Origin of the sequence: Shewanella sp. 10N.286.52.B9 (assembly GCF_002873635.1) — a bacterium.
Classification (GTDB): Bacteria; Pseudomonadota; Gammaproteobacteria; order Enterobacterales; family Shewanellaceae; genus Shewanella.
The window spans coordinates 3,510-48,980 of the sequence record NZ_MCTY01000002.1 but is presented as its reverse complement, the minus strand read 5'-3'; the positions used below and the strand labels follow the sequence as shown (position 1 = coordinate 48,980).

33 protein-coding genes and 2 pseudogenes are annotated in these 45,471 nt (G+C 40.7%); 20 read left to right on the top strand and 15 right to left on the bottom strand.

The annotated features are described in order from the left end of the window. Positions 1-116: 116 nt before the first annotated feature. The 5 genes and pseudogenes from BCU91_RS20460 to BCU91_RS00425 all read right to left on the bottom strand — a co-directional run. A pseudogene (locus BCU91_RS20460) lies at positions 117-263 on the bottom strand (IS91 family transposase); the annotation flags it as partial. A gap of 844 nt (positions 264-1,107) precedes the next feature. Further along, the gene (locus BCU91_RS00440) at positions 1,108-3,468 is read right to left on the bottom strand and encodes a fatty acid cis/trans isomerase (protein WP_102530665.1); all 2,361 of its coding nucleotides are present in this window, start codon (positions 3,466-3,468) and stop codon (positions 1,108-1,110) included. 772 nt (positions 3,469-4,240) lie between these two features. Continuing rightward, on the bottom strand, positions 4,241-5,431 hold the full coding sequence (locus BCU91_RS00435; protein WP_102436505.1) for a class I SAM-dependent methyltransferase: 1,191 nt from the start codon (positions 5,429-5,431) through the stop codon (positions 4,241-4,243). 388 nt (positions 5,432-5,819) lie between these two features. After that, positions 5,820-6,248 (bottom strand): DUF2057 family protein, encoded by a 429-nt coding sequence (locus BCU91_RS00430; protein WP_102476263.1) that lies wholly within the window; start codon positions 6,246-6,248, stop codon positions 5,820-5,822. Between the two features lie 274 nt (positions 6,249-6,522). Next, entirely contained in the window at positions 6,523-7,443 is a 921-nt protein-coding gene (locus BCU91_RS00425) for a LysR family transcriptional regulator (protein WP_102530663.1), read from the bottom strand. Between the two features lie 212 nt (positions 7,444-7,655). Here BCU91_RS00425 and BCU91_RS00420 point away from each other — a divergent pair, with 212 nt between their 5' ends. From BCU91_RS00420 to BCU91_RS00400, 5 genes are all read left to right on the top strand, one after another. Next, positions 7,656-8,345: a type 1 glutamine amidotransferase domain-containing protein gene (locus BCU91_RS00420; protein WP_102476261.1), complete on the top strand. Its 690-nt coding sequence runs from the start codon at positions 7,656-7,658 to the stop codon at positions 8,343-8,345. 22 nt (positions 8,346-8,367) lie between these two features. Beyond that, a complete protein-coding gene (locus tag BCU91_RS00415) occupies positions 8,368-9,525 on the top strand; it encodes an iron-containing alcohol dehydrogenase (protein WP_102476260.1) in 1,158 nt (385 codons plus the stop codon). A gap of 377 nt (positions 9,526-9,902) precedes the next feature. After that, complete coding sequence (locus BCU91_RS00410; protein WP_102436515.1) at positions 9,903-10,571, top strand: TetR/AcrR family transcriptional regulator; 669 nt, start codon at positions 9,903-9,905, stop codon at positions 10,569-10,571. Position 10,572: 1 nt separating this feature from the next. Then, positions 10,573-11,925 carry an HlyD family secretion protein gene (locus BCU91_RS00405; protein WP_102476259.1) on the top strand — a complete coding sequence of 451 codons (1,353 nt, stop codon included), beginning with the start codon at positions 10,573-10,575 and terminating at the stop codon, positions 11,923-11,925. Next, positions 11,922-15,029, top strand: coding sequence for an efflux RND transporter permease subunit (locus tag BCU91_RS00400; protein WP_102530662.1), 3,108 nt, complete (start codon positions 11,922-11,924; stop codon positions 15,027-15,029). The genes BCU91_RS00405 and BCU91_RS00400 overlap by 4 nt, the downstream gene beginning before the upstream one ends. Positions 15,030-15,206: 177 nt before the next feature. Here BCU91_RS00400 and BCU91_RS00395 read toward each other — a convergent pair whose 3' ends face one another. The 4 genes from BCU91_RS00395 to ppsA form a co-directional block, all read right to left on the bottom strand. After that, entirely contained in the window at positions 15,207-15,623 is a 417-nt protein-coding gene (locus tag BCU91_RS00395; protein ID WP_102436521.1) for a MarR family winged helix-turn-helix transcriptional regulator, read from the bottom strand. A gap of 329 nt (positions 15,624-15,952) precedes the next feature. Next, positions 15,953-16,393 carry a DUF1285 domain-containing protein gene (locus BCU91_RS00390; RefSeq protein ID WP_241904007.1) on the bottom strand — a complete coding sequence of 147 codons (441 nt, stop codon included), beginning with the start codon at positions 16,391-16,393 and terminating at the stop codon, positions 15,953-15,955. Then, positions 16,386-19,463 (bottom strand): FAD-binding and (Fe-S)-binding domain-containing protein, encoded by a 3,078-nt coding sequence (locus BCU91_RS00385; protein ID WP_102436535.1) that lies wholly within the window; start codon positions 19,461-19,463, stop codon positions 16,386-16,388. Before BCU91_RS00385 ends, BCU91_RS00390 begins: the two co-directional genes overlap by 8 nt. A gap of 115 nt (positions 19,464-19,578) precedes the next feature. Then, positions 19,579-21,948: a phosphoenolpyruvate synthase gene (gene ppsA, locus BCU91_RS00380; protein WP_102519685.1), complete on the bottom strand. Its 2,370-nt coding sequence runs from the start codon at positions 21,946-21,948 to the stop codon at positions 19,579-19,581. A 124-nt stretch (positions 21,949-22,072) separates the two neighbouring features. On the opposite strand from ppsA, the gene BCU91_RS00375 reads away from it, so the two are divergent. After that, positions 22,073-22,891 carry a pyruvate, water dikinase regulatory protein gene (locus BCU91_RS00375; protein ID WP_102476252.1) on the top strand — a complete coding sequence of 273 codons (819 nt, stop codon included), beginning with the start codon at positions 22,073-22,075 and terminating at the stop codon, positions 22,889-22,891. Between the two features lie 192 nt (positions 22,892-23,083). Next, positions 23,084-24,148: a 3-deoxy-7-phosphoheptulonate synthase gene (locus tag BCU91_RS00370; protein ID WP_102436529.1), complete on the top strand. Its 1,065-nt coding sequence runs from the start codon at positions 23,084-23,086 to the stop codon at positions 24,146-24,148. A gap of 78 nt (positions 24,149-24,226) precedes the next feature. Here BCU91_RS00370 and BCU91_RS00365 read toward each other — a convergent pair whose 3' ends face one another. Then, complete coding sequence (locus tag BCU91_RS00365) at positions 24,227-25,507, bottom strand: HD domain-containing phosphohydrolase (RefSeq protein WP_102436531.1); 1,281 nt, start codon at positions 25,505-25,507, stop codon at positions 24,227-24,229. A 286-nt stretch (positions 25,508-25,793) separates the two neighbouring features. Here BCU91_RS00365 and BCU91_RS00360 point away from each other — a divergent pair, with 286 nt between their 5' ends. The 9 genes from BCU91_RS00360 to BCU91_RS00320 all read left to right on the top strand — a co-directional run bounded on the left by BCU91_RS00360 (position 25,794) and on the right by BCU91_RS00320 (position 35,048). Next, positions 25,794-26,873 (top strand): TonB family protein, encoded by a 1,080-nt coding sequence (locus BCU91_RS00360; protein ID WP_102530660.1) that lies wholly within the window; start codon positions 25,794-25,796, stop codon positions 26,871-26,873. 308 nt (positions 26,874-27,181) lie between these two features. Further along, positions 27,182-27,793, top strand: a complete 612-nt coding sequence (locus tag BCU91_RS00355) for a phosphoglycerate mutase family protein (RefSeq protein ID WP_198589282.1) — start codon at positions 27,182-27,184, stop codon at positions 27,791-27,793. Between the two features lie 203 nt (positions 27,794-27,996). Next, the gene (locus BCU91_RS00350) at positions 27,997-28,431 is read left to right on the top strand and encodes an acyl-CoA thioesterase (RefSeq protein ID WP_102438169.1); all 435 of its coding nucleotides are present in this window, start codon (positions 27,997-27,999) and stop codon (positions 28,429-28,431) included. A 288-nt stretch (positions 28,432-28,719) separates the two neighbouring features. Further along, positions 28,720-29,382 carry a response regulator transcription factor gene (locus BCU91_RS00345; RefSeq protein ID WP_076537614.1) on the top strand — a complete coding sequence of 221 codons (663 nt, stop codon included), beginning with the start codon at positions 28,720-28,722 and terminating at the stop codon, positions 29,380-29,382. Then, on the top strand, positions 29,352-29,993 hold the full coding sequence (locus tag BCU91_RS00340) for a DUF938 domain-containing protein (RefSeq protein ID WP_102438171.1): 642 nt from the start codon (positions 29,352-29,354) through the stop codon (positions 29,991-29,993). Before BCU91_RS00345 ends, BCU91_RS00340 begins: the two co-directional genes overlap by 31 nt. 189 nt (positions 29,994-30,182) lie before the next feature. Further along, complete coding sequence (locus BCU91_RS00335) at positions 30,183-31,028, top strand: D-hexose-6-phosphate mutarotase (RefSeq protein WP_102530659.1); 846 nt, start codon at positions 30,183-30,185, stop codon at positions 31,026-31,028. A gap of 205 nt (positions 31,029-31,233) precedes the next feature. After that, on the top strand, positions 31,234-34,488 hold the full coding sequence (locus tag BCU91_RS00330; RefSeq protein ID WP_157936252.1) for a YdbH domain-containing protein: 3,255 nt from the start codon (positions 31,234-31,236) through the stop codon (positions 34,486-34,488). A gap of 27 nt (positions 34,489-34,515) precedes the next feature. Then, positions 34,516-34,698 (top strand): YnbE family lipoprotein, encoded by a 183-nt coding sequence (locus BCU91_RS00325; RefSeq protein WP_241901002.1) that lies wholly within the window; start codon positions 34,516-34,518, stop codon positions 34,696-34,698. A gap of 17 nt (positions 34,699-34,715) precedes the next feature. Continuing rightward, positions 34,716-35,048: a YdbL family protein gene (locus BCU91_RS00320; RefSeq protein ID WP_102476248.1), complete on the top strand. Its 333-nt coding sequence runs from the start codon at positions 34,716-34,718 to the stop codon at positions 35,046-35,048. Between the two features lie 156 nt (positions 35,049-35,204). On the opposite strand, the gene BCU91_RS00315 is transcribed toward BCU91_RS00320, so the two are convergent. The 3 genes from BCU91_RS00315 to BCU91_RS00305 form a co-directional block, all read right to left on the bottom strand. Then, positions 35,205-35,612, bottom strand: a complete 408-nt coding sequence (locus tag BCU91_RS00315; protein WP_102438181.1) for a hypothetical protein — start codon at positions 35,610-35,612, stop codon at positions 35,205-35,207. Between the two features lie 13 nt (positions 35,613-35,625). After that, on the bottom strand, positions 35,626-36,264 hold the full coding sequence (locus BCU91_RS00310) for a GNAT family protein (RefSeq protein ID WP_102438183.1): 639 nt from the start codon (positions 36,262-36,264) through the stop codon (positions 35,626-35,628). 223 nt (positions 36,265-36,487) lie between these two features. After that, positions 36,488-38,383, bottom strand: coding sequence for a choice-of-anchor I family protein (locus BCU91_RS00305; protein WP_102530657.1), 1,896 nt, complete (start codon positions 38,381-38,383; stop codon positions 36,488-36,490). Positions 38,384-38,647: 264 nt separating this feature from the next. On the opposite strand from BCU91_RS00305, the gene BCU91_RS00300 reads away from it, so the two are divergent. Next, positions 38,648-39,859 carry a multidrug effflux MFS transporter gene (locus BCU91_RS00300; RefSeq protein WP_102438187.1) on the top strand — a complete coding sequence of 404 codons (1,212 nt, stop codon included), beginning with the start codon at positions 38,648-38,650 and terminating at the stop codon, positions 39,857-39,859. 53 nt (positions 39,860-39,912) lie between these two features. Here BCU91_RS00300 and BCU91_RS00295 read toward each other — a convergent pair whose 3' ends face one another. Next, the gene (locus BCU91_RS00295; protein ID WP_102519679.1) at positions 39,913-40,518 is read right to left on the bottom strand and encodes a LysE family translocator; all 606 of its coding nucleotides are present in this window, start codon (positions 40,516-40,518) and stop codon (positions 39,913-39,915) included. 412 nt (positions 40,519-40,930) lie between these two features. Between BCU91_RS00295 and BCU91_RS00290 the strand changes: the two genes are divergently transcribed. After that, complete coding sequence (locus tag BCU91_RS00290) at positions 40,931-42,649, top strand: acetolactate synthase 3 large subunit (RefSeq protein WP_102530656.1); 1,719 nt, start codon at positions 40,931-40,933, stop codon at positions 42,647-42,649. Then, positions 42,649-43,143: an acetolactate synthase small subunit gene (gene ilvN / locus BCU91_RS00285; RefSeq protein WP_076537586.1), complete on the top strand. Its 495-nt coding sequence runs from the start codon at positions 42,649-42,651 to the stop codon at positions 43,141-43,143. The genes BCU91_RS00290 and ilvN overlap by 1 nt, the downstream gene beginning before the upstream one ends. 396 nt (positions 43,144-43,539) lie before the next feature. Here ilvN and BCU91_RS00280 read toward each other — a convergent pair. Continuing rightward, positions 43,540-43,704, bottom strand: a pseudogene (locus BCU91_RS00280) (transposase); the annotation flags it as partial. A 208-nt stretch (positions 43,705-43,912) separates the two neighbouring features. Between BCU91_RS00280 and BCU91_RS00275 the strand changes: the two are divergent. Next, entirely contained in the window at positions 43,913-45,334 is a 1,422-nt protein-coding gene (locus tag BCU91_RS00275; RefSeq protein WP_102476243.1) for a DEAD/DEAH box helicase, read from the top strand. Positions 45,335-45,471: the final 137 nt, after the last annotated feature.

The window sequence follows — 45,471 nt, the reverse complement described above, 5'->3', positions numbered from 1 at the left end:
GCATCGATCCCTTAGCATCGCCAGCTAATTTCTTTACCTCAACATATCAATACCTTAGCACCTCCTGATACTTTTATTGTTCTGCATCTTAAGTGTTCACTTTCTAATTCCTCGGCTTAAACAGTGGCGTTAGGTGTCGTTGATTTTTGCCTAAAAAAGCTTGTCAGTCGTGCATGCACTTTTTCATCCCTTTGTTGCCAGCAACCCATAATTATCATCGGTTGTCGGCAGCATGGGCAAGGTCGTATGGCTTGCGTTTTAGAAAATTAACTGTGAAACCCATAATTAATTTTTCCCAAATCTAGTTTGTCATTTTGAATAAATCAAAATAGTGATATTAGGTCACATACAATTTAAAACGTTGGTTTAATTGCTTTATTTACAAACTCCGTTTGAATTAACGTCGTGGTGCTTCGCCCATACCAGAGTCAAGGGGGAAACTGCTTGTCCCCCTTAACAATCCCTCAGCACCCCGACGAAAAATGCTGAATAACGCATGATTTTCGATGGGGATTGATCCAGCTTTTAACTTCATCTGTATCCCTCTTCGGTCATTGTCGAAAAGCCCTAACGCTTCCGATAGGCCATCCCTGGCCTAACGATAGCTAGCTTGGCATCCATGCCAAGCTCACGGCCTTTTCTCGATGACCTCAATTCAAATTGAGTCTTTTAGAATTTTAATTTCAGATGTATTTATTTTTATTGTCATAAATACCGTCAAATCGAAGAGATAATAAACCCAGTGTAGATGCAGCAGTGAGCTTCCAAAACATGGATGTTTTGGCAGAGCTTACAAGGACGTACTTGCAGCGTCTCGCAGTTGTATCTGCACATAAGCCTGCGGCAGGCAATGGGTTAGATGGAAGTGATGGTCATCAGTAACTGAGTGAATATAAATAAAGTATAACGTTGGTGCTGGTAACACGTTTATGTCCTGAAATAAGCTAGCTCGGTTCTAAATGAGTGACCATTCCCCCTTGGCCACTCAAACAAAATGATGAGTTAAATTGATAACAAATTTCTCGGAAACAACAGTTAAATTATTTTAAAATCATATACAAGAATACTAGTAATATTGAAGCCAATTATCTTTCATCGCTAATATGATTATCTGTTTTGAATTCGATTGTAATCAAGTATGCCTGCATCTATTGGATGATTTTTTTTGTATTGCGTCATCAAGGTGTCACTGAATGCCCAAAAAGCAGGGTCAGTTCTTCGAACGCCATAGTTATCTAACAATCTTTTGTAATCAGCATTGGTTTTAACCTTGAGAACTTGAGCGACTAATGCTGGCAGCTCAGCTTCTTTTACGCGCCAAAAAGCATTGGGGTAACTGCCAAGTAGGCCGTTAACCAGTGTCACATTATCGCGTTTATATAGCCGGTTGGATTCTTCATCAAATAAGCTAGAGATGTTTTTATGGGCACTGTTTCTTATTAGGGTGAAAAGCTGAGGTTCAACAGAGGTATCTGCAGCTTCAATCACAATATAAGTAAGTTCAGGGAATATAGATACATTTTCCCCTTGTAGATGATTAATCCTTTGAAGGTGCGCCTTACTCTCATCTGAAAGCTGGGTTGACTCAAGTGCATAACGAGTTGGCGTTACCTTTGCGACTCGCTGTTTGAGCATTTGCAATAATTCATGCTTAGGGTCGTTTGTCGTATAAATAACTTCTGTGGGTTTACTGAACTCATTGATATTGCCTTCAAGATGATCTGTTAAATACAGACTTGCATCTTGATACCAATCAGCAAGCTCTTGGTGACGGTTTTTCGTTGGTAACAAGGTTAAAAAGTTCGACTCACCTTCCATGCGAAGAAGATCCATGTACATGCGAGTAATTAATTGATGGCCAAAATTACCATAGACATCATAACCAGCCACAAGCAGGTAATGAATGCGCTCTAATAACGAATAACTGATAACCCAAGCGGTTTTAGGTTGCTCACCGATTAAGCCTTTCACGACTGATGCATTATCAAAATGGCGAAATACCGTTAGGCTAGCATTAGCATTCGTACCATTGCCGTCCCAAATAAGCTGAGTGGTTAAGTGCTCATTATTTTCGAATTCTTCTTCCAAGAATGCATTTTTAGCCCGAAGAAAGCGGCCCTGTTGTCTAGCATATTTAATCCAATTACTAACCGGTCGCAAAGTATTGCTTTCCTCCTCAGCAGGAAGGGTCAGGTTGTCGGCCTGTGAGCGATAAAATTCATTTAATTGTGAGAGGTTAGACATATCAGGGTCGACAAAAAACACCCAAAATCTGTCATTAATAACATCAAGTGCAAGCTGTCCTCGACATACCGGGCCTTTTATATACGCCATAATGGTATTTTGCGCATTATCAAGCATAAACTTATAGCGCGCCTCTACGGGTAATTCTGTGAAGGCGATAAGCGGATTTGCAGCAACTGATGGTTTATAGCTTGGTAAAGCGCTAACTGTATAATTGGGTTCAATAAACAATGACTTTATACGCTCAAGCTTTTCATCGCTAAGTGCATATGGCATATGTGTTTTATCGACAATGGTTTCGCGCACTTGCTCTAAGCGATAGAAAAAAGAATCTGTCTTTGGATCATCGTAAGGTCGACGTGTTGCGATGACATCGATGACTTCCCCTGGGGCGGTTTTCGATCTAACCAATTTAAAAAAGGTCGGTACCCCTTGCGGGCCAATGTCCTCGTTCTCGAAATATAAATGTGAAACAAACAAATGTTCAAATATATAGCGACTTGATAGTTGTTGTTTTAATGATTTTTTATTAAGGAATGTTTCCCATTTCTGCACCGCTGTAAGTTCATTGCTTGAAGGAGGAGCGACAGCTGTCATTGGTGCGCCTTTCGAAAGCCACTGCAACAATATATTATTTTCATTGTTTGATATTTGCGGTAAGCCATAAGGCATCCCCCATTTAGGGAAGTCCTCTTCATAGCTGTCCATTTCTTCAATCGATGGGCACTGTTGATTATGATCAAGGGAGAAGTCCCACGAGTCATCAAGTATATCTTCAGTTGGTAAAGGATGGCTTTGTTTTAACAGTAGCATTCGCGCAATAACACCGGCTTGTATATTGGCTGCTGGTGATTGTGAGCGTTCATTCAGTACTGGAGTAAAGCCTTTATCACGCCATTGCGCCGTTGTTTGGGCATCGAGAAACATGCGAGTTGTATTTGCAGAAAGTAACCGCGTACCTTGGTACACTTTATCTTTATTCGCACCACGGTCTATACCTTCAGCGGATGACATCTTAAGTTGACAAGGCGCATCGTAACAAGCGTGGCAGACAACACATCGGTTATCGATTATAGGTTTAACATCATTAATATAGCTTTGAGCTTGAACTGAGTTTGTTTCTACCATGCGCTGTTGGGGCTGCGCTTTACCGTATAACTTATCGTAATTAAAACCCACAAAAATCGCGCAACCTGACAAGATAACACAAAGAAAAATTACCATTGTGCGGCTGTAGTACTTCAAAAAAAAATTATACATAGTCAATTGGCAACCTCTTGGTTTGTTGCGTTTGCATCAAATGATTATTGATGGTTTTGTGGCAAAAAATTTGCTGTTGCTTCAGGAATAATCTTTCCCATCTCATTCAGCGATTCAATTAATCAATGATAAGGAATGAATTTGAATAGAAATATTTTGTTATTGAGTTTAACCTTTGCTGCTTGGGTTGGTATGGCTTGTCACCAATGAGTTATCTCTATCTCATCATGTCCTGCCCAGTCCTGTCATAGCGAGTAATTTGTCTACTTCTTCAATCACTTGGGGTGAGCTTATTGAATATGCACCTATATGGCCTAACAAGCTAGTTCAATATCAATTTATCTCGAACACATCGAGGTCCAGAACGACAAAACCTAGCCTAAAAGTAGTCTAGTTATACTGTGCTATCAATAAACACAGTAATAGCCTAGTAAAATTGAGCAGATCATCACAGAGCGAACCCAGGCATAAACGAGTGTTATATAAGTGATAGGGTTTTACGCATTCTAAAGCCAGCGTATTTTTAAGTGAAAAGACCACTGAGGGCAGATAAAAAGTCTAACTTTTTTATTGGTTAGTTGAATCATATCTTATAATTCAAGATGCTGCTGTGAAGACAAAAAGTCTGACCTTAATATCTGCCTACTTCAAGTTATTTTTGGCATAAAAAAAGGCTACCAGAAAGTAGCCTTAAATCCCCAGCTCTGAAGCAAGCTTCAGCGCAAATGGTGTAAAATTAGCAGACTCTAGCAACTAAGCCTTTTAAATAGAATCCTTCAGGGAAGCCGCTACCTATTGGGTGATCGCTGGCTTGGCTTAAGCGGTCAATAAACTGTACATCACGCTTGGCATCTAAGGCTGCATCTGCCACAACCTTTTGGAATAAGTCCGCAGGCATCAGCCCAGAACAAGAGAATGTCAGTAAAATGCCGCCTGGATTTAATAACTGCATCGCAATCATGTTGATATCTTTGTATCCGCGACAAGCACCGTTTAGTTGGGCTTTATTATCGGCAAATTTTGGTGGGTCTAATACAATAACATCAAAGGTTTTACCCTCGTCACGGTACTGGCGTAATAGCTTAAATACATCAGCTTCATGGTAATTAACATGGTCATCATTAAAGCCATTGATTTGCATATTTTTACGGGCGGTATCTAACGCTAACGCCGACACATCAACGTTTTCAATGCTCGATGCGCCGCCTTTAGCGGCGTATAAGCCAAAGGTGCCGGTGTAACAAAAACAGTTAAGTACTGACTTGTCTTTTACAAATCTGGCAGCAATATTGCGGTTATCACGTTGGTCTAAATAAAAGCCGGTCTTATGACCTTTAGTGACATCAACTGCGATTTTAATGCCGTTTTCTTCAATGATCACTGGCATTTCTGGCAGCTCACCATGAAGTAAACCCGTTACCGGCTTTAACCCCTCTTTTTTACGAGAGTCAACATCTGAGCGCTCATAGATAGCGCAATCAGGATAAAGCTCAGCGAGGACTGATACTAAGGTATCACGCCAGTAATCTGCGCCCGTGTTAAGTAACTGGCACACTAATACATTAGCGTATTTATCAATGGTTATGCCAGGCAGTCCATCTGACTCAGCAGCAACCAGTCTGTAACCGGTTAAACCCTGCTCAGCAATTAATGCTTCACGGCCTGCTTGGGCTCGTTGAATGCGGCGAACAAAAAAGTCTCTATCGATAGCTTCTTCTTTATCAAAGCTCCAAATACGCACTTGAATTTGCGACTCTGGTGACCAAGCACCACGACCTAACCAATGACCATCATGGGCTACAACATCAACAGTTTCACCAGCTTGTGGTTTTCCTTTAATATTGTGTATACCACTTGCAAAAACCCAAGGGTGTTTACGTTCAAGTGATTTCTCACGCTTTGGTCTAAGCTTGATTCTGATAGCCATGATGTTGCCTTTTTCAAATTGGGATACGGATGATAAGGATCCTCAGAAAGGAACGCAAGAAACAATAGTAAAATATAGCGTATAGCAGGCTTTAACGGATTAAAAAGCAAGATGATGTTGCTAAAATGATGTTACTAAGATGATGTTACTAAGATGATGTCTAGCATCGGTAAATTTATACACGGCTGATTATATTTTACCGAGTGTAAGCAGTCATTAGGTTATTTTCTTGTTTATATTTACAGCTCAAATATGAGCTCTCTCATTTTTATATCATTATTCTCCTTTAAATTTACAACCCCAAAAACGCTAGTTAAAATAAATTCAATAGCGTTTTTAAATAATTTAAAAATTGAAACAGCAAATTGCAATGACAAAATATTAACCATTACTTTTGATGTAATAACAGGGTAAATAATTGAGATTGGCTTAATAAGGTAATATCTTTATAATTATTACCATCTGTGGTTAATGAAATAATCGGGTTTTGTAGAAAGTCTTTGGCATCATCTGCAGAATACAATTCTGGTATGTCTAAATGATATGTTTCACTGCCCTGTACATCGAGTCTTAAATATAGTGGCTCTGATTTTACCCAATAACCTGAGTCATCGGCATTATCTTGAAATAAATCACTATAGCTAATTTCTAACAAATGTAGCCCTTGGCCTAAGTCTACCTCACGCTGAAACTCTACAATAACACCATTAACGCTATCGACATCAAGATCGTCATGAAAGGTTATGCTGGCGGACTGGGCTGTAAAACTGCTGAGTAATAATCCCATAGCAATCGCTAATGTTAATTTAGTCTTCATGTTCAACTCCAATAAATTAATAGTTAATGTCACTTATATTCAAGCTACCAACTGTGCTTTCACAACGGTCATTTAATTAGACCTAATGCCGTCATAAAAAATTTCACAAATACACTATTTAATTTATTTGAAGACGAACAATACAATCATTAAAAAATAAAACCTGTTGATAATCAACATCACAAACAATAATAAAATCTGATCAACACTTAAATGTTTATCAAAATTTTAATATCATTAAACATCGCTGCAGATTTACCTAATAGGCTTCAACTCACAAAATCGATTGCTCAAGATTACGTATTTTTTTATCAAAGTACGCTTTTAAGAAATCTAGCAATAAGCGCACTTTTTTAGAGTCTGTCGCCCCGGGTGGAAATACCCCATAAATGGTAATGTCACTAAATTGATAATCATCCAATACGGTTTCTAAACTGCCCTGTTTCACTTTTGGCCAAGCATCATAGGTTGGCACTCGCCCTATCCCATGGCCGCCTTCAATGAATGCGGTACGCGCTGAGGCGTTATTGGTGGTAATTGAGCCTTTCATTTCAATACTAAATGAGCGTGAACCCTTATTAAGATGCAGCACTTTTTTTTGTGGTTTATACATCACCCAGTCATGGGTGGATAAATCAGCTGGGGTTTCTGGCCTGCCGTATTTATTAAAATACTCAACCGAGCCACATAGGCAAGTTTTGAGCACACATAATTTAGTTGCCTGTAAGCCTGAGTCAACCAAAGGCGCACCACGAATAGCTAGATCAATGCCTTGATTGATAATATTAACGATTTCATCAGTTAACATCACATCAAGTTCAATTTTTGGGTACAAACGTTTAAATTCATTAAGGGCTGGCACTATGGTTTCTAAGCCAGCGTTGACAGGACAGGTGATCCTAATCAAACCCATAGGCTCACTTTTCATATTCTCAATTTGCTTGTTGGCCGTGTTAGCTTGATCGGCTATCACTTTACAAGATTGATAATAGGCTTCACCTTCTTCGGTCAAACTAATACTTCGAGTAGATCGATTTAACAGTCTTACCTCTAAATGCGCTTCAAGCTTTTTTATGTGATAACTCACTACCGCCCTTGAAAGACCAATATGCTTTGCTGCGCCGCTTAAACTGCCCTGTTCAACAACTTGGGCAAACACCACCATGCTTTTCAACTGCTCAAATGACACATTCATATTTTAATATCCAAGAGTTTATTTACTGGAATATTGTATCAATTATTTAAACAATGAAGTCAATTATATCTGCATTGTCAGATGCTAATTGGCTTTCTATACTGTAGCCACTTTCAACAAAGAGATAATGACTTTCTCTTTTGAATCACTCTACATCAGAACTTATGCAAGCTTTGTACTTGCCGTAATAACTAAAATAAAAGGGTTTTAAAATGACACAGAAAAAAGTATTAATGGTGCTTACCTCTCATTCAGAACTAGGCAACACGGGTAACAAAACTGGTTTTTGGGTCGAAGAATTTGCCGCTCCATATTATGTGTTTTTAGATGCAGGTTTTGAAATCACCCTCGCATCGCCAGCAGGCGGACAACCACCGATTGATCCAAGCAGTGAACTAGAAGGCTTTCAAACCGCTGACACTCAGCGCTTTGATGACGATAGCCAAGCTAAAATGGCACTGGCTAACACCAACGTATTAGCTGATATTGATGCCAGTGATTACGACGCGGTATTTTATCCTGGCGGTCACGGTCCACTGTGGGACTTAACAGATAATGCAGACTCTATTAAATTAATCGCGCAATTTATTGCTCAAAACAAACCTGTTGCTGCGGTATGTCATGCAACGGCAGCGTTACTTAACGTAAAACAAGATGACCAGTACCTTGTAAAAGGTAAAGCGGTAACTGGTTTTACAAATAGTGAAGAAGATGCTGTGCAATTAACTGATGTAGTTCCTTTTTTATTAGAAGATGAATTACTAAAACGTGATGCAGATTACCAAAAAGCAGCTGACTGGCATGCGTTTTCAGTTCAAGATGGGCTAGTTATTACAGGCCAAAATCCTGCAAGCTCATCATTAACAGCACAAAAATTAGTTGCTCAGATCACTGAGTCATAAATTCGTTATTTAGGATATTCTCATGCTTAATTTTACATTCCAAAATACCACTAAAATTCATTTCGGTGAGGGCCAAATTAGCGCCATCTCAAAGGAAATTCCAACATCAGCTAAAATATTAGTTGTTTATGGCGGCGGCTCCATTAAATCAAATGGTGTTTATCAGCAAGTGTCTGATGCGCTCAAAGATCACACATGGTTTGAGTTTTCAGGTATTGAGCCTAATCCACAATACGATACGTTAATGAAGGCACAAACCATCATTGAAGCTGAAAACATCGATTACTTGCTAGCAGTCGGTGGCGGCTCAGTGGTCGATGGGGTTAAATTTATTGCTGCTGCTGCGAAATTTGAAGGTGATGACCCTTGGGATATCGTCGCAAAAGGCGCCAAAATTGAACAAGCATTACCTATTGGTGCCGTATTAACCTTACCTGCTACGGGTTCTGAATCAAATGGCGGCTCTGTTATTACTCGTAATGGAAATAAATTGCCTTTTGGTAGCCCATTAGTACGTCCGTTATTTGCAGTGCTTGATCCTTCAGTCACTTTATCTTTATCAGACCGTCAAATTGGTAATGGTGTTGTTGATGCTTATATCCACATCATGGAACAGTATTTAACCTTTGATGTAAACGCTAAAGTACAGGACCGTTTCAGTGAAGGTTTACTACAAACCTTAATTGAAGAAGGCCCTAAAGCCCTTGCTGCTGAAACAAAAGACGATTTAGAGATTAGGTCTAATATCATGTGGTCTGCCACTATGGCGCTTAACGGCTTGATTGGCGCCGGTGTACCACAAGATTGGTCTACACATATGATTGGCCATGAACTAACAGCAAGCCATGGTATTGATCATGCGCGCACCTTATCAATCGTGCTTCCTGCGGTAATGAAAGTGCGTCGTGAGCAAAAACATGCAAAATTAGTTCAGTATGCTGAACGTGTATTTGGCATCACAACAGGTAGCGATGAGCAAAAAATTGATCAAGCTATTGAGGCTACCGAAAACTTCTTTAAGTTAATGCAAGTCCCTACACGCCTAAGTGATATTGATCTTGGTGCAGAGCAAGTTGACGTATTAGTTGCTGCACTTGAAAGCCATGGCATGACTAAACTTGGCGAACATGGCGATATTGACTTAGCAGTAAGCCGCGAAATTCTCACCACTGCGATCTGATCTATAACTCAATTGACCATTTAGATGAAAGGCTAGCATTGCTAGCCTTTTTTAATGGCAGTTTTTATCTTTACTCTTAATAGCTCACTGTTCTTTGCTTCTTTGCAAAATAACACCACTAAGTTTGCCAAGTGGTTTTATAGGTAAAATTATGCTTCGACTTGTAGCTTTAATCATTGACTTCATAGCAGTAAATAGCTATTTCCGCTAATCCCAGCCTTCACTAGCGCTTGTATTTGTGATCTAGTTAAATAATTCATCAGATGATGAATATTGAAGAATTAATTCACTAAAACAATCCGCTGCATTGCTTTACCATATTCTACACTTAATGAATTAATGGATACGCTAAGTATCTTCAAAGCTGTGTTGAATTTATGCCTAAAAAAATAATGCCAGTTAAAAAGCCAGTCGGTAGGCCAGCTGTCAAAGCAGATAATCGCTGCGCACTTATCAATGCAGCAAAAACCTTATTTGTCGATAATGATTACGATAAAGTCTCTATTCGAGCCATTGCTGCTAAAGCAAAAGTGGATGCAAGTTTAATCCGCTATTATTTTCAATCTAAATTGGGGCTTTTTGCCGAAATGCTCAAGGAAACCATTGAGCCAGTTCATGCCCAATTAAATAATTCCAAGGAAAAATCGACTCAAGATTCACCAGAAAAAATATTACTGGCCTTTTATAAAATTATGAGTCAAAACCCAGATTTTCCGAAACTCATATTTCGCACCGCCAGCCTTAAAACCACCAAGAAAAACCAAGAGCTGCAAGCCAATTTATTGAGTTTATTCCCGAAAAATAGGTTAACCATTTTTGAAAAGATGCATCAGCAAAACCGTCTACAGCAAGGTATTGATCCAATGTGCGCCAAAATGAGTTTTATTAGTTTAATGGTATTTCCATTCTTAATGCCTGACATATTTAAACAAGCATTGAATATTAAAACCTCAGCAGAATTTTTACAGCATTTAGCTAAGCAAAATGCACAAATATTACGTCATGGGCTTATTGCCAATGAATCTCAACTCAGTCAGGACGCTTAACATGACCCCGTTAAAAAGACGCTATGTTTTTCCAGGCATCATCGCCGGTATTATCATCTTTATCGCTGCGATATCATTACGCTCGTCACCAGAGTTGCAACCCAACCATGATAAATCACGCCTGGTCGATGTTATTAGCCTGACAAAACAACCCGTACAACCTGTGATCAAAGCCTATGGTCGTGTGGCTCCAAAGCATATCTGGCAAGGCATTGCCGAAGTGGGCGGCAAAATTACTTATCGCCACCCTGAGCTTGAAACGGGCAGATTGATCAAGGCTGGCACCTTAGTGTTAACCATTGACCCTCTTGAATACCAACTAAAACTTGCTCAAGCTGAAGCTAACTATAATTCAGCTCAAGCGCAGTTAGTACAGCTAAATCAGCAAGAAATAAACTTACAATCAAGCATAGAAATTGAGCGCCAACGACTGACCTTAGTTGATCAAGAATATAAACGTAAACAATCGTTAAATAAGAAAAACTTGATCTCAAAATCAGAACTTGAAACCCAAAAACAAGCTTTACTGGCCCAGCGTAACTTAGTGCAAGACTTAACCAGCAGCTTAAGCTTGTTGCCTGATGATAAAAAAGTCACTGCGGCGCAAGTTAAGGTTAATCAAGCTTTACTGGAAGATGCCCAACGTCAACTCAATAATACTCGCTTTACTTTGCCTTTTGATGCACGCATTGCCGAGGTCAACATTGAGCAAGCTCAAGCCGTCACCAATGGCGCTGTGTTGTTCGAGGCCCATCAATTAGGCGCAGTTGAAATAAAGGCTGAATTGTCATTATTTGATGCCGAAACCTTAATTCATTCAATTAATGAACTGCCAAGAGATACCTCTGCATTACCTTCAATTGAAAAAGTTAATTTTGACACTCATATCACGGTCAATATGGGTAAAACCTTACACCAATGGCAAGCTAAATTGACTCGCGTTGCCGATACCATAAACCCAGATCAAGCGACGATAGGTTTTTATCTTGAAGTTGATCAAGATTTCAACCAAATGAATTTGTTAGCTAAACCGCCATTAACCAAGGGCATGTTTGTCACCTCCTATATTAAAGGTTATCCCTCAGAGCATTACGTTATCCCAGAAAAAGCCTTACATGGTGAGCAAGTTTATTTAATGGATCAAGACAACAAGCTGGTTATTAAACAGGTTGAAGTGCTATTTAGAACCGACAATGGCGTCGCCATTAAAGGCGATATTCACCAAAATGACCGTGTGGTTACCAATGACTTAATTCCTGCCATTAATGGCATGGGGCTTAAATTATCAACAGCGAACGAAACCACTACCCCAGTAACAAGTGATCTAGCGAATGACGAGGAGCAGGCACTGTGATTAATTTTTTCACTCGTCACCCCACCATTGCTAACTTAATGATGTTGGCATTTTTTGTCATGGGCTTAAGCAGTATTGGTAACATTAAACGTGAAACCTTTCCTGAATTTAGTCCGCCTTACATTATCGCCAGTGTGGTTTACCCCGGCGCATCTCCAGCAGAAGTGGAAGAAAGCCTGTGCCTGCGTATGGAAGACGCCATTGATGGCTTAAGTAATATCGAAGAAGTGAAATGTGACGCCCAAGAAGGGATTGCATCATTGACGGTAAAACTTAATGGCGAAGCCGACATTGGCCGCAGTTTGGTTGATATTCAAACCGAAATTAACGCCATTAAAGACTTTCCGGCGCAAATTGACCCACCAACGGTCAAAGAGCTTGATTGGGCTGAACCGGTTGTAGATATTGCCATCGCTGCAGATGCCAGCTTGCCACACCTTAAATCCTATGCTGAGGATTTAAAGCGACGGTTAAAAATCGAGGCGGGCGTGAGCTTAGTGAGCGTGTCTGGCTTTTCAGATCATCAAATACGAGTCGAGTTAAACGAAGCGGATATTCGTCGCTTAGGGCTAACAGTAGCCGAAATAGCTGATAAAGTGGGCAGGCAAAATGTCCAAATGCCCGCTGGCAGTATCGAGCTTTCTGATAAAAACCTGTTGATCCGTTTTGATGAACGACAAATCACCCCTGATAACCTCAGTAAAATCATCGTTTCCTCTAATACTGAAGGCGGCGTGGTTACCTTAGGCGACATTGCTACCATCACCGACTTATTTGAGCTTGAGGAAGAACATACCATCTTTAACGGCCAACCTGCGGCCATGCTTAAAGTGCAAAAAAACAAAGCCGATGATGCCTTAAGAATTAAGTCCAGAGTCACTGAGTTTATCGCACAAGAACGGCTTATAGCCCCCGATGGCGTGACCCTAACCTTAACCAACGATTTATCTTCACTACTGCAAGACCGATTATCAATGCTGCTGCGAAATGGTTGGCAAGGGATCATCTTAGTGTTCTTTTCGATGTGGTTATTTTTCTCGTTACGCTATTCGTTTTGGGTTTCAGCGGGCTTACCTGTAGCCTTTATGGGCGGCTTGTTCTTAATGAGCATGTTTGGCGTGTCAATCAACATTATGAGCCTAGTCGGCTTACTAATGGCCATTGGTATTATGATGGACGATGCCATTGTTATTGCCGAATCCGTTGCTGCCCATGTTGAAAAAGGCTTGCCCACCAATGAGGCGGTGATCCAAGGGGTAAATAAAGTCGCCCCAGGCGTATTCTCATCATTTTTAACCACAGTGTTTATTTTTGGTAGTTTATTGTGGTTAGACGGGCAAATGGGCGCGGTATTGTCGGTGGTGCCACTGGTATTAATCATGGTCTTAAGTGTGAGCTTAATTGAAGCATTCTTGATTTTACCGAATCACTTAAGTCACTCGCTAAAATCTAATAAACAGCAGAAACCACCGTTAAAGTTTAAACGGGTCTTTTTAGAAAAGTTTGAACACTTCAAAAACAACACCTTAGTTAATGCCGTTACCTTTGTGGTGAAATGGCGCTATGCCAGCCTTGGGCTTACACTTGGCGGTTTAATGCTGTCTTTTGCCTTAGTGGCAGGTGGCGCGGTAAAGTTTGTCGGCTTTCCTGAACTAGATGGCGATATTGCTGAAGCAAGAATCATTTTGCCACCAGGTTCCACTTTAGAGCAAACCAAAACTGTCGTTAGTCACTTGGTTGCCGCAGCCAATACCGTTGGCGATAAATTAACGCAACTAAATGGCGAACAGTCGAATCTCATCCGCTACGTTACCGAGCAATATAATGTCAATGCGGATGCGGGCGAACAAGGCCCACATGTGGCAACGGTAAGATTAGATTTGTTATCAGCTGAAACCCGCGAAACCCTGATTGATAACTTCATTTCAGCATGGCGCAGCGCCAGTGGTGATATTGCAGAGCCCATCTCCTTGGTATTTAAACAACCGAGTATGGGCCCTGCTGGCCGTGATGTTGAAGTCAGACTGCAGCATGATAATTTAGCCACGTTAAAACTGGCCTCCGTTGATTTGCAATCTTACTTAAGTCAGTTTTCTGGGGTTAATGGCATTTTAGATGACATGCGCCCAGGCAAAGAAGAAGTACTGGTAAAATTAAAAGATGGCGCTGAAAATTATGGTGTTGATGGTGAGATGGTAGCATCGCAACTGCGTGCGGCATACTTTGGCCAAACCGCAGATGATGTGCAATCAGGCCCTGAAAACATCGAAATACAAGTCAGGTTGAATAAACAGCAAGCAGGTAATCTGCAAGCGTTAGCTAACTTCCCAATCATGTTAAGTAACGGTAATCAGATACCATTAAGCGCAGTAGCAACATTAGACTTTGAACGATCTTATGTACGTATTCAGCGCATTGAAAGTCAGCGCACTGTAACCATTATGGCTGACATAGATAATGCCAAAGCCAATGGCAGCGAAATTGTCGCCAAAGTGCAAAATGAATACGCTAATGAATTACGCCAAAAGTATCCGGGACTAAAAGTTGATTATGAAGGCGCAGCCAAAGAAACCGCTAAGACTGGCGCTTCTTTCTTACAGGGTTTTATTATCGGTTTATTTGGATTATTTGCGATTTTAAGTTTTCAATTTAGAAGCTATTTAGAACCTTTTGTGGTGATGTTAGCCATTCCTTTAGCACTCATAGGTGTGTTTTGGGGCCATTTACTCACAGGCCATAATCTATCAATGCCATCAATTCTTGGCTTTGTATCTTTAGCGGGTATTGTGGTTAACGACTCCATCTTGTTGGTGCAATATATCAGGCATCATGTGGATATAGGCGATGACATTCAACAGGCCGTAGTTAAAGCCAGCCGCGATCGTTTCAGAGCGGTATTCTTAACATCATTGACGACTGCGGCAGGCCTATTGCCATTGTTGCTTGAAACATCACTACAAGCGCAAATCGTTAAACCGATTGTTATTTCAATTGTCTTTGGCATATTTACCTCAACCTTGTTGGTACTGTTTATTATTCCCTGTGCGTATGCGGTGTTAGCAGATTTTAATTTAGTCCATAAACACGAGGATTTAGAGGCCTAGTGCTTACTAGGCTATAGCTCTTAGACAAAGTTACAAGCTAAAAATAATGGCTAATAAATAACCCGCAAGCTGTATTAATGGCTAGCGGGTTATTTTTACATGTGTAGATATATGAAAGAGCTAGAAGCTTTAGGTTGGCGCTTTAGCCTAACGATCAATAAGCCCCAAACAATGATGTTAATCTGGCTTATTGATTTTATTTAATAATCTCATGAAAGTTTGTTGCTCTTCATAGGATAAGCCACTTAGGCATTTTTGATTAACCCACTCAGCTTCACCAATAAGATCTTGCTCTAAGGCCTTACCGGCATCAGTTAAAAAAATCTGAAAGGCGCGGCGGTTATCAGACTCTTGATGGCGAGTGATATAACCCTGTACTTGCAGTTGATCTAATAGCCTAGTCATAGTGTAATTAGCCACATCACACACTTTAGACAGTTCAGTTTGGCTAATGCCCTCTTCTTGCCACAGTGAAAACAGCACAGGCCAAAGCTTAACGTCAAGTTGGTAACGTTTTAAGCGTTCATCTAGCTCGTTTTGCAGCGTAAGATTAAGATGCGAGATTTGATAATATAGGCTTTCGTATCGTTTCATATAACCACTCCTACAGGCTCATCAATCCTTAGTTAAGCGCAAAAGTTAATCATCAACATAAAATACTTGGTGGCTGGTGCGTAAAAGAACTAACCAAGTTAATCAATGTTGCCCTAAAAATGTAATTGCTACTAATCATTGGTGCTATCACTAACGGATGTGACTAACATCAACAGGCTTAAGTACTGATATTATTTATCTTTATACTTATTAAGCTTGTTAACGTGTAGGTCAGTAAACCCTTGCGGAGCTGCTTTGTTATACAACAGCTTGCTACACAGGCCAATTAGCACCTCACCCTCTTTGTACGTATAAGACCGCTTTTTTAGTCAATCTATTACAAACTGATTTATATAACGGTAATAGCAAGCCCGCCCCAAACAAGCGATGATGCCTCGCTCAATGGGCACTTCAATGGTGTTTTCTAATAGTTTCACAGCCTTAATATCAACAATCTGATGCTCAGTGCCAATGCTACTTATTAAGGTTAGTCCATTATTTGCTAGCGGCTCATAGTCAACGATAAAAATTGCATGGTTATCTACGCTGACTTTAACCTTTTCAACCGGGGTGATAAGAAAATATTCATTATCAATACAATGAAGCACACTGGCAAAAAGCTTAGCAAATTTTGTCGGTAAAGGACTGGCTAAATAGAACCAATCCCCATGATGGTCAATATAAAACAATGGCTCAGTGCTACATAAATCAACTTCTGCACCTAATTGACTGGCAATACTCAATGGTTCTTCATTTTTATGTTTAGTCATTAGCAACGTGCTCATCGGCAGCAATCAGTAACTGAAGTAAGGCTTCTACTGGGTGTTTTGGCTTAAAGCCCGCAAAACGTTTCACTTGGCTACGGCAAGAATAGCCTGATACCAATATTTGGCTTTTCTCAGCGATGCTGTCTAAGGTTGGCTGCCAAGACATAGCAAACAGCTTAGATGAGCGGCCCATATTATCCAGTTCATGGCCATAGGTGCCCGCCATACCGCAGCAACCCACGTTGATCATTTCAAACTCAGCGCCAAAATGATTAAATACCGCTTTCCATTCGTTGGCCGTAGCCGGTTTTGCGGTGGATTCAGTACAATGACTAAACCAACTAAATGACGCGCTGGTTTTGTCTAACGCTGGCATGAGTTGAATCGCATCGGTTAACCACTCATTAGCTAACAGTACTTCAAAATTGCCTCGCTGCGCCCCTAGCACCTCTTGATATTCATCTCGATAACAAAGCACTAATGCAGGGTCTAAGCCAACCATCGGCATATCAAGTTGATAAACTTGATTTAAAAAGTCTGCACTTGATTTGGCAGTCGCGGCAAATTTATCTAAAAAGCCTTTAATGTGTGATGGTTTACCATTGGGTTTAAACGGCAATAACACCGGCTTTAAACCTATTTTTTCTATTAATTGTATAAAACGATAAACCAGCTCAGCATCATAAAAACTGTTAAATGGATCTTGCACCACCAGTACATAATTGCCACGCTCTGATGTTGGAATACTTTGCAGCGCCTCTAAATCATAACCACGGCTTGGATGGCCATCCAGACGCTGTTTTAATGTGGGAACTGATAATGCAGGTGAATCTATATAACCAATAGATTTTTTGATAACCCACTGACTTAATTTATTTTGCGAGGCAAAATTGGTTACTTTTGGCATAGCAGCCATAAGCGGCAGCATGTCTTCAATACCTGCAACTAAATAGTCTTTTGCTGGGCGCATATATCGTTTGTAATAGATATTGAAAAATTGCGCGCGAAATTTAGGCACATCCACTTTAACAGGGCACTGCCCTGAACAGGCTTTACAGGCTAAACAGCCTTTTAACGAGTCCATGACTTCATGTGAATAATCATAATCTCGGCCAATGTGAAAGCTGTTTTGCGCTCGCTGCATAAAGCTTAAAGGTTTAGATTGAGCCAGTGCCTCTACATCAACGCCCTCTGCCTCCAGCAGCCTTAACCATTCCCGCATCAAGCCACTTCGGCCTTTAGGTGAATGGATCCGATCGCCGGTAACTTTAAATGACGGACACATGAACGAATAGCTACTGTAGTTAAAACATAAGCCATTACCATTACAATTCATTACATCAGGAAATGCATCACGGACTTGAATCGGAATTTGTCTATCAAAGGTGCCGCGCTTAACGCTATCAACATTAAACATCATTGGGCCACTGCCTTTAGGCGCGACTAGTTTGCCCGGATTTAATCGATTGTCAGGGTCAAATAAGCCTTTAACCTCTTCAAGTTCGCCATATAGTTCATCACCAAATACGGCTGGTCCATATTCACCACGCACCCCTTTACCATGTTCACCCCACATCAAACCGCCATATTTAAGCGTGAGTTCAGCAACTTGATCGGATAACACTTTTAGCAGCTTTTCATCCGCTTCATCGCACATATCAAGCGCGGGACGCACATGCAGCACTCCTGCATCAACGTGACCAAACATGCCATATTGCAATTTATGGCCATCTAATAAGTCCCTAAACTCCATGATAAAGTCAGCTAAATTTTCTGGCGGTACGGCAGTATCTTCGGCAAATGGCAGTGGTTTTCTGCGGCCTTTAGTTGCGCCTAGCAAGCCTACGGCTTTTTTACGCATGGCGTAAATTTTATTAATACTGGGCTTATCTTCAGTAATTTGATAACCCACAACCCCAGCTTGTTCGCTAGCCAATTGTGCCGCCAGTGTTTTTTCAAGGGCAGCAATGCCTTGCCTAATATCAGCCTCATCCCCAGCGAATTCAACCATATTGAGGCCTTCAATGGTTTTATTGGGTACTGATTCAATGAGGTGAGACACTGAGTGCCAAATAATATCTTCACGGGCCAAATTCAGCACTTTTGAGTCTATGGTTTCGACCACGGTGGCATTGGCTTCAACCAATGATGGTGCATGACGCAATGCTGATTCAAACGAGTCATATTTAATATTTACCATCATCCGCGTATGTGGCAATGGGGTGATATTTAATTTGGCCTCTGTTAATACCGCCAGTGTACCTTCAGAGCCTGCAAGTATGCGTGATAAATCAAATTGGCTTAAATCATCATTCCATACATGTTTTAGATCGTATCCGGTTAAAAAACGATTTAATGGCGGAAACTGTTTTAGAATAAGCTCACGCTTGTCGCGGCAACGCTTGGCAATCGTGCTAATAATATTGGCAGCAAAGCTATTGGTGTTTACGGATTGGGACTCTGACTGATTTAACGCCTCATCTGCCGCTATTGGTGTGCTTGAAAGCACACTACCATCAACCAATACGCTGGTAAGGCCAAGGACATGATCAGATGTTTTACCGTAAACCAGTGAACCCGCACCCGATGCATCAGTGCTGACCATGCCGCCAACCGTTGCACGATTAGAGGTTGATAAATCTGGACTGAAAAAGAACCCATGTGGCCTAAGGGCATCATTAAGTGCATCTTTTACCACACCAGCTTGTACTCGTACCCAGCCTTCTTCTGCATTGACTTCCAGTACTTGATTCATGTGCCTTGAGACATCAAGTATTAAGCCGTGGGTCAGTGATTGTCCGTTAGTGCCAGTACCGCCGCCACGGGCACTAAAAGTCACTTGTTTATATTGAGGGTCAGCTGCTAATGTCATCACCAGCTCAACATCCGCTTGGGATAAAGGGTAAATCACTGCTTGAGGTAAAAACTGGTAAACAGAATTGTCGGTCGCTTGAATTAAACGCGCACTATAACGTTTATCAATTTCGCCAGAAAACGAAGATGCTTCAAGCGCATCAAGAAAGCTTAAGTAAATTGGTTCTAACGTCTGTTGATGTGATAGTAGCGGTAACATAGTCAATTTCTGTTTATAGTAATTTAAAGCCATTATAAACAAAAAAAAAACCGCTAAAAGCGGCTTTTGTTCATGTTGATAAATTAGTTAACTAAAAACTAACTTTTCAAGCATATTAAGCATGTTCTTCTGCTAAATATAACCAAGTGTCGATGACTGTATCAGGGTTAAGTGACACAGTATCAATACCTTGCTCTACTAGCCATTGTGCAAAATCTGCATGATCAGATGGGCCTTGGCCACAAATACCAACATAAGCACCTTTGGCTTTAGCCGCTTTAATCGCTAATGAAAGCAATGCTTTAACAGCATCATTTCGTTCATCGAATAAGTGACTGATAATGCCAGAGTCGCGATCTAGACCCAAAGTTAATTGAGTTAAATCGTTAGAACCGATAGAGAAACCATCGAAATGCTCAAGGAATTGGTCAGCTAATAATGCATTAGACGGTAACTCACACATCATGATGACGCGTAAACCATCTTTACCACGCTCTAAACCTTGCTCTTTTAATAATTCGATAACTTGCGCGGCTTCATCAACGGTACGAACGAATGGGATCATAATCTCAACGTTCTTAAGGCCCATATCATTACGCACACGTTTAATTGCTTCACATTCTAGAGCAAAACAGTCACGAAACGATTCAGAGATATAACGACTAGCACCACGGAAGCCCAACATTGGGTTTTCTTCTTCAGGCTCGTAACGGTCACCACCAACAAGGTTAGCGTATTCGTTAGACTTAAAGTCTGACATACGTACGATAACTTTCTTAGGATAGAACGCACTACCAATGGTTGCGATACCTTCCACTAGACGAGCGACATAGTACTCAACTGGTGATTCGTAACCTGCAATCATTTCATTGATTTCTTGCTGCAGCTCAGCAGGTTGTGAATTAAATTCAAGCAGCGCTTTAGGGTGAATACCAATCATGCGATTGATAATAAACTCAAGACGCGCAAGTCCCACACCTTCGTTAGGTAAACGGGCGAAATCAAATGCACGATCAGGGTTACCGACGTTCATCATGATTTTCATTGGTAGTTCAGGCAAGGTATCAACACGGTTAGTGATAACTTCAAACTCTTGCTTACCATCGTAGATGAAACCGGTATCGCCTTCAGAACAAGATACAGTCACTACTTGGCCATTTTTGATACTGTCAGTAACATCACCACAACCAACAACTGCAGGAACACCAAGCTCACGCGCAATAATTGCTGCGTGACAAGTTCGGCCACCACGGTTAGTGACAATTGCGCTAGCGCGCTTCATGATAGGTTCCCAATCTGGATCAGTCATGTCAGTAACGAGTACATCACCTGGCTCGATTTGATCCATGTCTTCGATAGAGGCTAGCACTTTAGCTACACCAGTACCGATTTTATGACCAATCGCGCGTCCTTCTGAAACAACAGCACCTTTGGATTTTAAGTGGTAGCGTTCAATTAATTGCACGTCTTCACGGCTACGAACAGTTTCAGGACGAGCTTGAACGATATATAACTTACCGTCGTTGCCATCTTTTGCCCATTCGATATCCATTGCACGGCCATAATGTTGTTCAATGATCACCGCTTGCTTTGCAAGCTCCATCACTTCTTCATCATTAATAGAGAAAGTGCCGCGCTCAGCTGCTGCAACATCTTCGATTTTAACTTGCTTGCCGTGAGAAGCATCATCAGAGTAAACCATCTGAATCATCTTGCTACCGATATTACGGCGCACAACGGCTTTATGCCCTTGCGCTAAAATTGGTTTGTGAACATAGAATTCATCAGGGTTAACAGCGCCTTGTACTACCATTTCACCTAAACCAAATGATGAAGTGATAAAGACAACGTCGTTGTTACCTGATTCAGTGTCCATGGTAAACATCACACCAGAAGACGCTTTATCTGAACGTACCATGCGTTGTACGCCAGCAGATAATGCCACACCTTGATGCTCGTAACCTTGGTGAACACGATAGGAAATTGCGCGGTCGTTAAATAGCGATGCGTAAACATGCTTAATCGCAAGCAGTACAGCTTCAAAGCCTTTAACGTTTAGGAAAGTTTCTTGTTGACCCGCAAACGAAGCATCTGGCATATCTTCAGCTGTTGCTGATGAACGCACTGCAAATGAAGCTTCTTGAGTCTCGCTAGAAAGTTGCTCGTAAGCTTCACGAATCGCATCTTCTAGTTCTGGTTGAAATGGGGTGTCGATAACCCATTGTCTGATCTGCGCACCAACTTTTGCAAGTTCGTTTACATCATCAACATCAAGGGTTGCCAAGATGTCGAAAATTTTCTGGTTAACACCACTTTGCTCTAGAAACTCATTAAATGCATGAGATGTAGTCGCAAATCCGCCAGGTACTTGAACACCGGCATTAGCCAGGTTACTGATCATTTCACCAAGTGACGCGTTCTTGCCGCCAACCTTGTTTACATCACCCATGCCTAATTCTTGATACCAGAGTATGTATTGCTGCACAGTTATCTCTCCACAAGTTTATTTCAATGGCCCCTTCACACGAGGGCAGAGGCATTCTACACTCCCCCTCAACAACCGTAAATGTATAATTTTATTTGTAATTTTATTACTACAAGAGGCTGAAATGACACCAAAAGTATTCTATATCTCAGATGGGACCGCGATCACAGCAGAAGTATTTGGCCATGCTGTCCTATCCCAATTTCCAGTTGATTTTGAAGCACTTACAATTCCATTTGTTGACAGCATTGCTAAAGCTGAAAAGGTAAAACAACAAATCAATGATAGTTTTATTACAACAAGCTTAAGACCCGTTGTGTTCCATTCCATCGTAAATTCCGACATTCGCGATATTATTTTCTCCAGTGAAGGTTTAGATTATGATTTTTTGAACACCTTTGTTTCGCCATTAGAACAACAACTGGGTATAAAAGCTGCGCCGGTGATCAACCGAACTCACGGTAAAAGCACGACTAACGAATCTTATGATAATCGTATTGATGCGATTAATTTCACTTTAGATAATGATGACGGTCAAACCATGAAACATATGGATAAAGCTGACATTATTTTGCTAGGTGTTTCTCGTTGCGGTAAAACGCCATCGAGTTTGTATCTTTCTATGCAATTTGGCATTAAAGCAGCAAACTACCCTTTTGTTGAAGATGACATGGATAATCTCAAGTTACCTGAAGCGTTAAAACGTAATAAGTCCAAATTATTTGGCTTAACCATTGATCCCCAACGTTTACATGAAATTCGCCAAGGCCGCATGGAAAACAGCCGCTATTCATCACTAAGACAATGCCGGATTGAAGTGAAAGAAGTAGAAATGATGTATAAAAAAGAACGGATCCCGTTTGTTAATACCACATCTCATTCTGTAGAAGAGATTTCAGCTAAAATCCTCGATATTACCGGGCTGAAGCGTCACATGTTTTAATTTTAATGTCGCTGTGGTTATTTAACTGTTAAGCCGAAAATGTGAAATTCATAACATTTTCGGCTAACTTATGTGAATAAAATGATATCAGTTCAAAAACCTGCATGATTTGTCCGTGTCTAACGCCTGCTAATTAGTTATAATCTCGAGCAATATGATGTTAATTCATCGCAAACATGCTCGGTAAAGTGAATGACTATTAAAACAGACGAACTACGTACATCCCTTTTATGTAAGGTTATTTCTCCTGCGCAACTCGCATCTGAATACCCACTGACGCAAGATGCTGCCGATTATTTAGTTGAGCAACGTCATGAAGTTGAAGCCATTATTGCTGGCGAAGATCAACGTTTATTGGTCATCATTGGTCCTTGTTCAATACATGACACCGAAGCCGCTTTAGATTACGCCCAGCGGTTAGCCAAACTTCACCATGAGTTAAAAGACGACTTATGCATTGTGATGCGGGTTTATTTTGAAAAGCCGCGTACTATTGTTGGCTGGAAAGGATTAATCTCAGACCCTGATCTTGATGGTAGTTTTAGCCCAAACAAAGGCTTACGTATGGCGCGTCATTTACTTCAGCAAATCACTGAATTAAAACTGCCTATTGCCACTGAGTTTTTAGATATGGTCAATGGTCAATATATTGCCGATTTAATTACCTGGGGCGCTATTGGTGCCCGCACCACTGAAAGCCAAATTCACCGTGAGATGGCGTCGGCTTTATCTTGCCCTGTTGGCTTTAAAAACGGTACTGACGGCAACATTAATATTGCAGTCGATGCTGTTCGCGCCGCCCAAGTACCACATATATTCTATTCACCAGATAAAGATGGTGCTATGGCAGTTTATCGTACACACGGTAACCCGTATGGCCATATCATTTTACGTGGTGGTAAAACCCCGAACTATTCAGCCGAAGATGTTGAAATCGTCCGCGCCCAGCTCGAAACCGTTGGCGTAACCCAACGTATGGTGGTTGATTTTAGCCATGGTAATAGTGAGAAAAAACATAAAAACCAGCTAAAAGTTGCTGATAGCATCATGGCGCAAATGCGCGCTGGCAGCACTGCGGTTGCAGGGATTATGGCAGAAAGCTTTATGATTGAAGGCAACCAGAAAGTCGTTGAAGGCCAGCCATTAACATACGGTCAAAGTATCACTGATGCTTGCCTGCATTGGGAAGACTCAGAAAAATTATTACGTGATTTAGCCCAAGCCTCTAAAGAACGTAAAGCACTTTTAGCCAAATAACGGCTCAAGTATTAACTTATAAAAAAGCCAGTTAGGGTAACCTAACTGGTTTTTTTATCGCTTTAACTTGTACTGACGTTAACTCACTTTTTGTGCCGACGGCTCCACTGCTTGTAAACAAGGAACATTGGTATAAGCGGGATCGTCATCTAATGAGCTTAATGATAATTGCTGAAATTGTTCATGTACGCTCATAAAGCTCTCAACCAACCTTGGATCAAAATGTTTGCCCTTTCCTGCAACTATCACTCTTACCGCTTCATAATGACTAAAGGGCTTTTTGTAACACCGTGGTGAAGTCAGCGCATCGTACACATCCACTAGCGCGACTATTCTTGCAGACAATGGGATCTCGAGACCTTTTAGCCCTTTAGGGTAACCACTGCCATCCCACTTTTCATGATGCCCACCAGCAATATCACGGCCCATTTTTATAAAACTGCATTGAGGCGCAAATTCAATTAGAGAATCTAACACTTCTGCGCCAATCACTGGGTGAGCTTTAATATTTTCAAACTCTTCAGGGGTTAGTCGACCCGGTTTTAATAAAATAGCATCGGCAATCCCCACTTTACCAATATCATGTAATACAGCTGACAGAGTTATTTCTTCTACAAATGAGCCAGTTAACTCATTAGGCGCATCTTTGTCTAACCCTCTTTGGCTTGCCAATAACGCGGCATAGTGCTGCATACGTAATAAATGAGCGCCTGTTTCATTGTCGCGATATTCTGCCAATTTGGCTAAACCAATCACAGTTGCTCTTCTTGAAGTTAATGTTGACTGTAACGAACTGAATAATTTTTCTAATAAATAACTGATAGAAAGCGTAAGAATGGCATTAGCTGCCACAAAATTAATGCATACAACCGCCCAAATAATACTGTTGTAGCCTTCAATACTCGGCCAAGGCAACCAATTATAATGACCGCAAATACCAACAATAACTAACGACATGGCATTGAGTATTTGCGCCCAATAACTGGCATTACGGCCTAATAACACCCCTGTTAATGGAGGAAAAAGAAATAACCAGAAAAAACCGGCACCACTTGGGCCTATCGCCAGTAAGAAGCCTGTTCCAATCATATAGGCAAGTAAGCAACCAATGATGAATCGCAGTCTATTTGCTAAGTTGTTTTTATAAATAATCAGCAATAAGGTGGCATAAACCACTGTATTAAAGATCGCCATCGGCCATAAGCCTTGAACAATACACAAATAAACACTAGTAAAGTAAACGGGAATACAAAGGAAGGCTAACGTGGTAAATATCCGGTCAAATACCACTTTACGCCAAATGCATAATGATTCATTTGATGCGGTGAGCTCTCTTAACAAGCCTGCAAATGGTGACATACTTCATCCTTGAATCGTTCATTGGAACAACCAACCTTGCCTTTTTAAAACAAAAATATGATGCTTTAAGCTTTAAGTATTGTAGAGATAGCGGGAATAGCAACATAAATTGCCGATAAAAACCTGTTACCTATAAATAGATTTGCCGCCACAGCCTTAAACAATTATTGCCCCATGAGCTCAATGTTTTTGCCGCTAACAGCTTGCAAGTTTGACTCAGGTAAAAAAACTGCCAGCTTAAAGGAAAATATCAAGCACAAAATATTGATTATTTAAAAGGATTTACATGAAATCATCATCATCTCTTAAAACCATAGCTGTACTTGTTAGTAGCTTACTTTTGCCTGTGACATCTTTGGCTGCTAACAGCGATTTTAATACTGCATTTAAAGATTATAATTTAGCATTAGAAAATAATGATGCGGTGTTAGAACTACAATATGCCCGGTTAGCGTTTGATTTAGGTAAGCTCAAATTTGGCGAGGATAATATTAATAGCGCTAATTTAGCCTTAAATTTAGCTACTGCGTTAACTAAAAACGCGCAAAAATCACAAGCAATGACTTTTTACCAATTGGCCTTAGATATTTATCGTACCAATGGTGACGCCATTGACGATATAGAATTAATTGATCCACTCACCTTACTGGCCGATGCCACTACAAATAACAAACAAGCAAGATCTTTACTCAATGAAGCAATAAATATTAGTGAAGACTCTGGCAATCCACTATTACATGCTAAAACCTTGATGCTGGCATTTAAACGCTTGGTGAATACTGAGTTTTATACTTCTAGAGTTAAGCAATTTCTAATTGATGCTGAAACGATATACGTGCAGCATTTACCGGCTAATTCTGCAGATAGAGTCGATGCTACCTATCTGCTCGGCTCAGTATTACTTTGGGAAAAACAATACTCTGAAGCTGAAACTAAACTTTTACAAGCCATTAAAGAGTACAGCTTGCTCGATTATGACCATCCCTTCGAGTTAAGTGCTCACGCTAAATTAGTTGAAATTTACAGCTTGCAAGATGAGCCAACCAAGGCTACCGAGCATTGCGTAGCCATTGGAAATATGACGCCATGGGAAGCTAATCAAGAGCAAACACCACTATTTAGATCTAACCCTAATTATCCCAGATCAAAGCTGATTCAACGAAAAGAAGGCTTAGTTCAATTGTCATTAACGATTGATAAAAATGGCTTTGTCACCAATCCTAAAGTGATAAAATCCAAGGGTGGGAAATCCTTTGAAATAGAAGCATTAAAAGCACTTGAGAAATGGCGTTATGCGCCAAAATTTGTTGATGGCAAACCCGTTGAAGCAGAAACCACCCTGCAACTAGATTTTTCCATCGGATAAATTATTGGACATTCTACTGTTCTTTAAAGTCAGCCATCGCTAGCCACTTGAGTTATTTATCTAGGCTAAGACAGTAATAATAGTCTCGTTAATTGCTGTCCTAGTCTAATGTTAAGTGACTAAAGTTAAGTGACTCATGTTACTTTACTAAAGTTAAGTGACTCATGTTACTTTACTAAGGTAAAGTGACTCATGTTATTTGACTAATGTAAGGTGACTCATGTTACTTGACTAAGGTTAAGTGACTAATATTAAGCGACTCTCGTTAATTACTTAATCAACAACTCCCCCCGAAAAGCGATAATAAAATGATGAGCTACCCTTCAGTAAAAATTATATTTCAGTTAAGCATCATATCGATAATTTTCATTGGATTAAGTTCGCCAATTCTCGCCACAGCCAATGAAAAAAACGCCGCGGTAAATAGCCATAATACTCCTGCTATGTCTAACGCTAGCGCATCAACGTCCCATAAAACCAGCACCATTTTTTTGGTTCGCCATGGTGAAAAACAAACTGGTGAAGATCCACAATTAACAGAACAAGGTAAAAATCGCGCCCTTGCTTTAGCGAATACCTTATCAGCAATTAAGCTTGATGCCGTTTATAGCACTCAATACCAGCGCACAGAGCAAACAGCGCTGCCAACAGCTAACTCACAATACCTCAAAATCAGTTACTATAATCCCAGAGAGTTAGCTGAATTTGCCAGCCAATTACAGCTTAATAGTGGCGCTAAGGTATTAGTGGTTGGACACAGCAATACCACCCCTAAACTGGTGAATTTACTGGGCGGCGAACCCGGCACTGAGATTAATGAAAAATCTGAATTTGACCGTTTATATATAGTAACGATATTTGCCCCAAGCAGTTCAGAAAAACCAGCAGCGCAGGTTAGTACCACATTGCTAAAGTATTAGCCTACTAAAGACCTGTGTTATTGGCCTTGTTGATTTAACCTAAAACAAGTTAGAGGCTCATGAAACTTGTGCATATTATTAATTAAACTTTGCTAATCTAAGGCTACTACTCCCTCGCACAGCTACCCTTTATTCCCGCTTAAACGTATAATCGCGCCACCTTGGCGAAGCCGCCACATAAAAGCATAATATTAGGTCGTTATATGCCCTCCACTAGTCAAACAGAAATCACATCACAGCTTAGTTTTCATGAAGATGTCGCTAAGCGAATCGAACAATCAGAGTCGCGAGTGATTAAAGCAATTTTCCCTTCCAATACCAACCATCACAACACCCTTTTTGGTGGCGATGCATTGGCGTGGATGGATGAAACCGCCTTTATTGCGGCCACCCGTTTTTGCCGTAAGTCTTTAGTTACTGTTAGTTCTGATCGCATTGATTTTAAAAAAGCGATACCGGCAGGTAGCTTAGCTGAGTTAATTGCCCGCGTTATCCACGTCGGTAACACATCAATTAAAGTTGAAGTGAATATATTCCTTGAAGATATGTATCAAGACAAGCGTGAGCATGCCATACGCGGGGTATTTACATTCGTCGCCGTTGATGAGCAGCGCGCTCCAACTCAAGTGTGGCCATAAACTCAAATTGCTATAAAAAACTGCCCATCATAAATCGTGATTGACCCTATTCAATGGCGAGTTGCTTATCAAAAAGCAGGTTTAAGTAACGGAATGACTCTTTCGCTCCGTTACTTTCTGTTTTTACGTACAATCATGCCTTTAACCCATAAGCTTATTAGACAAAAGTCTAAAATAATGAGTTAAATTGTTCGTTTGCCGCTTTGTATTTGATAAACCCTAGAATTTTATCTTACTTATCTGTTACATTAAATCTTCTTCACGTGCAAACAAGACTATTAAAAAGCCATGAAGCTACATAACTTAAATATAATTATTGCCGATGACCATCCATTATTTCGAAATGCATTAAGACAAGCGTTAAGTAATGCCTTTCAAGGTACCAATTGGTTTGAAGCAGACAGTGCTGAAGCGCTGCAACATATACTTGATGATAAAGCCAGTGAGCTTGACCTCATTTTACTTGATCTTCAAATGCCGGGATCCCATGGGTACTCTACGCTAATACATTTACGTGGCCATTACCCTGACATTCCTGTGGTGGTGATTTCAGCTCACGAAGATATCCAAACCATCAGTCGTGCTATTCATTACGGTAGCTCAGGCTTTATTCCTAAGTCGGCATCTATGGATACCCTTAAAGAAGCCCTTGATGGCGTTCTTCAAGGAGATATTTGGCTGCCTAAAGGAACTGAAGTACTCCCCGTTTCTGATGATCCTTCAAGCCAAATGGCCAGTAAGCTTTCAGACTTAACCCCGCAGCAATATCGGGTATTGCAAATGTTTGCAGAAGGCTTACTCAATAAGCAAATCGCCTATGACTTTGGTGTATCTGAAGCAACAATTAAGGCCCATGCCACAGCAATATTTCGTAAACTCGGGGTGAGAAACCGCACCCAAGCAGTTATCGCATTGCAGCAATTAGAAATGGAAAAGGTCGACCTATCTTAAGCGAACTCTCTCAACTGCCGTTTTCCCAAGCTTGTGAAAATAATAAAAAACCGATTTTAACTGAGTTAAAGTCGGTTTTTTCAAGTTCAACACAAGTATTAGAAATCGGCAGTGGTACTGGTCAGCATTGTGTTTATTTTGCTAAACATTTACCTCACTTAATCTGGCAAGCTAGCGATCAAAGTGATTACTTAGCCCAGCTTAATAGCCGCATCCACATTGAAGGGCCTGAAAACCTACTAGCCGCAATCGAACTTGATGTCACCAAGGCTTGGCCAAGTGCACAAATTGCGACAAACATTGATGGTTTATTTAGCGCCAATACTCTTCACATTATGAGCGAATCTATGGTAGTCGCCTTTTTTGAAGGCTTAGGGCAATATCTTAATTTACATGCTAATGTCGCAATTTATGGGCCGTTTAATTATCAAGGTCAATTTAGTAGCGACAGTAATGCGCAATTTGATATGTGGCTTAAGCAAAATAACCCTCAAAGCGGTATTAGAGATATAGAGTGGATAACATCACTTGCAAGCGATCAAGGCCTAAGCTTACAAGCCGACACCTCAATGCCGGCCAATAATCGCTTATTACATTTCAGCCGCAGCTAAATTAAATGATTATATTAAAGCACATCTCTTAGTACTTAATCTCGGCAACATTAGCATTATTGCTTATCGCTTTTGCCGAACACTAAAACCATAAAATCAAAGCCCAAATAGCTTAAGTTATGTCGCAAAACTTTGTAAGCTAGAGCTTAGTTATTTCTCTAACGATATCTACAACAAGGAACACGCATTATGGGTTCGGTTACCACTAAAAAACACCCAAACGGTTTGGAATTTGTCGAAGTTAATACCCCACTTTGTCAGGCACGTATATTTCATCAAGGGGCTCAAATAGATTTTTTCCAGCCCAAAGATAAAGCGCCTTTGTTATGGGTCTCTGATGCTGATGATTATCAGCCGGGTAACGGTATTCGCGGCGGCATTCCAATATGTTGGCCATGGTTTGGTGCCAGTGACATTGAAGGTTTCCCGCAGCATGGTTTTGCCCGCACCAGTTTATGGTCTTTAGCATCCGTTAAAATGCGCAATCAAATTGTTGATTTATTGTTTACCTTGAAAGTTTCAGCCGAGCAGCAACAGTATTGGCCACATGATACTGAGGTAAGTGTATTATTTTCACTGTCTGAAACGTTAACTGTCAGCATAGTGAATAAAAACAATGCTGATTACCCAATTAACTTTACCCAAGCATTGCACAGTTATTTTCCTATTGAGGATATTCATCAACTTAAAGCCTCAGGCTTTAAAGATTCCAAATACATAGAATTTGCCAAAGGCCCTTTTGCCCAAGAGTCTGACGACGTGTTATTTGACCGTGAAACTGACCGAGTTTATACAGGTTTAGCACAAACCCAGGTACTGCATACTGCAGCTGGTGATATTGAAGTCAGCCGTGAAAACAGCCAGTCTGCGGTGTTATGGAATCCGTGGATTGATAAGTCCCAGCGTTTATCTCGCTTTAATGATAATGACTATCTCACTATGGTTTGCCTTGAAGCGGCTAACGTATTAGAAGATGAAGTTCACTTGCAAGCAGGTGAAAGTCATACCCTCACAACCCACATTCGCTGGCGATAAGCATAATTTGCATCAGTTATTTCCCTGTTAATAGCACAGCTTAACCTGCTGTTGTTAACAGGGTGATATCAGCGAGTAAACTGCTGTGATAAACTAGCTTACAATCAATATCTTAAAAGACTACTCAGCCCAAATGACAGTTCGCCTTTTTACTGTTAAACGATTCTTTATCCTATGCTTTTTTACCATTGCATTAGGCTTGCTTGTGCTGCAACAAAATTTTCGCCCTATCGCCTTAAAAGCACTTAACTCCCTCACCTCGGCTTATGATATTCAGGTTAAAGATCTCGCGGTTAGCTTTGATACTGTTAATAAACTCAATTTTAAATTTATCTCCCTTGAGTATGAAGATAGTGTAATTAGCTTACACAATGCCGAGCTAAGATTAGTCGATGGCTATGGCGCATTAAAAAACATGGCTCTGACAATACAAGATTTTGAGGCTGTTACAGTAGAAAGAATTGATGTTAACTTAGGTTATTCATTTCTTAAGCGCCGTTTTGTGGGTAAAGATAACCAAGCAACAACTGACGCTGATGTCGGCCTGAGTATCAATCATTTGCCGTTCATTGAGCTGGCTAAGATAAATATTTACTGGGCTGATGATAAAGACTTAACTCAGCCGTTAATCGAGGCGCATAATTTAAGCCTTGCTGCCAGTGGTCAAAATCAAAACATAGCAGTTAATCAAACAAGTCGTAAAAAAAGCGCTGCTACATCTTTTGCTACTTCAACTTCAACTTCAACTTCAACTTCAACAATACTGACAGGTAAGCTGTTGCTTATGCAGCAAGAGTTTATTGATATTGCGCTAAGCCTAAATCCACGTGAGTGGCAGCTTAATTCCGATGTCGATATCAATAAAGTGCTCCAAAGCCTGCAATTGCTAGAACAGTCAGTGACTCAGAGAATAACGGCCACCACGAATACAGATGAACAGCAGGGATTACAACTATTATCCCAAGCTTTAGCCCCTGTAATAACGCCTATTTCAGCGGCAAATTATCAATTTAATGGCAACTGGTTAGGGCAAACACGATTAGATTTACCAAGTGGGTCAATCAGCAGTCATCACGAAATTAGCAATATTGAAATCGCGCCAACTGCTGACAATAACGTTAATAGTACTATTAGCTTTAAACCTGAAATGCCCATCAGCCTCGAGGTTAATTATCAGCCACAAGATACACATAATGCTAATCAGCGGGTATCAATTTCTTTAGCGCCGTTTTCGTGGCAGCAATCCACCAGCCCAAAGGCGCTTATAAAACTCAGCGGTTACTTAAATGATATTCAAGGTAATCGTGCAGATAGCGTTGCCAACGTAAATCAAAAAGTCGAAGATCGCCAAAATCTCGAAAAAAACCAAAGTGAGAACAATATACAGTCATTACTGACTCAAGTTGCTAAGCTTAGCGCCGAGACAAATACAGGATTACCTAAGGGTGACGCCACTATTGACTGGTCTTTGGCGTTTAACTCACCGACTTACATGGATATCACACTGGCTAACGATAGCCCAAACTCAAATAGCCATTATGATTTACATATAGCTTCATTCAATGCACAAATAGCCCATCCACTGCTTACTACTCAGCTCATTTTTACTGATAACAGCGCCGCTATTGCTAATGAAAACTACCAAGTAAAAAGCGCAATAAATGTTGATATCAACCAAGTTAAACCAATTGATTTAAGTCACTTAGATAATGTCGACAGTACTTTAATTATTGATGGCGCAAGCTTAACAGGCCAATTAGCTGTTGAGCATCAACTAAGTCAAAATCACCCCACAACCAAAGTTAGCCTCAAACAAAACGCTCAATTACAGCTTAGTGATTTAAGCTTAATATCTGCCAACAAACTTATCGCCTTTGAGGGACTTAACTGGCAACAACAAGGGGCTAGCGAGCTTAGTTCAACCATTGACGGCAGCCAAATAAAGCTCAATGACTTCTCATTCGGATTTGATAAGTTTCATCTTCAAGATCTAAGCACGGCAACTGATACGATTAACGCCAAAGAATCGCTTGAAATACATTTAGGCCAATTTGCTGTTGATGCTAAACAAGCAATTGAGTTATTTATGCCAGCGACGTTACCCGTGGATGAATTAACCTCAAAGCTCTTACCTTCAAGTATGAACCAGCCTAAGAATCTAGCTAGTAACAATTCAACTAATGACATCAAAAGCCAACCAAGCTTACTTACGTCATTATTAAATAAGCGCAATAGCAGTGATTTAATCTGGCAATTAAACGATATCCGCATCGATAAATTGATCCCGACTAAATCAAAACTGCGCCGCTATCCACTACTGCGATTAGACAGCTTAACCCTTGAACAAAACCTGCAGTTACACAGCCAGCTGCTCACAGGTAAAGAGCTTTGGCAACTTGATGAGCTAGCACTATCGAGCTACCACCTACTGCAACTACCTAAAAATAATAACCCTTTATCATTAGCCGGTCAGTGGCACACTGACTCTGATTTAGCCCCTCTGCTTGGAGTGTTAGCGCAAACTCAAATGCTGCCGAGTGATTTATCCATTGCAGGCCATAATAAATTGGATGCTGGTTTTGCCCTTGTTGAAAGCCAAGGGGTATCCTTATTTGAAATGAAATTTACTCAGTCACTCTCTGATATTGAGGCGCAGTACAACGAAATGTTTTTTGATAATGGCAGTATCAATGCCCAATGCCAATTTAACTGGCAACAAGCCCATAGCTCACAATTATTAACAAAAACCTACAGCCAAAGTCGATTATTGTGTCAACAAACTGAGCTAAACATTGCTAACGCCTATGTCGGCATAAACTTAGATGAACTCAATCTCAAAGCCGATATTTCATTAGGTAAAAATGAGCAAATACCTGCCAAGAACTGGTTACAAGAAATCACAGGTTTAAGTGATACAGACGTCAACTTAACAGCACGGGGCAATTTACTGGATGGCGAGTTTTTAATACCTGAGTTTTTTTTAAAATTACACGATAAGTCAGAAGGCTATTTGATGCTTAACGGCATTAGTTTACAAACCTTACTGGCAGCACAGCCTCAAGTAGGCGTATATGCCGATGGGATCTTTGACGGAGTCTTACCCGCGACTTTAGTTGATGGAAAAATTAATATTGCCGGAGGCCATTTAGCCGCCCGAGCCCCTGGCGGCTTAATCAAAGTCTCTAATAACCCAGCACTTGAGCAAGTGAAAGCAAGCCAACCTCATTTAGAGATAGTGGCGCAAGCATTAGAACACTTGCAGTATTCCGAGCTAATAAGCACACTTGATATGCAACAAAATGGCGATGCCCAATTAGCCGTTCAAGTAAAAGGACAAAGCAAAGATATTGAACGACCTATTCATTTGAACTACTCTCATGAAGAGAACCTATTTCAATTATACAAAAGCACGCAGATTGGTAACCAACTGCAAAATGATATTGAACGTTCCGTGAAGTAAAAGGACACCTTTGTGAACACTCAGTCGATTTACCGAATATTTCTTATTGCCGCATCAGTACTGCTGATAGGCGCCTGTACCCCAACCGTTAAAATTGAGCCACCAGATAAGCCTATTGTCATTAATCTTAATGTAAAAATTGAGCATGAAATCATTATAAAAATCGATAAAGAGCTCGATATTCTTTTAGAAGATGATGAGCTGTTTTAATCAATAAGGAAGCAATAATGAACACAAAAATCATGGCTTTAGTTTTAACGTTACTTCTAGGGTTAACACTGAGTTCAAATGTAGCTGCGTTGACATTGCAACAAGCTAAAGACCAAGGATTAGTTGGTGAGCAAACTAATGGTTATCTTGGTTTGGTGGTCAATGATAACGACGCAAAAACATTAATAACTGAGGTAAATAGTAAGCGAAAGCTACATTATCAAAAAATTGCCAAAAAGAATAAATTATCCACTGAAGATGTCGCTGCAAGAGCCGCGCAAAAAGCCATTGCCGCAGCCAGAAAAAGTCATTTTATCCAAACAGCTAAAGGGAAATGGACTCAAAAATAAATGACTAAATACCGATTTCAATCGATCGATTATGGCTTGGAGCTTGGTATGAGAATTAACTGCATGAGGGATAATTGCATTATATGTACTAGCTCAGACTTTAACAAAACTAACGCGCCTTGGTTTAAAATACCTTGGCGCGCCGCAAACTTAAAATTACATAGTCACCATTGCCCAGTAATCGAGACGCGCCTTAGGGTCTAACACCGCTTTTTTACACACTTCTTTGTATTTATTCATTAACGGACCTAAGCCGCTTTGGCCTTGTAAACTGGCAAGCTGCTGGTTTTTCGCTTCTGTGACCGCTTTAGCCGCCTTTTCGGCACTTAAGTAGCCCGCGGCTAATTTTTCAGCTTCAACTGCTGATGTTTTCAATCTTTCACCAACCGGTTTCATCTGCGGCGCATTCATACCCATAATCATGCTAGAGCTAATTTGATAATATGCGGCACATTGGACTAATTCATTAGTAAATGCGGCTTCAGCTTTATCTTGCGCCTGTACGCTTAAGCTAGTGGCAACTAACGTGATCGCAGCGGCGAACTGATATCCTTTTTTAAACATACTGTATCCTTTCTTAGTAATTAATTTCTGAGTGCGCAATGCTATTGCTAAATTGTTGTTGGTAATGAGCTAAACGATGCTTTAAATGCTGCTTAACCGTTGGCCATTCTGAATCAATAATGGAGTAAACAACTGTGTCTCTGACTGTGCCATCTTTCAAAAGTTTATGGTTTCTTAACACCCCATCTTGCTTAGCCCCAAGACGCGTAATTGCCTGCCTTGATGCTTGATTGTGCCAATGGGTGCGAAATTCCACCGCCATGACATCCAAGGTTGAAAACGCATAATCGAGTAATAACAATTTGGTTTCGGTGTTAACACCGGTGCGCTGGGCACGTTTTGCATACCAAGTGTAGCCAATTTCTAAGCGACGATTAGGTTGATCCCATTGGCAGATACGGGTGCTACCGATCACCTCACCTGAGGTTTTGTCCCGCACGGCAAAAGCCAATGCTTCGCCAAGTTGTTCTTGGGCTATGGCTTTTTCAACATAAGCTTTCATATCATTGGCATGGGGAACCGAGGTATACCAAAGCTCCCATAAGTTGCCATCAGCAGCTGCAAGACTTAGCGCTGGCACATGCTCGAGTGTTAACGGCTCTAAAATGACATGTTCACCCATTAAAAAAGTATGACTGTCTGCGTATGCCATTGAGTGCTCCTAGATAAATAGTTAACTTGATCAAACAATGACAGAATACATGATCTAGATCAGAATAAAATCACCTTTTTGCTATTAAAAACAACAATAATGTCTTGTCTCATACGAACCAAAAAACCAAAAAGACCAATATCAATTGATATTGGTCTTTGGAGTAAGTGTTCTGAGTCAAGATTGCTGCTCGAGTGTAACGATGGATTTAGCTTATTTTGTGCTAATTAAAACTTATTTGATAAACACTGGTGTTGCCGCTTACTTCATTGCCAATAATTAATAATGGCAAACCTGTAGGGCTATCCTCAGCTAGAATAAATTTCATCCCTTCTGGGCCTAAATCACCCACAAGCTCAGGTTGCCCACTCATGGTTTCGCCGTCTATTTCAAAGTCGATATCAAAATCACGGTTCACCACATAGTCAATAAAACTGACGTCAAAAGGATTAGTAATATCGTAAATCATTATCCCAGATGTACGCTCTAAGCCGATGAAAGCATAATTTTTATCACCGATTCTACCTATCGCTAGCGCTTCAGGCTCAGGACCTTTATCATCACTGCGACTATCGCCTTTGCTTTCTTCATTATGATTGTTGAAGTTTTCACCTAGCACTGCAGCGGTAATCCTCTCAAAGTCATTACCACTATCAAAGACTAATTGACCAGCATGACTCCAGATAGAAAATGAGCGGCCACCATAAGATACAATTTTATCAAAATCGCCGTCATTATCATCATCACCCATGCTAGTGGTAACCTTTAATCGGCCTAATTGAGTTTTATCTTGGGCGGCTAATATTTGCGGGTGGCTTGAGTCTAAAATCAAATCATCGGCGCGGGCTTCTTCAGAAAAACCATCATAATCACGAGCATCACCTTCATTGGCTGTGACAATAAAGTCTTGTCCATGCCATTGATAACTGGCGATAGTGTCAGGCTGATACATCCCATAGACACCAGCATAATTAACGATATTAATGGCATCATCTTTGTCGCTGGCATCAAGCTCATTACCTGCTTTACCGTAATCTTTAAGGCCTAAAGCATTAATGGCTTCGACGGTATTATTCTCTAAGTTAATCACTGCGATAGCATTGTTTTCTTGTAAGCTGACATAAGCAAACTGATTATCTTTGGACACTGCAATATACTCAGGCTCAAGATCCTGTGAAACTGAAGCGTTTGGTCCATTAATCTTAATCATATTACTAAGCTCATTATGGCGAGCTTCACCTAGATTAAATTCATTAAAATCAATCAAAGTAGCAGTATCTGCTGGCAGACCATCGGTAATCTCTATCAACGCAATAGTACCTTCTGGGTCAACGCTATAATCAGAGTTTGGCTCACCTTCATTTGCTATAACCAGTTTGGCACCATCATGGGTAAAAACCACATTATCCGGTAATGCCCCTACTTCTACGGCCTTAATAAATTCAGGCTCTGCAGTGGCTGATAATTGATAAAATGCAACGATACCATTGCCTTGGGTCGCATTGCCGGCACTATCAGCTCTCTCAACGGCGGCTGCTAATAAGTCGCCATAAATACTGACACTGTTGACGCTGCCTAAATCATTAATTTCAGCATCTTCAGCAACGTTTACACTTAAGGTTTTAGTGAGGTTGTTTAAAGTAATCGCCGTTATGTCATCGGAACTAACCCTTGCTAACGAAGATAAGTCAAGGACATCTAACATGCCACTTTGTGCATTAACTACATATACGCTGTTGCTAACCTGATGAAAGTCAACAATTTCTGCTGCGCTTTGGCCATAAATTCCTGATTCATAACGACCGATTAGCCCTAACTGCAATTGACCTTGAGCTTCAGCACATAGTATTTGAGTTTGGCCAGTAAGCACTTCATCTGTGTCTAAAACACCATTTATGTTTACATCAATCCCCGTGTCGATCTGTTGACCACCAAAAGGACACTGGCTATTACCAGCAGTTAATTCAGTGATTGAGATTAACGAGCTTAAACCATTCGTACCATCAACACCTTGAACGCCATTAAGACCATCATCACCATTACAGCCTGCTAGCAGCATCATTGACATTACTGTGGTTAACGGCAAAAGTGTGGTTAACGGAAAAATTTTCGTTTTCATGCTTTAGTCTCTATTAAGTAATTGTTGCAAAGTTGGGCGCTAAGCTACTCAAGTTCGATGACACTAAAACGACAATAATGTTACTTTAATGTTAAGCCTCAACAGTCTGATTTAGTAAAGATTAAAATACACTTAATTCCTGTTATTTTTCGATGCTGATCACCTTTTTCATGGTAAAATTTTGCCAGAATTTCGTACTCTCTTTCCTATAAAATTCTTCGATTTGATCCTATTTTATGTCTATCCAATGAGGTTTTTGTCAGCATGTCTTCTAACTCTCCTTCTGTGACCTCGGCGCAGAACTCCCCAAACCTTGCCATGCTTATTCCGATGCTGGCTGCGATTGTGGCCATCACCCCATTAGCCATCGATATGTATTTACCAGCAATGTCTGCCATTGCTGACAGCTATTCAACCCATGTCACCACAGTGCAGCAATCGTTAAGTATTTACCTTGCGGGCTACGCGCTAGGGATGCTCACTTTTGGCCCGCTTGCTGATCGCTTTGGCCGTAGGCCCTTGGTCATTTTTGGCTTAAGTGGGTTTACCTTAATCAGTTTCTTTATTTCTATCACCGCTAATATTGAGTTATTTTTAGCGCTGCGTTTTTCCCAAGCATTTATTGGCGCAGCTGCCACGGTTGTGGTACCTGGTTATATTAAGGAAGTTTATGGTGACAATACTGCCAAAGGAATGTCTTACGTCAGCTTAATAATGATGTTAGCGCCGTTACTTGCGCCCAGTGTAGGCAGTTTAATTTTAGAAGTGGGTGAATGGCCGTTAATCTTTTTAAGCCAAAGTTGTTATGCTATATTTTTGCTTTTGTTGGTTATTTTTAAATTAAAAATGCCCAGCGACAAAGCAAAAGATGCCCGCAGTAATAAGTCTTTTTTAAACGCCTATAAAACCGTGCTGAGCCGCCAAGGTGTGAAACTCAATATTAGTTGCGGAGTACTGACTTCCTTTGCGTTTTTCTGTTATTTAACAGCTTCGCCTTTCATTTATATGGAAGTCTTTGATTTAGATAAAACCTTATTTTCAATATTATTCAGTACTAATGTCGGCGCTCTGATGTTGGCGAACATTTTAAACTCTCGAATTGTCGGGCGTTTTGGCTCAAACAGAATGCTGTTTGCTGCAACCGTGTTTGCCACCTTAGCAGCCGCAGGTTTGTTGCTGGTGAATCTTTTAGGCTTGAGTTACCACTTTACTGTCGCCATGCTGATCCCATTAATGGGCTGTTTAGGAGTGATGTCAGTTAATGCCGATGCCATTGTGTTGATGAAATTTAAACAAGAAACCGGTACTGCAACGGCTGTAATTGGCACTCTGAGATTTGGCTTTGGCTCATTAGCTGGCCCTTTATTGGCTTTCTTTTATACTGGCACCGCAGTGCCATTTTCGGCGATGATGTTGTTATCAGTAATGCTGGTAATGGGTTGTTTATTGTTTCAACGTACCCAGCCAAGAAACTAATCATCTAGCGGCTTGAACTTGTAATAAAACGGCTCATAAAGAGCCGTTTAAATTCACACTAACACCATAGGTAATGTGCTTAGTAACATCGCCGCCATCAACCAATTAAAATTTCGCTGACGAATAGGTGTGTTTAACTTCTGACTGATAGAAGAGCCTATCAGTACCCAAAGCAATGACATTGGTAGCCCTACAATATTGAATACCAGCACCCCACCAATTGCCGTTGTCCAATATAAATCACCACTAATAGTAAATGCGCTTAATAAGCTAATTGAAGCCATCCATGTTTTAGGGTTTATCCATTGGAAAAAGGCCGCTTCAACTAAGGTTATCGGCTTAGCCCTTTCGCTGGCTTGATTGCGTCCATGTTGCGTGGCTATTTTGACCGCGAGATAGATCAAATAGCCAATGGATGCATATTTTAACATCTGATGCAGTAGCGGCCATGACTCAAATAAAGACCCTAACCCCAATAACATAGCCACATGCAAACTGGTTTGGCCTAAACGGATCCCAATCATATGCGGTACGGTTTGTTTAACACCAAAATTAGCACCAGAGTTAGCCAATAGCACATTATTAGGCCCTGGCGTACCCGTCATGGTAGCGCAAAATAGTGCGGCCGATAGCATCAACATGACAACAGATGGGTCCATACATTTCCTATTTAAACATTTTTAATCAAATCACCTTAAACTCAGCAAATACCTGTTCGAAAAACAACACGATACAAGCAAGCGTAATATACTCGGTTTAATTCAAGTTTCTGCAGTTTTCACGCTTTTTAATTAATTTAAAACGCCTAATTGTCATTTATCTTAAACAATCATGAAATACTTTCACCTAAATTACTTTATTTCAACAAGACACTTGTATCGTGCTCAAAAATAAATATGATGAAGGTATCTTGGAAATCAGCAAGATACATATTTAGTCAAATTATCTGAGGCGGTTTTCTACTGCGTAGATAAACGAGTTCGAATTACCGTTCGGGCTTATTTTTAGAACGATTACCGTCGTTGTAGCAAGATACTGTTTACCATAACGGTAACTTAAGAGGATTTAGCAATGGAAAAATTATCCGGCGCCAGCATGATAGTGCGCTCGTTAATCGATGAAGGCGTAAAACACATTTTCGGCTACCCAGGTGGCTCAGTACTCGACATCTACGATGCGCTGCACAAAGATTCTGGCGTAGAGCATATCCTAGTAAGACATGAACAAGCAGCTGTGCATATGGCTGATGGTTATGCCCGCGCCACCGGTGATGTGGGTGTCGTACTGGTAACCTCTGGTCCTGGTGCTACTAACGCCATTACCGGTATTGCTACCGCCTACATGGACTCTATTCCTTTAGTGGTTTTATCAGGCCAAGTTCCGAGTAATTTGATTGGTAATGATGCTTTCCAAGAATGTGACATGATTGGGATCTCACGCCCTATTGTCAAACATAGCTTTTTAGTTAAAGATCCCCGTGAAATCCCCGAAATCATCAAAAAAGCTTTTTATATTGCAGCAACCGGTAGACCTGGCCCTGTCGTAGTTGATTTACCAAAAGATTGCTTAAACCCTGAAGTCCTGCACGAATACATTTACCCTGAAAGCGTTAATATGCGCTCTTACAATCCGACAACCGCAGGCCACAAAGGTCAGATACGCCGTGGATTACAAGCGCTGTTATCGGCTAAAAAACCTGTGTTATATGTGGGCGGCGGCGCTATTATTTCAGGTTGCGACCAACAAATTATTCGCCTAGCTGAAAAGCTCAATATTCCAGTCATTAATACCTTAATGGGCTTAGGCGCATTCCCTGGCACTCACCCACAATGCTTAGGTATGTTAGGCATGCACGGTTTGTATGAAGCTAATATGGCGATGCACAACTGTGACTTAATTTTTGGTATTGGGGTGCGTTTTGATGACCGTACCACCAATAATGTAGAAAAATATTGCCCTAATGCCACCATTTTGCATATCGATATTGATCCGGCATCTATTTCTAAAACCATACGAGTGGATATACCGATTGTTGGCTCTGCTGAAAATATCCTCGATAGCATGTTAGCTTTACTTGATGACACCGAAAAAACCAACGACAGCGAAGCGCTTGATGCTTGGTGGGTTGAGATTAATCAATGGCGCGAAAAAGATTGTTTAGCCTATGACAAATCAAGTAATCGCATAAAGCCACAGCAAGTGATCGAAACACTGCATAAATTAACCAATGGCGATGCCTACGTCACCTCTGATGTGGGTCAGCACCAAATGTTTGCCGCGCTTTACTATCCATTTGATAAGCCACGCCGTTGGATTAACTCAGGTGGGCTTGGCACCATGGGCTTTGGTTTACCTGCAGCCATGGGCGTAAAAATGGCGATGCCAGATGAAACCGTAGTGTGTGTTACGGGTGATGGTTCAATCCAAATGAATATTCAAGAACTTTCAACTGCGCTGCAATATGACACCCCAGTAAAAATCATTAATTTGAATAACCGTTTCTTAGGTATGGTTAAGCAATGGCAAGACATGATTTATTCAGGTCGTCATTCACACTCTTATATGGATTCAGTGCCTAATTTTGCCAAAATCGCTGAAGCTTATGGCCATGTTGGCATGACGATTAGTGATCCTAACGAATTAGAGTCAAAGTTAGCTGAAGCATTGGCAATGAAAGACAAGTTAGTCTTTGTTGATATTAGCGTTGATGAAACAGAGCATGTTTATCCAATGTTGATCCGTGGAGAAGCAATGAAAGATATGTGGTTAAGTAAAACGGAGAGAAGCTAATGCGTCGTATTATTTCTGTATTATTAGAAAACCAACCAGGGGCATTGTCTCGTGTGGTTGGACTGTTTTCTCAGCGTGGCTACAACATCGAAAGCTTAACCGTTGCGCCAACAGAAGACACCACCCTGTCACGCCTTAATATTACGGTGAATGCTGAAGCTGATGTTCACGAACAAATTGAAAAGCAACTTCATAAGTTAATTGATATTTTAAAAGTCTCTAACATAACTGAAAATGCCCATATTGAGCGAGAACTGGCATTGGTCAAAGTTAAAGCCCAAGGAGAGATGCGTGAAGAAGTCAAACGCACTGCTGATATCTTCCGAGGTCAAATAGTGGATGTCACCGCCAGCTTGTATACCATTCAAATGGCCGGTACCAGCGAAAAAATAGATGCCTTCATCAGCGCGCTTGCTGAAGTCACAAAGGTAATTGAAGTTTCTCGCTCAGGCGTTGTAGGTCTTGCCCGTGGCGAGAAAGTCATGAAAGCATAGTGTTTACTTTTTACATGGCTAGTAACAAGTCTATGTATAAAAAAGTGTCACAATAAAGGGAGCTGATTAGCTCCCTTTTTTATGCTTATTATTGTTAACTTATAAATTTGACCTAATTGATTCACTGTTCATGTTTGAGAGCAATAATGTTTGATCAGAAATGGCAGGGGGTTGCTTATTTATTGAACTTCGACTTGATGAAGTTTGATCGTTTTCACTAGCTGAAGTGAAGTTATTGTCAATTGAAAACAATATCGTTTGATCATTTTGTAACTCACCTCTGGACATTTCCGAGTTAGATCTCTAAATCTAATTGGTGAATTTAGGATTAAAATTTCTATGCTAAGTGAGTTCAACTACAAATGAGTGGCCAAATTCACCTTGTCACTACACTAAACGTTCATTTCCTACAAATGGTAGTAACTCTTTTGGTTGCTCACCTTTAATCGCTGAATTTATGCGTCGTTGAATACTTGTGTAATCTGAAGTTTCAGGTGTTGCAGCCATTTGCGCGCGAATTGGATTCAAATCAACATACGCCATACAGGCAAGAACTGCTGCGTCAAAACTTTATTGACTGCCGACAGATCATATTGATTCACCTTGTTAGCTTTACGCTTAAAGCGAAAACAGCCCTACCCTATATTTTGCTCACTCTGTTATACTAACCAGCTATTCTTTACCACTGCGCCATGATTAACGCTAAACCAAACATTAATCATTGCTGACAGTGTTGTTAATTATCATTTTACTTTACCCGAGATTACACATGCCATTTTCGAAGCTGGGATTAAGCGATCCAATAATCAGTGCACTTAGTTCTTTAGGTTATACCAAGCCGACTCCCATTCAATCTAAGGCTATACCTGTTGCTTTATCGGGTAAAAATATCATTGCCGCGGCGCAAACCGGCACCGGTAAAACAGCCAGCTTTGTACTGCCTATTATCGAACGCTTTAAAGCCCCCCATAAGGTACGTGGCAAACGCGTCAAAGCACTGGTATTAGCACCTACCCGTGAACTGGTGATTCAGGTTGAGCAAAACATCAAAAAATACAGCCAGAACTTATCAATAAATTCAATGGTCATGTATGGCGGCGTTGACAGTAATGCCCAAAAGCAGAAGCTCATTGAAGGCATTGATATCCTGGTGGCAACGCCTGGCCGTTTGCTGGATATGTATACTCAACGTGCCGTTAACTTTGACGAGCTTGAAGTGTTAGTGCTTGATGAAGCCGATAGAATGCTGGATATGGGCTTTATTGAAGACATTAACCGCATCATCGAATTGTTGCCTGATGAACGTCAAAACATGTTGTTTTCAGCCACTTTGTCTAACCAAGTTCGCGCTCTGGCTAAATCAGCCATGCGTAACCCAGTGCAAATTTCAGTGGTTGAAGATGCTGACGCAGCGCCAAAAATTGATCAATGGTTAGTTACCGTTGATAAAGAAAAGAAGTCAGCATTACTAAGCCAGTTAATTAAAGACAACGATTGGAAACAAGCGCTGATCTTTATCGAAACTAAACACGGTGCAGCAAAGCTGGTGACTCAATTAGAAAAGCGCGGCATTATTGCAGAGTCTTTTCATAGTGGTCGTAGCCAGCCGATACGTGAGCAATTACTTAAAGATTTTAAAGATGGAAAAATCACCTATCTTATTGCCACTGGTGTTGCTTCTCGTGGTATTGATATTGATGACTTACCTATCGTCATTAACTACGACTTACCATACCCTGCTGATGATTATGTGCATCGCATTGGTCGTACTGGCCGTGCTGGGGCGTCTGGTATTGCAGTGTCATTGGTGTCAAAAGATGACTTTAAAAATCTCTGCGCAATTGAGCGCCGTTTGGGTCACTTAATTGTCCGTAAAGAAGTTGAAGGCTTTACTACGCGTAAAGAAGTACCGATTTCAATCTTAGATTTTGTCCCTAAGAATGCCAAAGTGCCAAAAGCGAAAACTGATGACAAGCCAACGCTTTCTCGTGGCAAGTCAGATAAGCCAAAGAATAATCATTACGATAAAAATAAAGCCAAACGCTTTAACAAAGAAAGCGCAGCTAAAAGCCCATATAAAACTAGTGACCGCGGCGAGAATAGAAGCTCAGACTCTCGCAAGCCTAGTAAAAATAACACCAGCAGATCAGTGCCCAATGGCACTGGCGCTGTAAACCCTTGGGGTAAATAGGCTGATATTTTTATAGCCGCTAGGTTAAAAGCCACACTTGGTCAATATTGTTTAAAGCGCCGCTAATTTAATAGCGGCGCTTTTTTAATGCTGATTACCTCAGTATGAGTATCTGTAGTTAATGGTTAATGGTTAAT

Bases quoted from the DNA above. Each gene is read 5' to 3' on its own strand.
- BCU91_RS00425 (WP_102530663.1), bottom strand. From the start codon at position 7,443: ATGAATGTGTCATTTGAGCAGTTGAAAAGCATGGTGGTGTTTGCCCAA.
- BCU91_RS00420 (WP_102476261.1), top strand. From the start codon at position 7,656: ATGACACAGAAAAAAGTATTAATGGTGCTTACCTCTCATTCAGAACTA.
- BCU91_RS00360 (WP_102530660.1), top strand. From the start codon at position 25,794: ATGAAATCATCATCATCTCTTAAAACCATAGCTGTACTTGTTAGTAGC.
- BCU91_RS00440 (WP_102530665.1), bottom strand. From the start codon at position 3,468: ATGGTAATTTTTCTTTGTGTTATCTTGTCAGGTTGCGCGATTTTTGTG.
- BCU91_RS00350 (WP_102438169.1), top strand. From the start codon at position 27,997: ATGCCCTCCACTAGTCAAACAGAAATCACATCACAGCTTAGTTTTCAT.
- BCU91_RS00365 (WP_102436531.1), bottom strand. From the start codon at position 25,507: ATGTCACCATTTGCAGGCTTGTTAAGAGAGCTCACCGCATCAAATGAA.
- BCU91_RS00300 (WP_102438187.1), top strand. From the start codon at position 38,648: ATGTCTTCTAACTCTCCTTCTGTGACCTCGGCGCAGAACTCCCCAAAC.
- BCU91_RS00320 (WP_102476248.1), top strand. From the start codon at position 34,716: ATGAACACAAAAATCATGGCTTTAGTTTTAACGTTACTTCTAGGGTTA.
- BCU91_RS00305 (WP_102530657.1), bottom strand. From the start codon at position 38,383: ATGAAAACGAAAATTTTTCCGTTAACCACACTTTTGCCGTTAACCACA.
- BCU91_RS00395 (WP_102436521.1), bottom strand. From the start codon at position 15,623: ATGAAACGATACGAAAGCCTATATTATCAAATCTCGCATCTTAATCTT.
- BCU91_RS00310 (WP_102438183.1), bottom strand. From the start codon at position 36,264: ATGGCATACGCAGACAGTCATACTTTTTTAATGGGTGAACATGTCATT.
- BCU91_RS00315 (WP_102438181.1), bottom strand. From the start codon at position 35,612: ATGTTTAAAAAAGGATATCAGTTCGCCGCTGCGATCACGTTAGTTGCC.
- BCU91_RS00275 (WP_102476243.1), top strand. From the start codon at position 43,913: ATGCCATTTTCGAAGCTGGGATTAAGCGATCCAATAATCAGTGCACTT.
- BCU91_RS00390 (WP_241904007.1), bottom strand. From the start codon at position 16,393: ATGACTAAACATAAAAATGAAGAACCATTGAGTATTGCCAGTCAATTA.
- ilvN (WP_076537586.1), top strand. From the start codon at position 42,649: ATGCGTCGTATTATTTCTGTATTATTAGAAAACCAACCAGGGGCATTG.
- BCU91_RS00335 (WP_102530659.1), top strand. From the start codon at position 30,183: ATGGGTTCGGTTACCACTAAAAAACACCCAAACGGTTTGGAATTTGTC.
- BCU91_RS00355 (WP_198589282.1), top strand. From the start codon at position 27,182: ATGATGAGCTACCCTTCAGTAAAAATTATATTTCAGTTAAGCATCATA.
- BCU91_RS00385 (WP_102436535.1), bottom strand. From the start codon at position 19,463: ATGTTACCGCTACTATCACATCAACAGACGTTAGAACCAATTTACTTA.
- BCU91_RS00295 (WP_102519679.1), bottom strand. From the start codon at position 40,518: ATGGACCCATCTGTTGTCATGTTGATGCTATCGGCCGCACTATTTTGC.
- BCU91_RS00375 (WP_102476252.1), top strand. From the start codon at position 22,073: ATGACACCAAAAGTATTCTATATCTCAGATGGGACCGCGATCACAGCA.
- BCU91_RS00435 (WP_102436505.1), bottom strand. From the start codon at position 5,431: ATGGCTATCAGAATCAAGCTTAGACCAAAGCGTGAGAAATCACTTGAA.
- BCU91_RS00415 (WP_102476260.1), top strand. From the start codon at position 8,368: ATGCTTAATTTTACATTCCAAAATACCACTAAAATTCATTTCGGTGAG.
- BCU91_RS00405 (WP_102476259.1), top strand. From the start codon at position 10,573: ATGACCCCGTTAAAAAGACGCTATGTTTTTCCAGGCATCATCGCCGGT.
- BCU91_RS00410 (WP_102436515.1), top strand. From the start codon at position 9,903: ATGCCTAAAAAAATAATGCCAGTTAAAAAGCCAGTCGGTAGGCCAGCT.
- BCU91_RS00430 (WP_102476263.1), bottom strand. From the start codon at position 6,248: ATGAAGACTAAATTAACATTAGCGATTGCTATGGGATTATTACTCAGC.
- BCU91_RS00290 (WP_102530656.1), top strand. From the start codon at position 40,931: ATGGAAAAATTATCCGGCGCCAGCATGATAGTGCGCTCGTTAATCGAT.
- BCU91_RS00370 (WP_102436529.1), top strand. From the start codon at position 23,084: ATGACTATTAAAACAGACGAACTACGTACATCCCTTTTATGTAAGGTT.
- BCU91_RS00345 (WP_076537614.1), top strand. From the start codon at position 28,720: ATGAAGCTACATAACTTAAATATAATTATTGCCGATGACCATCCATTA.